The sequence below is a fragment of the Vibrio sp. 10N.247.311.49 genome (genome assembly GCF_041467655.1).
Taxonomy (GTDB): domain Bacteria; phylum Pseudomonadota; class Gammaproteobacteria; order Enterobacterales; family Vibrionaceae; genus Vibrio; species Vibrio crassostreae_C.
The window spans coordinates 1-55,062 of the sequence record NZ_JBFSVA010000028.1; the positions used below are offsets into that span (position 1 = coordinate 1).

Annotated in this window: 45 protein-coding genes; 13 read left to right on the top strand and 32 right to left on the bottom strand. The window is 44.6% G+C overall.

Features of this window, described 5'->3' with window-relative positions; all coding sequences use genetic code 11:
• Nucleotides 1-211: azurin (gene azu, locus AB6E54_RS19850; protein WP_372169003.1), on the top strand; the 211-nt coding region annotated here is incomplete at its 5' end.
• A gap of 71 nt (nt 212-282) precedes the next feature.
• Here azu and AB6E54_RS19855 read toward each other — a convergent pair.
• From AB6E54_RS19855 to AB6E54_RS19895, 9 genes are all read right to left on the bottom strand, one after another.
• Nucleotides 283-2,166 carry a methyl-accepting chemotaxis protein gene (locus AB6E54_RS19855; protein WP_372106120.1) on the bottom strand — a complete coding sequence of 628 codons (1,884 nt, stop codon included), beginning with the start codon at nt 2,164-2,166 and terminating at the stop codon, nt 283-285.
• Between the two features lie 323 nt (nt 2,167-2,489).
• Nucleotides 2,490-4,061, bottom strand: coding sequence for a BCCT family transporter (locus AB6E54_RS19860; RefSeq protein WP_102332087.1), 1,572 nt, complete (start codon nt 4,059-4,061; stop codon nt 2,490-2,492).
• Nucleotides 4,062-4,317: 256 nt separating this feature from the next.
• Nucleotides 4,318-5,916: a BCCT family transporter gene (locus AB6E54_RS19865; RefSeq protein ID WP_372106118.1), complete on the bottom strand. Its 1,599-nt coding sequence runs from the start codon at nt 5,914-5,916 to the stop codon at nt 4,318-4,320.
• Between the two features lie 169 nt (nt 5,917-6,085).
• Entirely contained in the window at nt 6,086-6,724 is a 639-nt protein-coding gene (locus AB6E54_RS19870; RefSeq protein ID WP_017060961.1) for a response regulator transcription factor, read from the bottom strand.
• Entirely contained in the window at nt 6,717-8,072 is a 1,356-nt protein-coding gene (locus tag AB6E54_RS19875; protein ID WP_017070256.1) for a cache domain-containing protein, read from the bottom strand. Before AB6E54_RS19875 ends, AB6E54_RS19870 begins: the two co-directional genes overlap by 8 nt.
• A 104-nt stretch (nt 8,073-8,176) precedes the next feature.
• A complete protein-coding gene (locus AB6E54_RS19880; RefSeq protein WP_029235146.1) occupies nt 8,177-9,460 on the bottom strand; it encodes a TRAP transporter large permease subunit in 1,284 nt (427 codons plus the stop codon).
• A gap of 9 nt (nt 9,461-9,469) precedes the next feature.
• The gene (locus AB6E54_RS19885; protein ID WP_372106116.1) at nt 9,470-10,015 is read right to left on the bottom strand and encodes a TRAP transporter small permease subunit; all 546 of its coding nucleotides are present in this window, start codon (nt 10,013-10,015) and stop codon (nt 9,470-9,472) included.
• A gap of 197 nt (nt 10,016-10,212) precedes the next feature.
• Complete coding sequence (locus AB6E54_RS19890; protein WP_017060957.1) at nt 10,213-11,307, bottom strand: TRAP transporter substrate-binding protein; 1,095 nt, start codon at nt 11,305-11,307, stop codon at nt 10,213-10,215.
• A gap of 553 nt (nt 11,308-11,860) precedes the next feature.
• Nucleotides 11,861-12,253: a hypothetical protein gene (locus AB6E54_RS19895; protein ID WP_017060956.1), complete on the bottom strand. Its 393-nt coding sequence runs from the start codon at nt 12,251-12,253 to the stop codon at nt 11,861-11,863.
• Between the two features lie 220 nt (nt 12,254-12,473).
• Between AB6E54_RS19895 and AB6E54_RS19900 the strand changes: the two genes are divergently transcribed.
• A complete protein-coding gene (locus AB6E54_RS19900; RefSeq protein WP_017060955.1) occupies nt 12,474-13,274 on the top strand; it encodes a DUF2982 domain-containing protein in 801 nt (266 codons plus the stop codon).
• Nucleotides 13,275-13,385: 111 nt separating this feature from the next.
• Here the strand turns inward: AB6E54_RS19900 and AB6E54_RS19905 are convergent, their stop codons facing one another.
• The 15 genes from AB6E54_RS19905 to nrfB all read right to left on the bottom strand — a co-directional run bounded on the left by AB6E54_RS19905 (nt 13,386) and on the right by nrfB (nt 28,265).
• Nucleotides 13,386-14,039, bottom strand: coding sequence for an MBL fold metallo-hydrolase (locus AB6E54_RS19905; protein ID WP_017060954.1), 654 nt, complete (start codon nt 14,037-14,039; stop codon nt 13,386-13,388).
• Between the two features lie 205 nt (nt 14,040-14,244).
• Nucleotides 14,245-14,793 carry a YcbK family protein gene (locus AB6E54_RS19910; RefSeq protein WP_017066830.1) on the bottom strand — a complete coding sequence of 183 codons (549 nt, stop codon included), beginning with the start codon at nt 14,791-14,793 and terminating at the stop codon, nt 14,245-14,247.
• A 198-nt stretch (nt 14,794-14,991) separates the two neighbouring features.
• Entirely contained in the window at nt 14,992-16,530 is a 1,539-nt protein-coding gene (locus AB6E54_RS19915) for a murein L,D-transpeptidase (RefSeq protein WP_372106114.1), read from the bottom strand.
• An 80-nt stretch (nt 16,531-16,610) separates the two neighbouring features.
• Nucleotides 16,611-17,699 carry a DUF1513 domain-containing protein gene (locus tag AB6E54_RS19920; protein ID WP_102332082.1) on the bottom strand — a complete coding sequence of 363 codons (1,089 nt, stop codon included), beginning with the start codon at nt 17,697-17,699 and terminating at the stop codon, nt 16,611-16,613.
• Nucleotides 17,689-18,750, bottom strand: a complete 1,062-nt coding sequence (locus tag AB6E54_RS19925; protein WP_102332081.1) for an imelysin family protein — start codon at nt 18,748-18,750, stop codon at nt 17,689-17,691. The genes AB6E54_RS19920 and AB6E54_RS19925 overlap by 11 nt, the downstream gene beginning before the upstream one ends.
• Before the next feature lie 159 nt (nt 18,751-18,909).
• Nucleotides 18,910-20,298, bottom strand: coding sequence for a di-heme oxidoredictase family protein (locus AB6E54_RS19930; RefSeq protein WP_102332080.1), 1,389 nt, complete (start codon nt 20,296-20,298; stop codon nt 18,910-18,912).
• A gap of 111 nt (nt 20,299-20,409) precedes the next feature.
• Nucleotides 20,410-21,669 (bottom strand): imelysin family protein, encoded by a 1,260-nt coding sequence (locus AB6E54_RS19935; RefSeq protein ID WP_017063566.1) that lies wholly within the window; start codon nt 21,667-21,669, stop codon nt 20,410-20,412.
• Nucleotides 21,670-21,845: 176 nt separating this feature from the next.
• Complete coding sequence (ribA, locus tag AB6E54_RS19940) at nt 21,846-22,442, bottom strand: GTP cyclohydrolase II (protein ID WP_009848836.1); 597 nt, start codon at nt 22,440-22,442, stop codon at nt 21,846-21,848.
• Between the two features lie 249 nt (nt 22,443-22,691).
• Nucleotides 22,692-22,868, bottom strand: coding sequence for a hypothetical protein (locus AB6E54_RS19945; protein WP_017060980.1), 177 nt, complete (start codon nt 22,866-22,868; stop codon nt 22,692-22,694).
• An 89-nt stretch (nt 22,869-22,957) separates the two neighbouring features.
• Nucleotides 22,958-23,398: a heme lyase NrfEFG subunit NrfF gene (nrfF, locus tag AB6E54_RS19950; protein ID WP_017063564.1), complete on the bottom strand. Its 441-nt coding sequence runs from the start codon at nt 23,396-23,398 to the stop codon at nt 22,958-22,960.
• The gene (locus AB6E54_RS19955; protein WP_102332079.1) at nt 23,395-23,949 is read right to left on the bottom strand and encodes a DsbE family thiol:disulfide interchange protein; all 555 of its coding nucleotides are present in this window, start codon (nt 23,947-23,949) and stop codon (nt 23,395-23,397) included. The genes nrfF and AB6E54_RS19955 overlap by 4 nt, the downstream gene beginning before the upstream one ends.
• Entirely contained in the window at nt 23,942-25,846 is a 1,905-nt protein-coding gene (locus AB6E54_RS19960; protein ID WP_102332078.1) for a heme lyase CcmF/NrfE family subunit, read from the bottom strand. The genes AB6E54_RS19955 and AB6E54_RS19960 overlap by 8 nt, the downstream gene beginning before the upstream one ends.
• Nucleotides 25,847-26,013: 167 nt before the next feature.
• A complete protein-coding gene (nrfD, locus tag AB6E54_RS19965; protein WP_017063561.1) occupies nt 26,014-26,988 on the bottom strand; it encodes a cytochrome c nitrite reductase subunit NrfD in 975 nt (324 codons plus the stop codon).
• 2 nt (nt 26,989-26,990) lie between these two features.
• Nucleotides 26,991-27,677 (bottom strand): cytochrome c nitrite reductase Fe-S protein, encoded by a 687-nt coding sequence (nrfC, locus tag AB6E54_RS19970; protein WP_102332077.1) that lies wholly within the window; start codon nt 27,675-27,677, stop codon nt 26,991-26,993.
• A gap of 3 nt (nt 27,678-27,680) precedes the next feature.
• On the bottom strand, nt 27,681-28,265 hold the full coding sequence (nrfB, locus tag AB6E54_RS19975) for a cytochrome c nitrite reductase pentaheme subunit (protein ID WP_019822323.1): 585 nt from the start codon (nt 28,263-28,265) through the stop codon (nt 27,681-27,683).
• Between the two features lie 481 nt (nt 28,266-28,746).
• On the opposite strand from nrfB, the gene nrfA reads away from it, so the two are divergent.
• Nucleotides 28,747-30,177: an ammonia-forming nitrite reductase cytochrome c552 subunit gene (gene nrfA, locus AB6E54_RS19980; RefSeq protein ID WP_170967436.1), complete on the top strand. Its 1,431-nt coding sequence runs from the start codon at nt 28,747-28,749 to the stop codon at nt 30,175-30,177.
• A 125-nt stretch (nt 30,178-30,302) separates the two neighbouring features.
• On the top strand, nt 30,303-30,647 hold the full coding sequence (locus AB6E54_RS19985; RefSeq protein ID WP_102332076.1) for a rhodanese-like domain-containing protein: 345 nt from the start codon (nt 30,303-30,305) through the stop codon (nt 30,645-30,647).
• A 39-nt stretch (nt 30,648-30,686) separates the two neighbouring features.
• Here the strand turns inward: AB6E54_RS19985 and AB6E54_RS19990 are convergent, their stop codons facing one another.
• Both AB6E54_RS19990 and gyrA read right to left on the bottom strand, forming a co-directional pair.
• Nucleotides 30,687-31,316, bottom strand: a complete 630-nt coding sequence (locus AB6E54_RS19990) for a tetratricopeptide repeat protein (protein ID WP_102332075.1) — start codon at nt 31,314-31,316, stop codon at nt 30,687-30,689.
• Nucleotides 31,317-31,485: 169 nt separating this feature from the next.
• Nucleotides 31,486-34,128: a DNA topoisomerase (ATP-hydrolyzing) subunit A gene (gyrA, locus tag AB6E54_RS19995; RefSeq protein ID WP_017072500.1), complete on the bottom strand. Its 2,643-nt coding sequence runs from the start codon at nt 34,126-34,128 to the stop codon at nt 31,486-31,488.
• A 258-nt stretch (nt 34,129-34,386) separates the two neighbouring features.
• On the opposite strand from gyrA, the gene ubiG reads away from it, so the two are divergent.
• The 4 genes from ubiG to yfaE all read left to right on the top strand — a co-directional run bounded on the left by ubiG (nt 34,387) and on the right by yfaE (nt 39,436).
• On the top strand, nt 34,387-35,130 hold the full coding sequence (gene ubiG / locus AB6E54_RS20000; protein WP_017063556.1) for a bifunctional 2-polyprenyl-6-hydroxyphenol methylase/3-demethylubiquinol 3-O-methyltransferase UbiG: 744 nt from the start codon (nt 34,387-34,389) through the stop codon (nt 35,128-35,130).
• Between the two features lie 508 nt (nt 35,131-35,638).
• Nucleotides 35,639-37,921, top strand: coding sequence for a class 1a ribonucleoside-diphosphate reductase subunit alpha (gene nrdA, locus AB6E54_RS20005; RefSeq protein WP_102333640.1), 2,283 nt, complete (start codon nt 35,639-35,641; stop codon nt 37,919-37,921).
• Between the two features lie 103 nt (nt 37,922-38,024).
• Nucleotides 38,025-39,158 carry a class Ia ribonucleoside-diphosphate reductase subunit beta gene (nrdB, locus tag AB6E54_RS20010; RefSeq protein ID WP_004733365.1) on the top strand — a complete coding sequence of 378 codons (1,134 nt, stop codon included), beginning with the start codon at nt 38,025-38,027 and terminating at the stop codon, nt 39,156-39,158.
• Nucleotides 39,158-39,436 (top strand): class I ribonucleotide reductase maintenance protein YfaE, encoded by a 279-nt coding sequence (gene yfaE / locus AB6E54_RS20015; protein WP_010438115.1) that lies wholly within the window; start codon nt 39,158-39,160, stop codon nt 39,434-39,436. Before nrdB ends, yfaE begins: the two co-directional genes overlap by 1 nt.
• A gap of 172 nt (nt 39,437-39,608) precedes the next feature.
• Here yfaE and napF read toward each other — a convergent pair whose 3' ends face one another.
• On the bottom strand, nt 39,609-40,124 hold the full coding sequence (gene napF, locus AB6E54_RS20020; RefSeq protein WP_372106112.1) for a ferredoxin-type protein NapF: 516 nt from the start codon (nt 40,122-40,124) through the stop codon (nt 39,609-39,611).
• Nucleotides 40,124-40,690 (bottom strand): molecular chaperone TorD family protein, encoded by a 567-nt coding sequence (locus AB6E54_RS20025; RefSeq protein ID WP_372106110.1) that lies wholly within the window; start codon nt 40,688-40,690, stop codon nt 40,124-40,126. The genes napF and AB6E54_RS20025 overlap by 1 nt, the downstream gene beginning before the upstream one ends.
• Before the next feature lie 198 nt (nt 40,691-40,888).
• On the opposite strand from AB6E54_RS20025, the gene AB6E54_RS20030 reads away from it, so the two are divergent.
• From AB6E54_RS20030 to AB6E54_RS20040, 3 genes are read left to right on the top strand one after another with little or no spacing between them, the layout of a single operon-like run.
• Nucleotides 40,889-43,327 (top strand): DmsA/YnfE/YnfF family dimethyl sulfoxide reductase, encoded by a 2,439-nt coding sequence (locus tag AB6E54_RS20030; RefSeq protein WP_372106108.1) that lies wholly within the window; start codon nt 40,889-40,891, stop codon nt 43,325-43,327.
• 11 nt (nt 43,328-43,338) lie between these two features.
• Nucleotides 43,339-43,959, top strand: a complete 621-nt coding sequence (locus tag AB6E54_RS20035) for a DMSO/selenate family reductase complex B subunit (protein ID WP_004733360.1) — start codon at nt 43,339-43,341, stop codon at nt 43,957-43,959.
• 1 nt (nt 43,960) lies between these two features.
• Nucleotides 43,961-44,806 carry a DmsC/YnfH family molybdoenzyme membrane anchor subunit gene (locus tag AB6E54_RS20040; RefSeq protein WP_017060997.1) on the top strand — a complete coding sequence of 282 codons (846 nt, stop codon included), beginning with the start codon at nt 43,961-43,963 and terminating at the stop codon, nt 44,804-44,806.
• A 174-nt stretch (nt 44,807-44,980) separates the two neighbouring features.
• Here AB6E54_RS20040 and AB6E54_RS20045 read toward each other — a convergent pair whose 3' ends face one another.
• A complete protein-coding gene (locus AB6E54_RS20045; protein WP_065585167.1) occupies nt 44,981-46,219 on the bottom strand; it encodes a CinA family nicotinamide mononucleotide deamidase-related protein in 1,239 nt (412 codons plus the stop codon).
• A gap of 210 nt (nt 46,220-46,429) precedes the next feature.
• Between AB6E54_RS20045 and AB6E54_RS20050 the strand changes: the two genes are divergently transcribed.
• Nucleotides 46,430-47,338, top strand: coding sequence for a DUF3943 domain-containing protein (locus tag AB6E54_RS20050; protein WP_017069173.1), 909 nt, complete (start codon nt 46,430-46,432; stop codon nt 47,336-47,338).
• A gap of 267 nt (nt 47,339-47,605) precedes the next feature.
• Nucleotides 47,606-48,118: a glycine cleavage system protein R gene (locus AB6E54_RS20055; RefSeq protein ID WP_017061000.1), complete on the top strand. Its 513-nt coding sequence runs from the start codon at nt 47,606-47,608 to the stop codon at nt 48,116-48,118.
• A gap of 73 nt (nt 48,119-48,191) precedes the next feature.
• Here AB6E54_RS20055 and nspC read toward each other — a convergent pair whose 3' ends face one another.
• From nspC to AB6E54_RS20070, 3 genes are all read right to left on the bottom strand, one after another.
• Entirely contained in the window at nt 48,192-49,331 is a 1,140-nt protein-coding gene (gene nspC / locus AB6E54_RS20060) for a carboxynorspermidine decarboxylase (RefSeq protein ID WP_017063550.1), read from the bottom strand.
• Nucleotides 49,332-49,530: 199 nt separating this feature from the next.
• Nucleotides 49,531-50,784, bottom strand: coding sequence for a carboxynorspermidine synthase (locus AB6E54_RS20065; protein ID WP_372104683.1), 1,254 nt, complete (start codon nt 50,782-50,784; stop codon nt 49,531-49,533).
• 8 nt (nt 50,785-50,792) lie between these two features.
• Nucleotides 50,793-53,732: a pyridoxal phosphate-dependent class III aminotransferase gene (locus AB6E54_RS20070; protein WP_017063549.1), complete on the bottom strand. Its 2,940-nt coding sequence runs from the start codon at nt 53,730-53,732 to the stop codon at nt 50,793-50,795.
• Nucleotides 53,733-55,062 lie beyond the last annotated feature (1,330 nt).

A 55,062-nucleotide genomic window follows, 5' to 3' on the forward strand; every position in this document is an offset into this window, starting at 1 on the left:
AGGTATCGATGGTATGTCGGCAGGTATCGACAATAACTACGTAAAACCTGACGACAGCCGCGTTTACGCCTTCACTCGTGTTATCGGTGGTGGCGAGTCAACCTCAATCACTTTCAGCACAGAGAAAATGACAGCCGGTGGCGACTACTCTTTCCTATGTTCATTCCCGGGCCACTGGGCAATCATGAAGGGCAAGTTTGAGTTTAAATAACTCGTTAGTCTAGATGGTACAGATACATCAAAGCCCCAACCTAAGTCGGGGCTTTGTTATATTGGCTTCGATTACAGCTTGAAGCGGCTGATTTCGCTTTCTAGCTCGTGAGACAGTTCAGAAAGCTGCGCAGCTTGCTCTGCAGCTTGGTGTGCTTCGTCTGCTAGCTCGTTAGATACGTCACGGATTCCTTCAGTGTTACGAGTAATCTCAGACGTTACTGACGCTTGCTCTTCTGCAGCAGAAGCAATCTGTGTTGCCATGTCACTGATGCGTTCAACAGCAGCATGGATTTGCGTTAGGCTTGCAGCCGCTGAGTTCGCGTCATCAACACTGGTTTCAGCAAGTGTACGGCTATCGTTCATGATGTTAACCGCTTTGCCTGTTGTACCTTGCAGCAACTCAATCGTTTGTTGAATTTCTTGCGTTGAACCGTGTGTACGTTGGCTCAGAACTCGAACTTCATCCGCTACTACTGCGAAACCACGACCTTGCTCACCGGCACGTGCTGCTTCAATAGCGGCGTTAAGTGCAAGTAGGTTCGTTTGTTCTGCAATACCTTGAATGTTAGACAAGATAGCGTTGATGCTGTTGCCGTGCTCTTCAAGCTCGAGAATCACGTTAGTTGCGATTTGAACTTCTTGAGCAAGGTTTTGGATAGAGCTTTGAGTCTGTGTCACTTGACCAGTACCGTGCTCACACGCGCCAACCGCTTCAGATGAGTTCTGTGCAGTGTGGTCTGCGTTACCTGCGATCTCTTGTGTTGCTGCAGCCATTTCGTTAACGGCTGTTGCTACCATGTTGATCTCGTCTTGTTGCATTTGGATACGAGCACTACGTTCTTCAGCTTGAGAAGCCGTTTGACGTGCTTGGTTGCCTAGCGCAGCAGATACTTCGCTTAGCTTGATCACCATGGTGTGCATGTTACCCACAAAGCGGTTGAAGTTTGCTGCAAGCTGACCAATTTCGTCGTCGCTCTTAGGCTCAAGGCGTTGAGTAAGATCGCCCTCACCTGAAGCAATTTCTTCAAGTGCTGCTGAAACGCGGTTTAGGTCGCGGAATAGGAAGCTTACTAACCAAGACACGAGTACGATTACGATGAGCGTAATAACGACAGCAGTGATGATCAGCTGAGTAAGTAGCGTTGAGTGGTTCGCTTCTTCTGTTGCTTTGTCCATCTGAACCGCGAAGATCCAGTTAGTGTTAGGCACCTTCGTGAAGTAAAGCAGCTTGTCTGCGCCGCGCTCTTTGATGATCTCGATGCTACCCGTACGCACTGCGTTTTCGATGATAGGCATAGAGATATCGTTTGAAAGCTGGCTTACCGGCTTCAAGCTTAGTGCTGAATCTGGGTGTGCTAGGAATGTGCCGTCAGAGGCATCAATTAGCATTGCGTAAGCGTTGTCACCAACATCAAGGCTGATTACATCGTTAACCAACTGGTCGATCAGTACGTCTGCACCAACAACACCAACAAGTTGGCCATTGTGGCGAACAGGTTCTGCGATCGTTACTAGAAGTGCTTTGGTGATTGCATCTTGGTAAGCCGTAGTAATGATTTGCTTACCTGCAGCGTTTGCTTCTTGGTACCAAGGACGTTGACGAGGATCGTAATCTGCACGATTACGTTCAGGATGTGAACGGTACATTCCACCTTCTGGAGTACCTAAAAAGATATCGTCAAAGCCACCCGCTACACGAGCTTGTCTAAGGAAAGGAACAACATCATCCTCTCGTGAAAAGTCATTAAATGCTGATGCGATATCAGTACGGATATCAATCCAGTTTTTAATACCTTCAGATGCTGCTTCAGATACGCTTTCAGCTCGTAGGTATACGCCATTACGAGTCTGTTCAAATAATTGGTTTGCTGACAACCAAGTCAACGCTGTAGCCATAGCGACAACAGCAGATAGGCTAGCGCCTATCAACTTCTGCTTTAGTGTTAGTTTCATGTCAAAGTTTCACGAGTGGTGGGAAATCTCGCGCATACTACCCAATATTAGTATTAAATTCGAGCGATTTCACAATTTAATATTGGAATATAATTTTAAGCAAACCATAAGCTTAAGTAATGTCAAATCCTTGGCTTATCGCCAAATTTAAGGCGGTGTTGTCTCTACGGTTATTAACATTTTTATCGCACTTCACATGCTTAAAAGAGACAAGAAAACACGGTAAAGAGGAAACAAAAAAGGCAGAAGAGTTTCCTCTTCTGCCTTCATATTGTTTACCGTTCTACTGCGTATAAATTGCAGTAGATTTCAGCTTAAAAAGCCTAGCGTTTTTCTGTACGCATACCCATTAGCAAGCTCACACACATCAGTAATAGAATGATGGTAAATGGTAATGCCGTCGAGATTGCACCCGCTTGTAGAGCTTGTACTGCTTCAGTACCACCAACCCACAATAGAGCCACAGCAATCGCACCTTCAAGGAACGCCCAGAACACACGTTGAGGCACAGGCGTATCAACTTTACCACCCGCGGTGATGCTGTCGATTACTAGAGAGCCTGAGTCAGACGATGTAATGAAGAATACTAGAACCAATACAACCGCAATGATTGAAAGCAGAGTCCCGAACGGCAGTGCATCAAACATTTGGAACATTGCTAGTGATACATCTGTTAGGCCGTCTTGACCAAGAATACCAACGTTATTCACGATTTGGTCAATCGCCATGCCACCGAATACTGACATCCAAATGATAGTCACTGTAGTCGGTACAATCAGTACTGCTGTGATGAACTCACGAACGGTACGACCTTTAGAAACACGTGCGATAAACATACCTACGAATGGAGACCATGAGATCCACCAAGCCCAGTAGAATACAGTCCAACCGTGCATCCACGTTTCATCTTCACGACCGTGAGGGTTACTCAACGGAATGATGTTTTCAATGTATGCCATCAATGTCGTTGGGATAGAACCTAAAGTCACCGCGTAGCCGATTAGAGCCACTAAGATAAGCAGTAGGAAAGCCACCAACATGTTGATGTTACTGATAACTTTAACGCCACCATCAATACCACGAAGTACTGATACTACCGCCAATAAAGTCACCGCTGTAATCACAATAACTTGCAGACCTAAGCCCGCTTCAATGCCGAATACATGCTGAATACCACTTGCCGCTTGTTGTGCACCAAGACCTAACGATGTCGCCAGACCAAATAGCGTTGCAAGTACAGCAAGAATATCAACAATGTGACCTGCCCAGCCCCAAGCTCTATCACCTAAAATTGGGTAAAAGATAGAACGAATCGAAAGCGGCAATCCCTTGTTGTAAGAGAAGAATGCTAACGAAAGAGCAACCACGCCATAAATAGCCCAAGGGTGCAGCCCCCAGTGATACATGGTTGCGCCCAGCGCCAGTTTTGCCGCCTCTGGTGTGTTCGGCTCTACGCCAAGTGGCGTCTCAAACCAACCAGTGTAGTAAGCCGCTGGCTCTGCCACACTCCAGAACATCAATCCGATACCCATACCTGCTGCGAACAACATGGATAACCAAGACATGAACGAGTAATCTGCCGTTGCATCAACACCACCAAGGCGGATTTTACCAAACGGAGAAACGATCAAGCCTAAGCAGAAGATTACAAAAATATTGCCTGACCAGATGAACAGCCAATCGAATGAATTGATGATTTGCCCTTTAACGCCATCCAGTGCGGCCTTCGCTGATGCAGTATCAGTAACCAGAACACCAATCAAAAACAGAGCAATCAAACCTGCACTAATGCCAAATACTGGGTTATGTACGTCGAAACCCCATTTTTGGACGTTATCCTGACCAACAGTGTAATCGGTACTGTCGATACTGTATTTATCTATACCTTTAGTCATTATCCCTCTCTACGGAATACTACTAATATCCCTTACTTACCTGTGACCTAATCACAAACTCGAACCTACAATCCAAGTAGCACAAGCTGTTGTCACATTAATTCAAATACTTGGATGTCTGAAGTTTAGCAGGTTAACTTATTGTTTTCAGTAAACCTGAAGCGGTTCGTTTGGTTTTCATCCAATATTCACGTAAATACTCAAATTAATGTTGAAAAAAAATCCGAACATGTCGGCCTTTAATTCAATATTACTTTCAACTCAAAGCATTTCGGTGTTTAACCAATTGATTTTCAGTTCGTAAACCTAACAATAAGCTTAGGCACATAAGCAATAATATGAACGCAAATGGTAGCGCCATTGATACCGTTCCAGCTTGCAGTGCTTGAATGGATTTCGTACCGCCAACCCACAATAGAACGGCTGCAATCGCACCGCCCATCAACGCCCAAAATACACGTTGAGGAACAGGGGCATCAACTTTACCGCCAGAAGTAATGCTGTCGATAACTAATGAGCCTGAATCTGACGAGGTGATGAAGAACACCATAATCAAACCAATCGATACTACAGAAAGCATAGAACTCATTGGTAGCGCATCATAAGTGTGGAATAGAGAAAGCGTAATATCTTGCAAACCATTCACGCCTATCTCGCCCACCTTGTTCGCCACTTGATCAATCGCGATGCCACCGAAAATAGCCATCCAGATGATGATTACTGTCGTTGGGATGAACAATACAGCAACGATGAATTCACGAATCGTTCGACCTTTAGAGATACGAGCGATGAACATGCCTACGAATGGTGACCAAGACATCCACCACGCCCAGTAGAATACCGTCCAACCTTGCATCCACGTTGCGTCATCACGACCGTGAGGATTGCTTAAGGGAATGAAGTTTTCAATGTAGCCCATTAGCGCGGTTGGGATTGCTTTAATACCCGCCATGCCACCAGCGATGGTAACGAAGATAAGTAAGCCCAAAGCAACCAGCATGTTCACATTACTCAGAAGCTTTACACCACCGTTGATGCCACGAACCACGGACATTGTCGCTAAGAAAGTAACCACTGCGATAACAATCAGCTGCATGCCAATACCGCCATCGGTACCAAATACATGGTTAATACCACTGGTCGCTTGTTGAGCACCTAAGCCCAATGAAGTTGCAAGGCCAAATAGCGTTGCAAGCACAGCGACGATATCAACAATATGACCAAACCAACCCCAAGTTCTATCACCCAAGATAGGGTAGAAAATAGAGCGGATTGATAGAGGTAAACCTTTATTGAAGGTGAAGAAGGCAAGCGCTAGAGCAACAACCGCGTAAATCGCCCAACCGTGCAGACCCCAGTTGTAGATGGTTGCACCAAGAGCCAACTTCGCCGCTTCAGGAGAGTAAGCTTCAACACCTAGTGGTGTTTCATACCAGCCAGTGAAGTAAGCTACTGGCTCAGCAACACCCCAGAACATTAAGCCAATACCCATTCCTGCGGCGAATAACATCGACATCCAAGATAGGTTTGAGTGCTCTGCTTTGGCATCATTGCCACCAATACGTATCTTGCCATACGGGGAGACAATGAGGGCAAAACAGAAAATTACGAAGATGTTTGCTGCCCACATGAAGAAACCATCGAAGTTACCAATGACTTTCCATTTGATTCCATCAAGCGCCGCTTTTGCGGTTTCAGGGTCTGCGACTAGAAGTGCCAACAGGAAGATAATGATCGCCCCTGCACTGATTCCAAATACTGGGTTATGAACATCAAAACCCCATTTCTGAACGTTATCTTGTCCTACTGTATAATCGGTATTTTCAATACTATACCTATCTTTTACAGGCTCCATGCTTCCTCTCTAATTTGCAGCGCACAGTTTGCAACATTGCATTCGGCGCTTAAATTTCGAAAAGAAGAATATCAACCTGTCGCAAAAATACTAAAAAAACCTCCATAAAGGAGGCGTAAATTACACATTTAGTAATTAAATTACACATTTAACGTTATTTAGCGTAAGATCAGTCCACAAGCCCGGAGCTGACCGCATATTTAGCAAGCTCTGCCGTAGAGTGAATATCGAGCTTATGCTTAATATTTTGCCTATGGGTTTCTACCGTTCGATAGCTGATATTCAGCGCCTTTGCGACCTCTTTACTGCTCTCCCCTTTTGCGACTAATTTCAGCACAGCCTCTTCACGTCTGCTCAATGGATTCTTGACAGATGGCGTGGGAGTAATCGGCTGAGTAAACAAATTCTGCGTGACTTTTTCACAGAAATAGGTCGATCCTTGATTGACCGTTTTGATTGCCTGTACCATTTTTTCAGCCGAAATCTCTTTCAACATGTAACCGACAGCACCCGACTGCATCACCTTCATGATGTATTCACGGTTGTTATGCATGGTCAGCATCAGTACCTTGGCTTCTGGGTCTTCTTCTTTAATCAGATGGGTGGCATCAATGCCATTCATGATAGGCATGCTGATATCCATCAACACCACATCAGGGCGCAGAGACTTAACGACCTCTACCGCTTCTAGTCCATTGCTGGCCGTACCTATCACGCTAATATCTGGCTCGAGTTCCAATCTCGCCATAAAGCCATCCAGTACCACTTGGTGATCATCAGCAATCACAACTCGAATAACTTCACTCATTCATTAATCCCTCTAGTGTCAGTAACACTGTAATTTCCGTTCCGAGGCCAATCTCACTCATCAATTCAAAGTCACCACCGATGAACTCCACTCGCTCTCTCATGTTACGCAGCCCGATCCCTCGTTTTTCCATCGCTTTATAGGTGTTGAAACCGACACCGTTATCTTGAATCAGTAGTTGCAACACATTACCAATTTGCTGAGCGATAACCGTTACTTTGGTCGCTTGTGCATGTTTTTCTATATTATTCAGCGACTCTTGCACGACTCGATATAGGGTCGTCGCCGCCTCTGATTTTAACTTACCAGGTTGAGTAGCAAACATGGTCTCGACTTCTATGCCCGAGTGCGCCTGAAAATCTAACAGTAATGAAGACAATGCCGCTTCTAAGCCTATGTCATCCAATGAACTTGGACGAAGTTGATGCGAGATGTGCCTCACTTCTTCGATCGCTCGCATCAGTGAATGCTGCGACTTATTCAAATGTGCTTTAAGGTCTTCATTTTGTAGCTTATTACCGAGCAGTTCCAAATGGCAACGACTCGACACTAATAATTGGTTAATACCATCATGCAACTCACGCGCTAGATGCTTCTTCTCGTCTTCTTGGAACATCACCGTCTTATGCGCCAGCTCCTTTAAGTTGTTATCAGCAATCCGATGTTCATGCATGTTAATGGCCAAGGTCAGCACGATAATGACCGCAACCGTCACACTCAGAATCACCACAATCGAAAAGAACGTGGTTTCAATATTGTTGTTAATCGCAGCCTGCATCGAAGCCACTTCTTGGTGTACGTCTTCAATATACAAGCCGGTGCCAATCATCCAGTCCCAACGCTCTAACCAAGCGGCGTAGCTCAGCTTAGACACCACCTCACCCGTCGAAGGCTTTTGCCACAAATACTGGTGAAACCCGCCTCCGGTTTGCGCTTCTCTTAACAGAGCCTCTATCAGAAAATCGCCATCTTCATCTTGCAGTTGGAGTAGGTTTTGGCCTATCAATTCTGGCTGAATTGGATGAACCAAGTTGGTCCCGTGGCGATCGTATGCGAAGAAGTACCCATCAGAGCCATATCTAAGTTTAGACAATATGGTTCGAACTTTTTTTTTGGCTTGGGCTTCTTGGATATTTGGATCGTTATAGACGTGTTCTATGGCGTCGAACGCGAGATCAACCGTGTCTTTGAGGGCGTTTTCACGCGACTTGATTAGGCTGTCTCTAAAGATCTCGACTTCTTTAGCGCCTAACGTCTTAGTCTGGTGCAGCGAGATCCAACTAATACTCGCCGTTACCAGCAGCAACGGGAGCAACGTCAGCAAAATCAGCTTGGCTTTTAGAGGCATTCCTTTCCCTCACAAAAAACGGCTTACTGAACATCAATAAGCCGTTTTACTTTAGCAATTTATAGATAGCCGTTGAAACATATCATTCACATTCTTGGCTTCACTCACATTCCATAGAAAGATGGGAAAGCGAGAAGTGATCCAAGTACGAGGATTTGAATCAGAATGAACGGCATCACACCTCGGTAGATGTCCTTAGTCGTCACGCCTTTCGGTGCTACGCCTTTTAAATAGAACAAACTAAAACCAAATGGCGGCGTTAAGAAGGAAGTTTGTAGGTTCATCGCAATAAGGATAGCGAACCATGTCATGTTGATGCCCATCAGTTCAGCAACTGGCGCAATGATCGGCACGATGATGAAACAGATCTCTACGAAGTCGATGAAGAAACCCAGAATCAGAATCACCAGCATGGTAATGATCAGGAAGCCCCATTTTTCACCTGGCAGTTGTAGCATCCACTCTTCAACCAGATAGTCGCCACCAGTGTAGGTAAACGCCATTGAGAATGCCGTTGCACCCAACAAGATAGCAAATACCATCGCCGTTACTTTCACCGTCTCTTTCGACGCCTCGTACACCATCGACCAACTAAATTGACCGTAAAGCAGTGCAAGTATCATCGCACCCGCGCCACCTAATGCGGCTGACTCTGTTGGCGTAGCAACACCTGCGAAGATAGAGCCCAGTACAACAATGATTAACGCTAGAGGCGGAAGAATCGCTTTCAGTGCATTAAACACTTCCTGCTTACGGCTGATGGAGTCATCACGTTCAATAGGTTGAGCCGCTTCAGGGTGTAGCTTTGCGTATATCAAGATATAAACGATGTACGCGCCGACCAGCATCACGCCCGGCCAAATCGCCGCTTGGAACAAGTCGCCTACAGGAACACCTAGAACATCACCCAATAGAATCAATACGATGGAGGGTGGAATGATCTGCCCTAGCGTACCAGACGCACAAATAGTGCCGCAGGCTAAGCCTTTGTCGTAATTGTACTTGAGCATTACAGGTAGGGAGATAAGTCCCATAGCAACAACAGAAGCACCAACCACGCCAGTAGAAGCCGCAAGTAGTGAACCTACTAATACGGTTGAAATCGCGATACCACCACGAACGCCGCCAAACAGTCGCCCCATAGACTCAAGCAACTGCTCAGCAAGCTTGGTCTTTTGTAGAACGAGCCCCATAAAAACAAACAATGGAACGGCCATCAGAACCGTGTTTTCCATAATGGATTGAATTCGATATGGCATGAAGGCAAACATTTCAATGCCCTCAGCCCAAACACCAAAGATTAACGCGATACCACCAAAGGTAAACGCCACTGGGAAGCCAAGTAAAAGTGCAAACAAGGCTACGAAAAACATTACTATTCCAATCATGTTCAGCCTCTACTTATTCTTTGTATGAGTATTGTTTGCATGGATAAGGTGCGGATTAAAAATCTTGTTCAGCGAATGCAGGATTAAACCTACGCCACTAAGTGCCATCAAAAAGAATGACAGCGGGATCATAGCTTTGATGATCCAGCGATACGGCAGGCCACCGGGATCGCCTGAGGTTTCACCCAGTTCATAACTCTCTTTGGCAACATCGATACCAAACCAAGCCACCAGCAGGCAAAACGGAAGTAGAAAGATAAGCGTGCCAAGCAGGTCAATAATCGCTTGTGCTTTAAAGCTCAGTTGCTCATAGAACACGTCAACTCGAACATGGCCACCAGCCTTGATGGCATAAGGAACACCTAATAGGAAAACGGCTGAGAAGAGGTGCCACTCCATCTCTTGGAAGGCGATAGAGACATCGTTGAAGGCATATCTCATGACAACGTCATACACGACGTTGGCGATAAGTAAAATAAACAACATACTGGAAAGCCATCCCAGTGCGTCACCGATACGATTAAACAGGCGTTCAATATAAATTAGACTTCGCATTCCCGACTCCATGGAATTTGAAAAGACATCGCGCAGCTGAGGTAACGAGCTGTAGGACGTAGAAAAGGTTCTTGAGCGTAATACAGGATTTATCCTGCTTAGTTATTATGTTTTAAATGAACCCTCGGCTTATTCACTCTTAAATACTCAATAAGAAAAGCTTCGGGTTCATTTAGATTCAGTTCAACAACTGTCGATTATTTCGCTTGGCTATTTAGATAAGCTCTATGTGAAATATCCGTCCATGAACGTACTTGCTCTAGGTAGCTTGCTTGTGAAGCTTGAATCTCTTTTGCTAGCTCATCTTTCTCAGCATGTGCAGCCAGTAGGCGATCGTTCGCTTCTTTCAGAGCAGACATAACCTCTGGTGGGAAATCTTTCACTTGTACATCTGGGTATTCTGTCTTCATTGAAACCCAGTTCTTACCACTTTCGTGCGTTGCTTGTGTGTACATGTCGTAAGCCGCAGTACGCATTGCAACACGTAAGATTTCTTGTAGGTCTTCAGGCAGCTTGTTCCATGTACGCTTGTTCACTAGGAATTGAAGCTCTGAACCCGGCTCGTGCCAACCTGTGTAGTAGTAAGGCGCGATTTTGTGGAAGCCCATTCGTAAATCCAGCGATGGACCTACCCACTCTAGTGCATCAATCGTGCGACGCTCTAGAGACGTGTAAAGTTCACCTGGGGCAATGTTCGTCGGTTTAGCACCTAGCTCAGCAAGAATCTCGCCTGCAAAGCCCGGGATTCGCATTTTCAGACCTTGTAGGTCTTCAACGCTGTTGATCTCTTTTTGAAACCAACCCCCCATCTGGATATCCGTGTTACCACCAGGGAAAGACATCAAGTTATGTGGAGAGTAAACCTGCTCCATTAACTCCATACCACCACCGTGATAGAACCACGCGTATTGTTCTGCTGGCGTCATACCGAAAGGCATAGAAGTGAAGTAAAGAGTGTTTGGAACTTTACCTTTCCAGTAGTAAGAGCCTGAGTGACCCATGTCGTATTGACCAGACTTAACCATGTCAAAAACGCCAAGAGGTGCTTTGTGTTTGTTTGCTGAATCGATTCTGATTTGCAGTCGACCATTCGACATCTTCTCAGCCATCGCCGCCATGTTTTTGGTTGCATCACCGAAAACTGGGAAGTTTGGTCCCCAAGTTTCCGCAAGTTTTAAACGGTAAACCTTATCAGCGGCTGTAGCACCAGTAGCGACCAAAGCTAAACAAGCCGCAGCAGTTACTGCAACGTTTTTAAAAACTCGTGTGAGGGAGTTAGAAATGAGACTCATGTTCACGTCCTTTGTTGGGTTAACACTCTTTCTATGAGCATTTTTTATGATTCAACATAAGAGTGCACCGTGATGAGGCAACAAGATATCAGGGAGAGCACGCACGCATGGCGTTAACAAAGTTACGTATTAGACCAAAGGATTAAGTAGAACTACGTAGGAGATGATTGAATAGTGTCGATTTCAAAGGAGTTTGGATATTCACCAAGGCAATGCGTATTGATAAATACCTAAGTATTAATAATTAAATACTCTTAACAATTGATTGCCATTTCGTGATGAAGCTCTATTCATTGCTGTATTTTAGGGGAAAAAATCAAGGCTTTGCTCTCTTGATCTACCTAGCTAACGCCCTAATTTAGTGCTTGCTGATTCGAAGCTCTGACACGAGACAACACTAATCAGTTAAGCCGTATATCGAATTGGAATTGAGATTATAGAGCCTAGGTTTAGGCTTGGATTTGGGCTCGGACTTGGCATAATGTGCCAGATACAAAAAAGCCTCGAAAATCGAGGCTTAAAAACTTAACGAAGCGAATGTAATCCCACAGGATTAGATAGCTTTGTAGATAACCTTGTTACCTGCTAGCTGCTCTTTCGCTACTAGGTTTTCTTCAAGAAGTTTTTTCAATGCGCCTGTTGCCCATGAAGCTGCTTTCGCGTCTTCTTGACCAGCTTCTAGGCCGATACCTTTAGGGTTAATGCCTTCAGCATTGCTAACAACGATGTCTAGAACTTGTTGTTGCTTAGGAGTCAGTGCTACTGCAACTTCTTTAGTTGCTGCTACTGCTTTCTCTACCGCTGGTTTTGCTGCTACAGTTTTTTCTGCTACAACTTTCTCTGCGACAGGCTTCGCTTTTTTCGGCGTTGCCACTGCTTTAACTACAGCCGCTTTAGTGCGTTTCTGCAGTTTAGCCTGCACCTTACGCTTATGAGCAAGTCTCATTGAATATTTCTCCAGTTCACTGCTCTTTTCGCAGTGGTGAAAATTTGAAGCGCGATTTATACCAAAAAACAGGAGCTATTTGTAGAGTGAAGCGTCGAAAGTCGACGAAAAATACCGATATTGTCTACTAGCGTCTATTATTTAAACATCGACTTATCAATTCAGGGTCATATACACTGGTTATCCATCCAGACAAAAATATGAAAACTTGGTGTTACCTATGGACACTCGTCACCTTAGTAATTTCTCTTTGCCTTCATTCACTCGCTCGTACCGTATCCTCGCCATTATCTTAGGCTTCATTTGCTTGATCGTTTCGCTCTACAGTGACAATCCAAAGTTACTGATCGTGGGTGCTTTTTGCAGTATTGCGCTTCTGGGAACTGGCTACTATTTGATGCTGCGCAGCCGAGTGATGTTCACACTTACCCCGACTCATTTTCAGCAGCACTTTTACAAAGGGGGTTGGGTTTTAAAATGGAGTAACATCCAAAAAATTGGTCTTTGCACTTATGAACAAGATGGTTGGCATCAACCTCTGCCCTGGGTCGGAATTAAAGTAAAAGATTACTCGCCCTACCTCGATTCGATTTGCCCTAAAATAACTTGTGAATTATTGCTCAGCCAACGAGCACTTTTGTACTTAGGAGCCAAACAAGCAGGCAAAGAGTCCAACTTTGAGGATATGGTTCTCGACTCATCGCATTACCATGCGCGTTGTACTGAAAGTGGCTGTGTCGAACTAAGCCAATACAAAGAGTCGCAGAATACCGACAACGTAAATTTCAACGATAACCAATCACAGGACAACCTTGATTCACCGAATGAGACAAACAGTCCAAACGCGGTGATTAAAAACTATTCTGGATTGCAGGCGATGCTTGCCAACAGAATGAAATATCAAAGGGGCTTCCACGGTTATGACATTTTCATATCAACCCATGATTTGAATATGAGTGGAGAAGAGTTTGTGGGGCTGGCTCGACGCTACTTGGCTGCCGCTGAACGTCTTTCTGATTAAGGTTTACCAGTAAGTTCACACACAATAAAAAAGCTTAGCTTTCAGGACAAAAGCTAAGCTTCATTTTCAATCAATCGACACAAATAATCGGTTGGAAAATCAAAGATTTAATTAGTACAGAGGCATTTCATCTGCGACGAACGGGTTTGATGCACGCTCGCGACCGAATGTCGATTCAGGACCATGGCCCGGAACGAATGTTACGTCACTGCCTAGTGGCCAAAGCTTAGTCTTGATTGAAGCGATAAGCGTATTGAAGTCACCTTGTGGGAAGTCAGTACGGCCAATTGCGCCGTTAAACAACACATCACCCACAAACGCTAAACGAGCTTGCTCACTGAACAGTACAACGTGACCTGGCGTGTGGCCCGGCGTGTGAATCACATCAATCACTTGATTACCAAAAGTGACTTTGTCGCCCTCTTCTAACCAAGTGTTTGGTTCAAAAGCTTTACACAGTGGGAAACCAAACATCTGACTTTGATTCTCTAGACCTTGTAGCCAGAAGTTGTCTGCCTTATGCGGGCCCACAATTTCAACCTTCAAGATCTCAGCAAGTGGTACCGTACCGCCAACATGATCTAAGTGACCGTGCGTCAGTACCAAGTTCACAACCTTAACACCGAGTTCTTCAATAATAGCCGCGAGTTGTTGAACATCACCGCCCGGATCGACAACGATGCCTTCCATGGTTTCATCACACCACACAATCGAGCAGTTCTGAGAAAAAGAGGTAACAGGTACAACTTGATACTTAAGAGACATATACAAACCTTAAAGAGCGAATCTGGTGAACAACTCGAATATCGCTATGTTATTGGCAACAAACCCAACAATAACAAACTAAACAGCAACAAACTGAGCAGCAATAAACCGAATTATTAGAACAAACTGAAATTTGGGCAAACTATGACATTGGATGTCTACTTTGACAAGTGCCTACCGTATCACTCAATAACTCAGCTTAGTTCTACCAGCTGCGAACTGGACCAGTATCAATGTGGATGAAGTTACTACGAGCGTAATAACCAACACCACCTGCTTGCAGACTTTTAGCTACGTCTCTCAGTTCCTTTAAATCAACACCATCGATACGAAAATCGATCGCTTTACCAAGCATGTGATAGCTCTTTTTAGCGACACCACTCGACTTAGAGCGCAACGCTTCGTTGGTTGCTGGAGAGCGGTAGCCAGAGATGATTTGAACTTCTTTTTGAATACCCAGTACATTTTGAATCTGAGTGATCTGATCAAACAGGTTCTTATCCATTGGATGAATCTCATTGCGGCGGAAGTCACGGCACAGTTTGCTAAGGCGTGCCATCTCGTCACCAACATAGTTAGTGCCATCGAAATAACAAGTCTCTAATCGTTCACCAGTGTGAAGATTGTTCATTCTAATCGTTCTTGGTTGATCCGGGTATGAAGCGAAAGCGATAGAAGGAGTAAGAGAGGCGACTACAGCAGTACCACCAGCGTAAGTCAGAAACTGACGGCGTGAAAATAAACTTTGAGACATACAGCAAAAAAACCAATTATATCGAACGAAAAATGCACGATACATAATGGAATTTGCTGCGTCAACGTACAAAAACCGTGCAAAACGTTAGTATTTGTAACCTTTGCACGGTTAGTTATTGATACTCATTATAATTTTATCAATAGAAGCTTGGTTGTCATTTTTCAGTCAAGATCACCTTTCTTGACCATATTTCAATCAACCGCCCTCTTTATCATATTGGTAGATATCACCGCGGTATTGTATGCCTCCTTCTTCAAACAACACGGTTTGATAAATGATATGCACTGGAATTCGCTTCTTGAGACGAACCTTAGTATTGGGCGCAAGTTCATCATCCTGATTCGGCACTTTCTTTACCTTAGTCGCAAATAACAACTCCGCGAGTTCCTCGGCATGCTCAACACGAATACAACCAGAGCTATAGGCGCGGAAGTCATCGTTAAACAAGCTTTTACTTGGGGTGTCATGGAGATAGATGGCTCGCTTGTTGGGCGTATTGAACTTATACAAACCCAATGCGTTACTAGAGCCTGCTTGCTGGCGCATTCGATAAGGAAAAGAGTTAAAGTTAATCGTTTGCCAATCTATCTCGTTAGTATCGACAGTTTCCATCGAACGCCAACCATCGATCACTTGAAAATTGTGTGTTTCAAGATAACTCTCGTCGGCTTTTACTTTAGGCAAGATATCTTTAACCATGATTTTCCATGGCACGTTCCAAGTCGGATTTAAGATAACCGAATCAAGCTTTATCTCTAAGAGTGGTGTTTTTCTCGATTTTCTCCCAACCACAACTTTAGATTCAAAAACCTCTTCCCCATCTTCCCAATACTTCATATCAAAACTAGGTACATTCACCACAATCAGTGAGTCTCTATTTCTTGGCCATAAGCGGGCACGCTCGGCGTTCAATGCTAGGGAAGTAAGTCGATCATCAAAGCCCATATTGATCCATTTGATCGTGTCTGGCCCGATGATCCCATCATCCGTAAGACCGTGCATGCGTTGGAAAGATTTAATCGCCTTTTGCAGATCTCGATCGAACTTGGGAAAATCGACCGCGATCATCGAGGTATCAACACCAACCAAAGCAATGCGCTCAACAAGAACCGTCTTGTCTGAAAGCTCGTCACCCAAGCGCTTCAAACCTTTCTGTCTATATCGTTCAATATTGAGTTCAGAGGCGGTTTCTAACACCGAATAGGTTGCTTTGAATTGGTCAAAATCCCCAACAGGCGGCGCGTAAGACAACACCATCTCCAATAAGTAATCATTGGCAACGCTGCTTTTTAAGCTCATCAGAATATGCGGAGAAGGCGCAGGTAATTTGGAATGCAACTTGCCCGAGAAGTACCAATCTTTACCGGCAAGCGGCGCATTTTCAACGTAGCTCAGGTAGTAGATAAAAGTATCGGTAAGTAATATGTCCAACTCTTGCCATTGAGCATGGGATTGATAGTGACGGATTTGCTTGAGTTGTCGCTCGAAGAGTGGTGCCATTTGCGCTTGTTCAAGAAGCGACAATTGGAACTCAAACGCTTTAACCAGCTCAGGAGAATCCCAAAGGATAGGCAGAGAAGTGTCTTGATAGATACTCTGTGTGAGCTCTGGATATATAAGCATGAAAGAGAGTTCTGATTCCGCCGGAATGAAACGGCTCTCGTCAGAACTCGCATAGCTCCATGCATGCACGGAAACTAACACCAATAATCCACAGAAGTATTTTGCTAACATGCTTAACTCCGTCACCAGCAATTCCATAAGTATGGCAAAGAAACGGGAGTAAGCATGTTATTTTTTAAGGGATTTATGAATCAAATTGCACTCCAGTGATTATCCCACTGGACCGATGATTGCTGAGTTGATTTCTCATAAGGCTTGCGCTGGCTAACCACACTGCCCGCCCCAGAGCTTAATCGAAACTCACCATCAAACAGCACAGCACCAGAAGCGTCAGATAATGCAGACAGTTCTACTAATTCTTTGGTCTCTTTCGACCAAATACCGTAGCAATTGCCTCTTGGCGAAGTCGCAATAATCCAATCGTCTGACGCCGCAATACTGGCGATATAGTGATTGAACCTTGCCCATTGCTCAGGCTCTGCGTTCAGTGATTCAAACTGGCCGCCTTTAGTATGCATCGCCAATAGCGAAGGATACTCATCTGGTTCACCACGATATTGCTGGCCACAAAGTACCGTTTCAGCACCATCATGGGCTAAATGTCGAATGCTCAGCTTCTTATCCAACAATTCAACCTGATCAAGTAACACACCTTCAGGAGAAACATAACTCAAGCTCGGCAGCATCGAATCGAGGTTTTTCGGTGTTCTACCATCAGTATGAACGCCACCAACGCCGATCGCGAGATTACCATCCGGCATGATGATCACTTCATGTGGGCCGATACCGAAACCAGTGAACTCTTCGACCTTACGATAGCCTTGCGCGACATCGTAAACGCCAATCACGCCTTGGCTGGTGTCCGTTTTCCCTTCGGTGGCATACAGTAACTTGCCATCTAATGAGTAAACCCCATGACCATAGAAGTGGCGGTTGTTACCTTTGACGACCATTTTGATCTGCTGACCGTTTTTATAGTCAAACACCATAAAATAGTCACCAGGACGACGAGCAAAAACCACCGCATGCGATGAGGTTGGGCAAATCGCGACGCCATGGCCACGATTGGGGATGGGAAGTTGGCTCAGTGGCATGCCAAATTCGTCAGCCACAACTGCAGAATATTGACCACGACCATTAAGCGCACAGCCAATCAGTTGGGGATCGTTCGACGCACTCACCCCATCCTTTCGAGTCGCACACCCAAACGGAAGCAATGGAACAGCTGCACAACCCAGTGCAGCCTTGAGTAACGATCTTCTCGTATTATCAGTCACCATCGGTAGCATTAAATCCTATTACCACGCCAAGCTCTATCGCTACTTCTTCATGAATCAGGTACTTCAAACGTTCTAGTTTGTTGTATTGAGTCAGCACCTCTCGGTAGCCCTCTTTGCTCTGTAATAGAGTAAACAAGCTAGAGTCTGTAGGCCAAGTATCTAAGGTTAGCGTGAACTGGGCAGCTACACGATCGGCAAGGTCATTTAAGCCCTTTTCTCTCAATAAACCATCAAGACCATTACCATCTGCTAAGTACAATTTCTCTAGCGCCGCTACGTTCGATTTCAGCTGAGTCATTGAGGTTTGAGCGCGCCATGATTCCGAGAAGTAAGGGCGTGGATGACCAATTTTAGCCATCGGACGACTCAGTTTTTTCATGCTGTAATCAAGTTGATTGGTCAACAAAGCGATGTACTCCGATTCCCAACGCATCTCGTCCAGTGCTAACCACGGGTTAACCTGCCAAGCTTCAGCAATAGAGGCCGATTTCATCGCCAGGTTTTGTGCGATAGCTTGTGAAGATAGACAACCTGAAGCTTTGTCTTGAAGCAATGGAGATTGCTCGTCGTACAGAGACCACTCCAAGGCGCCAAGCCCTTGAACAGTCACACTCTGCTGTGCGATTTCATCTTGTGACCAAGCTTTATCTTGCTGAGTCAGTTGACGCATTTTTAGACCTGTGGTGTTCTTTTTGTCTGGCCAAAACTGAACATTCCAGCTCTGTTCCAATGCCGCTGTTGGGCCTCTTTCTTGTCCTTGCAGTGCCATCCAGCTGTTCATGGTGAGCTGCCACTGATTTTCCAACGCATCCAGCTCAATATTGTTGGTTTCACAGTAACCCTGCATCAAGACTTCCAGCTCACCGGCTTGCTTAGCGAATAGCACGGCTGAATCAAACTCTTGTTGATACACGCTACGGCTGATATGAGCAGTCGTGTCTGCTTGATAAGAGACACCGTTAACCTCAGATGAAGCCGTTTGCTCACCCGATGACTGGCAGCCTGCCATGATTAATACCGACAAGGGCATTAACAAAAATTTATGTGCCATGCTGTTACCTTACTTCCTAGTTTTTCTTTTAATTATATGAGTTCAATAAATATGAAACGACCGCTGGCCTCGTATTCCTACAAGTTCAGCGGTAGTCAGTCTTTTGTTAGCGGTTTTCTTAAGTAACTAAGCCGTTGGCTTAACTGAATTCAAGACAGCCTATAATGAGTCCAAAAACGCTAGTAGTGCTTCGCGTTCACTGCTACTCAAAGCTAATACTTTTTGTTTTGCCATTTCTGCTTCACCACCATGCCAAAGTACCGCTTCCATAACGTTTCTTGCGCGACCGTCATGAAGTAAGAACGTATGACCGTTCACTTCTTTGGTATAACCTAATCCCCAAAGTGGTGTGGTACGCCACTCTTGACCATTGGCAAGATACTCAGGGCGATTGTCCGCTAAGCCTTCACCCATGTCGTGTAGCAACATGTCGGTATATGGGCTAATTAACTGATTAGATAATGCAGACAGACCTTCTCGCTCTGCCGTGCGGAATTCGGCCTGGTGACAGCTTTGACAACCAACGTCTTTGAACAGTTTTTTACCTTGTACGACAGCTGGGCTATCGACATTACGACGAATAGGTACTGCGAGATGCTGCGAATAGAACTCAACAAAATCTAAGATATTGTCACTGACTTCTGGCTCGCCACCATTTGGAAAATCATCACAGGTTGATTGCGCTGATGTGCAGTTTTCATTCGGAAATAAGCGGCTTGTCAGGCCTAAGTCACCATTAAATGCCGCCGCGTTTTGCTGCATTAAGTTTGGCTGCCCGGCTTTCCAACCAAAACGACCTAGCGCCATTTCATTGGTTTGAACATCAAGAACATAGTTAGCTTTACCCGACACACCTTGCTTGTCAGCAAATTGCTGCTCTGCAAATCCTAGAATCGTTTCTTGTGGGATACTTTCAAGCAGACCAAGACCAATCATTGGCGGCGCCACTCGAGCTGAAAACTCGGTCTTAGGATGCATCTCGCCGAAAGCAAGTTCAGTAATATTTAAAGTGGGTTTACGCAGAGTAACGACGGTGCCGTCTTTGAATTCAACAGGAACATCCGTGTAGCTAATGTTCACTTTGCCCTCTGGTTTTACACCTTGAAGCGCAAAATCTTGTAGCTGACCGCCGTACGTCGGCTCTGGAATTCCACCATCTCGAATGAAGGCTTGTCGCTGCTCAGGCGTTTCAGCCGGAATGCTTAAACGAACCAACATGGATACTGCGTTCTCATCTCCTTCTTCTGGCGCGTGACCACGACCATCTTTGATGTGGCAGTTTTGACAGCCGTTAGTATTAAATAGTGGTCCTAACCCATCACGAGCATCGGTTGATGACGGTGCAGGAACCCAAGGGTTTCTAAAGAAGCTATTACCTACGCTGAAATCCAAGCGCTTACTCATTGGTAGATTGGCTGCGGGAAGGGAAAAAGCGTTCGCTCCTTCTTTCTTCACGGTCGTTTTGCCGCCAGAGTAGGTTTCATGAGCGTGTAATGGAGATACTAAAAACAGTGCGGTTAATAGTGAGGCTGAGAGATACGACTTCATACATTGCCTTGCTGTGTTTTTGATTTTAGTTTTTATGTGGGTGTGGCTTTCTTGAGGATCAAACAATTAAGGGCTCAATCAGAGCCCTTACATTTGTGTCGGCTCGGGTTCTTAGAACTCGTGATCCGCTGTGTCTGGGTTTAGGCTATCAATGCCAATCACACCCGCAGCACGCTCAATAGCCGCTGTTTGAGACACTAGCGCAACAATTGTTTTGTTTACTAGTGCATTACCCGCAGCGTTGTCAGCAGCGATTAGCTGATCGAAGTGCTGGTTGTTTTTCTCTGCAGACGTTACTAATTCGCCTACTTGTGCACGTGCTAGGTCAAACTGCTTTTGAATCTCTTTCGCAGCTTGCTCATCTTTTTGCTCTACTAGGTCGAACAGGCTTGGGCCGGAAAGCAGAGTACCGTCTTCACGCTTGTATAGACCCGTGTAAACGTTGTAGATGCCTTGCTCGTTGTAGTAGTGAGAGTTGTGCGTGTTATCAGAGAAACAATCGTGCTCGTCTTCAGTAGAGTTTGCTTCTAGTGCAACCTTCATACGCTCACCCGCTAGCTCACCTAGAGACAGTGAACCCATGCCAAACAGCATTTTACGAAGACCATTCTCGCTAGATTCTGAAAGAAGCTCTTGACGGTAGTTGCCTTTCTCGCCTTCAGCCCACTGCTTTTCCATCCATTCTAGGTCTTGGATAAGTAGCTCAGCAGATGCTTTTAGGTATGCGCCACGACGGTCACAGTTGCCGTTAGTACACTCAGCGCCAACAACGAAATCAGTGTAAGCACGCTCACCTGCACCGCTGTTTGTACCGTTTAAATCTTGGCCCCAAAGTAGGAATTCAATTGCGTGGTAGCCAGACGCTACGTTCGCTTCAGAACCACCGATCTCGTTCAAGTCTGCGATTAGCTCAGGGGTGATGTTGGTTGCATCAACGGTAGTCTGACCAATTTGGAAAGTCTTGTTAGCCACGATGTTTGCGCTAGCGCCTTCGTTACCAAGTTCATATTGGTAATCAGTCGAAACATAATCAATCAGGCCTTCATCTAGTGGCCATGCGTTCAGTTGGCCTTCCCAATCATCAACAACAGCGTTGCCGAAGCGGAAAACTTCTGACTGTTGGTATGGTACGCGAGACTCAAGCCAAGCTTGTTTTACTTGTTCGAAGTTGCCAGCAGAAGGAGAAGCTAAGAAGGTATCAATAGAAGAGTTCAACGCTTTTGCTGTAATTACTGAATCTGCAAACACTGCATGCGCAATATCTGCGTAATGTTCTACAACTTGATCTTGAGTTACTGCTGCGAAAGAAGAAGCAGAGGCAAAAATGAGTGACGAAGTTACGGCTTTTGTCACTAAAGATTTAATGGTCATGAAGCATCCTTGTTGAGCTTTAAATTATTATTCGTAGTAATAGTGCAAACCATTATCATTTGCACTACGGATTGAAATAATACAAACTTACAATTTTATTGCAAGATAAATACAAAAAAACCTCACATATGTGAGGTCTTTAAACATTTTTATGTTAAGCGTAACAAAGAGGCTAATCAGATATCCAGATTATGCTTACCGTGTGAGACTTTTGCCTTCAGGTAGCTTTCATTACCCGATTTGATATGAGCAGAGGTATTCACCACTTCTTCAATCTCAATACCAAAAGATTTTAGCTCATTGATCTTCTTAGGGTTGTTGGTGACTAAGCGGATTTTTGTAGTACCTAAGGCGCGTAGCATTTCAGCAGCTTCAGTAAAATCGCGTAGGTCATCGCCAAAACCTAGGTGGTTGTTGGCTTCATAGGTGTTCATGCCTTCGCTTTGCAGACGGTACGCATCGATTTTGTTGTACAAGCCAATACCACGACCTTCTTGGCGTAAGTAAAGAATCACTCCACCCGTCTCACCCATAATTCTAATGGTTTCGTCTAGCTGCTCACCACAGTCACAGCGAGAGGAATGGAAAACATCACCAGTCAGGCACTCAGAGTGCATACGAACAAGAGGTATGTCTTGTGTCTTGTCTGCTGATTTAAATATCACAGCAACATGCTCTTTATCTGTTTTCAATCCATGAAAAGACAGAAGTTCAGCATCTATACTGCTTGTTACCCCTACTTTGAAATCTATTCTGGCACGCACTTCCGCCATAGCTATACTCACTTGAAAATTCGATGTATTTAACGACGCTACATTATATGTCTAGGCAATATTTTGTAGCTAACTATCTAATGATAGACACTATGAGGCTGTTAACAATTTTTTTCAAGGTCGACCTTGTACAAATTGTTATAATATAACAATTATTTTTCAAGTAAGAAAAAACCCCACATTGGGATGACCAACATGGGGTTATAAATTAAACAGTTGCGGCTAAAACTACACTTTTTTACAGAACGCTCAACTTACTTGAGTTTGCTTCCAGATGACAAGTTGCACCCAAGCATTCTCTAATTCGGTTAGCTCTTCTTGCGTAAGCGTAGAAATGCTCGACTTAGCACTGTATCTCTCTGCCCATTTATCTGACTGGACATGAGTATGGAACTCTTTCTTTAAATTTGAGATTACGTTATCCACAGATACATCCTTATATAGCAGTGCTTAGCCTTTATAATCGGTTAATGTTACAAAATACAGGTCAGTTGGTAAACAGTAATACACAATTTTTATGAGCTCTTCCTAACACTTTTTACTGATAAATATATAAATAAGAGAAATAATAGGCTCGGTAGCAACCAAAGTAATAGATTTGAAACCTTCATCGCCGGCTTATAAAGTACAAATTCACCAAATCTTTCCGTCATATATCGAGTAATCTCATTATTACTCTTCCCTGCTTTCACCATATTGAACACAACAAGGCGTAAGTCTTTTGCTATTGGTGAGTTGGATTCAATCAGATTTTGGTTTTGACATTGTGGGCAGCGTAACGTTTTCGCCAAGCTAATAGCACGTTGCTGTTGTTCTGGGTTTTCAAACTCAAACAGTTCAACTTGAATACTCGTCTCTGTATTACTGGCAGTAAACAGATCTTCAGCCATGGTTGAAAGGCTAATCACTAAAAGAGCTGACAGCATAAACAAGGTTTGTATTAGAGACTTCATCATCCATTCACACCATCAAAATACATCGCAAGCTCATCTTTCCATACCATTTCATTAATCACGCCCAATAGCTTTTTAATGATCTGGCCATTGGCATCAACCAAATACGTTTCAGGTGTGCCGATTACGCCCAACTCTAACGCTAACTTGCCTTGAGGGTCACTGATCACGGTTAAGTACGGGTTGCCATCGTTCGATAACACGTTAATCGCAGCCCCAGAGTTATCTCGATAATTGAGCCCAACGATGGGAATGCCTTTATCGTGAAGTTGAAGCAAAAATGAATGTTCGGTTTTACATATCCCGCACCAAGATGCCCATACATTAACCAGTTGATAAGGGTGCTGCGTGACATCAGTAAGCGTAACTTTCTGCTGACCACTGACGCCTTCACTATTCACTAACGCACTCGATGTAAATTCTGGAAATGCCCTTTGTTGTTCAGACACCATGGTCGATTGCTGCTTATTATCAAGCGCAAAGACAAATCCCAGCACCACAATCAATGCTAAGGCAATTAGAGTAATTAGCTTGTTACGAACGCTGTTATGCATACTGTGACGCCTTAACGGTTTTCTTTTTACGATGAGTCAATGAGAGCAAAGCGCCGATAATGGAGAACAGCCCACCAAACCAGATCCAGCGCGCATACGCCTTATACTGAACACGAAATGCGTAAGCGGTGGAATCGACTTTCTCGCCCATGGTGATATAAACATCGCCATGCCAGAACCACTTCATTGCAGGCTCACTCATGTTCATAACACGAACTTGGTAGTGTCTTCTTTCTGGCGCGATGGAAAAGCTTTTCTCGCTAGCATCTAATTCGAGTATCGCTTTTTCTGCAGTAAAGTTGGAGGCGACATAGAGCTCGGTATCACGATGAGAGAGCGTCCAGCCCATAAACTCAACCTCTTCACCTGGGCTCAATTTGTAACTTCGCTCAAATGAATGGTAACTGTTCATCGCGGCACCTATCGCTAATACTGCGACACCCACATGCGCCAACGTCATCACCCATACTTTGCGTTGAAACTTAGAGTTGCGCGTTACCGCTAAGCCGTAAACATGAGTCAGGGCTACCCAAAACGCAAGTGACCATGTCATTAGCACCATCACTTGGATCGCTTCAACTTGCAAAACATAAGTTACAAAGCCAAGACAGAGAGACAATAAGGCAATAATTCCAATCACACCTTTCGACGCTTGAGGTTTGATACTGAGCAATGGCGCTAACCCTATCACTCCCATCGCAAGCAGAGCCAATGGCGTAATAAGAAGATTAAAGTAAGGTGCGCCCACAGAGATATTTCCAAGGCCAAGTAATTCAAAAACCATTGGGTAGAAGGTACCAAACACCACCACCGCCGTACCCAGTACAAATATAAGTACCGCCACTAAACTCAAAAAACTTTTACTCGCAAAGCTAGTGATTGGATTCGACTCGAAAGATTCACCACGAACAATAAGAAGAGAAAACGAACTCACTAACACCAAAACCAGTATCAGCAACAGCGCGATACCTTTGGTTGGGTCAACAGCAAAAGCATGAACGGAAGTGAGGACGCCAGATCGAACAATAAAAGTACCGAGGATACTTAAACAAAACGTAATGAAAGCAAGGCTAAGTGACCACTTCAGCAACTGTTGCTTGCCTTTAGCAACACCCAAACTGTGCAATAGAGCGGTTGATGTTAGCCAAGGTAATAGGCTGGCATTTTCTACCGGGTCCCAGAACCACCAACCACCCCACCCTAACTCGTAGTATGCCCACCAAGAACCAAGAATGATCCCTGCGGTTAAAAAGATCCAAGCGACCAAACAACAACTGCGACAATGAGCGACCCAATCGAACTCAATCGGATCCACCAGCAAAGCGGCCACAGCAAATGCCAAGACCACAGAGAAACCAACATAACCCAAATACAACAGAGGCGGATGGAATATCAAACCAACGTCTTGCAGCATTGGGTTAAGGTCACGCCCTTCAAGTGGCAAGGTCGAATTCAGTTCAAATGGGTTCGAAGCAAATAAGGTAAACCATGCAAATATCGCGAGTAACACATTCATCACCCACAATACGCGGCTCTGATACTCAGAAGAATATTGCTTTTGTAGGGCAATCACACCCGACCAACAGCTAATGGTTAAGACCCAAAATAGCAATGAGCCTTCATGTCCAGCCCACACAGCGGCCATTTTGAAGAAGGTGGGTAATTGAGTATTGGAGTGTTCTGCAACATAGAGGATGGAAAAGTCGTCACCTACAAAGGCATAGCCAAGTAAAACGATAGCGCCAATGGAAAACAAAGCGCTAGAGAGGGAGAAACTGCGAATTAAAGCCACATTTTGTGCTTGTTTAGTTAGCATTTGATACATCGAATACACAGCGATAATGCTGCTGAGAACAGCGACTAAAATTAAACTAAACAGCCCCAAAGAACCGACCATATCACCTCAATCAGGCTCTACCTAAGCAGAACCAAGTTAAACCATTATTGGCATTGATTGCTCAACTAGCTGATGTAACTCAACTAGCTATTGCTACTCAGCGAAAAGAAATTTAGTGAGCAGATGTTTAGTATCCAACATCCACTCACTTATAACCTTGAGCGAAATTAAGCTAACGTTAATTGTCCTGCATAAAGGACAAACGTTCGCAGCATTAATACGCCCATTAGGCTTAGTGAAGTCACCGAGAAAATATACACAGTACTATGGCGAACCGATGCTGGTGTCACGGCATTCAGCAACAAGGGTAAAACCATACCCACACCAATTACGCCATACCAGAACCAACTTGCCCAGAAACCACCGCCAATCGCGTTCCATACTGCCTGCTCACTTTGACCACCAGCGAAGATAAGCCCAGTGAAGAAAGTAACAAGGACAAACAGTTCAAACATAACAACAGGACGTTCGAAGCCGTGGATCCAAGAAATACTCGCACTATGCGGAGACTCCTTAAAGACCAACACACCAAATAAAATACATGCCGCCGCTCCCGAGGATAAACTCGAGAATAAGAACAATATCGGCAACACTGGGTTATTCAGCATTGGGAAGGTATTTAGCGCAGAGAGTAAGAAGCCAGTGTAAGCCGCAAGTAATAGCGCAAGCACAGCTAAGAATATTTCAAAAACATTCTCAAAAGATTCTAATTTGCCAATCCAGTTACTGACAAAATCGAGTCGCCCTTTTAACCATGCTTGATCACTCAAGAATACGGCAATCTGATTTCGGAATATAATGCCGATCCAAACAAATAGGATCACCATATACACTTGGAATAAGATCACACCCATCGACATCACTGACGTCGGATTATAAAAGATCATGATCTTCCAAAATGATAGTGGTTTCGTCAGGTGGAAAACCAAGATCAATAAACCTGAGATGATCCCGAATGGTGCTAGAAAAGCCGTTGCCTTTAATACACCATTATTCGCTGGATCGTCCTCAATCACCTTTCTCTTAAGGTAAATCGAGATCATCACTGCACCCGCTGACATACCCGCCAAAAACAGATAGATAGCAATGATCCAGTCCCAAACCACGGTACCTGATTGAAACGCTGTATCCCATGCACTCATAATCAAATCTCCCCTTTTTGGTGTGGCACTTTATAGAGTTTTGGCTGAGTACCTAGATAAGCCTTATCTCTGTAAACCACTTCAGATTTAAGTACCTGGTTTATCTCGCTCTTAGGGTCATTTAAGTCGCCAAATATCAGCGCATTGGTAGGGCAAGATTCAACACAAGCAGGTAATTTACCTTGCGCAAGATTGGTATCGCGGCAGAAGTTACATTTGTCGGCCGACTTATTCTTAGGATGGAAGAAGCGCACTTGATATGGACAAGCTAGCAGGCAATAACCACAGCCGACACACTTCTCTTTATGTACATCAACAATTCCTGTCTTCTCATCTTTATAGGCGGCGCCTGTTGGGCAAACCATCACACAAGGTGCATTATCACAATGTTGACAAGAGTTACGAGTGAAACGGTAATCAACATTTGGATATTCACCTTGAGGTTCGCTCTTAATAATCTCTAAGCGCGATACGCCTTCAGGCACTTTGTTTACTTCACGACACGCCTCAGTACAAGCAGTACAGCCAATACAAGCGGTTTCGTCATGAATCATTCCATAACGTTTAGCCCCATCCTCTTGAACATTGGCCAACGTTTTACGACTTGTCACCGCTGCGGTTCCCGCAACACCTGTAGTAAAAATAACGGCACCCGCGCCAGCTAAAAAGTTTCTTCTTGAGCAGCTCATAGATTACTCCCCTTCTTTCTTCTGGTTGAAGTCTGAATGGCAATCCACACACAGCTTGATGGTTTGCTTCTTATCTAAGCCCAACACCTTTGCTTCTGTCGCATGAACATCATGGCAGTTTGAACACGTTAAGTTTTGTGCGTGTACGTCATGAGTCCAACTCGCTTCGCGCAGATCATCAGGCTTATGACAATCGATACACTGGCTATTGGCATCTAAAATTAAGCTAGGATCTAGGTAAACCTTGTCGGTACCTGGTTGTGATTGAGCCTCACGATACTTCACCACTTTAGGCGCGCCTTCGCGGTGGTCGGGGCTAATAGAACTATGACAGTCGGTACAATTTACTTCACGGCCAAGCAAAGCGTGTGCACTTTCACCATGTGAACCCAATACCGTTTCTTTTGAATCTTTATGGCACTGAACACACTTGTAGTCTTTGTCACGGATTAATTCGACTTCATGTCTTGTTGATTCCCCTACTGGCGTAACAGCAGGCTCAGCAACAGCATGAATGGAATAACCATAGAGGCAGAATGCTAGAAGGGATTTAAGCATTATGACTATGGCCAATTTAATATTGCCCATTTTATCCTTTCCTTATACCGGCATTATTTAACTCTCAACTAAATAATATTCCGGTTAAACAAAAGTACCCTTAAACGATATTATTACCGTTTAAATGATATCAATTCTTATTTTGGATAAGCCACAACGCTTTCTATAGTTAGAATATACCTCTAATTGGGTAATACGAAATTTCGATAGGTTAATCTGTGAACGCAATCACCCTATTTATATCATGGTCAATTTAGGTAATTGATTGTTATATATGATAATAATTCTCAGTTAAATTCTAATTAAACTAACCACCAATACCACTTTAGGGTTATATAAACTTCAACGTGACTAAGGTCACTGCCATTAATTGATCTGGGACAATCTATATCCAACACGTAACAAAATGTGTTTGTTTATGAATTAATATAAACAGGAATTCTCCAGTTCTTAATTTGAATAGCAAACTCACAACGCTTGGTATAAAAATCAGTATATTGGAGATATCACTGTGAAAAAGCATTGGATACGTAATTCGGTCACAGCACTATTAATGGTTAGCGCGTCATTAGCAAGCGCGACCAGTTTTGCTGCGTCTGAACAAAAAGAAATTGGCGATCCTCGTAACGATCAGTTCGAGCAAAACCACCCAGATCAATATCATTCATGGAGACAAACTTCAGAAAGCGAAACCATTGAAGACGCACTAAAAGAAGATCCCAACATGGTTATCATGTGGGCTGGCTACGGGTTCGCAAAAGACTACAACAAAGCGCGCGGCCACTTCTATGCGATTGACGATGTAAGACAAACCTTGCGTACTGGCGGTCCGACCGACGAAAGCTCAGGTCCAATGCCAATGGCGTGTTGGAGCTGTAAGAGCCCAGACGTTGCACGTGTTATTGAAGAACGCGGTGAAGATGGCTACTTCGAAGGTAAGTGGGCACGTCTTGGTAACGAGATCGTTAACCCTATAGGTTGTGCTGACTGCCATGACACCCAAAGCGATGAGTTCAAAAATGGCGAGCCAGCACTGAAAGTGACGCGCCCTTATGTTGAACGCGCTTTCGAAGCGATTGGTAAAAAGTTTGATGAGCAAAGCCGTTTAGACCAACAAGCTTCAGTTTGTGCACAGTGCCACGTGGAATACTACTTCACGGGTCCAACAAAAGGTGTGAAATTCCCTTGGGATAAAGGGACGCGTGTTGAACAGATGGAAGAGTACTACGATCAGATTGGTTTTAAAGATTGGACACATAAAGTCTCTAAAGCACCAATGCTAAAGGCTCAGCACCCAGGTTACGAAACTTGGCGTGAAGGCATCCACGGTAAGAACAAAGTCGTTTGTGCTGACTGTCATATGCCGAAAGTGACCAAAGAAGATGGCACCGTTTATACCGACCATAAAGTGGGTAACCCATTCGACCGCTTCGAAGATACCTGTGCAAACTGTCACACTCAATCTAAAGAGACCATGCTTAACATCGTTTCAAGCCGTAAAGCGCAAGTGCTGAACATGAAGCTGACTGCTGAGAAACAAATCGTAGCCGCTCACTTTGAAGCTGGCGCAGCATGGGAAGCAGGCGCAACAGAACAAGAGATGGAGCCCATCCTACAAGATATCCGTCACGCTCAATGGCGCTGGGATTACGCGATCGCATCTCACGGTGTTCACATGCACGCACCAGAAGTAGCCCTAGAGGTTCTTGGAACCGCGGTTGACCGCGCAGCAGACGCGCGAACTAAGATTGTTCGTCTACTTGCGAAGAAAGGCATTACCGATCCAATCGAGATTCCAGATATCTCAACCAAAGAAGCCGCTCAGAAAGCGCTAGGAATGGACATGGATAAGATGAACGCTGAGAAGCAACACTTCTTAGACACGGTGGTACCTAAGTGGGAAGAGCAAGCTGAAAAGCGTGAAGCCAACTACGAATACTAGTTTCTTCAATTAGACCATTACGTAAAAACCAGTCACACTATTATGGTGTGGTTGGTTTTTTAGGTTTTTGGGGAATACACATCAATACCTACCTCCGATCTACTCTCCAATTCAAGGAATAAACAATGAAAACCTTATTTTCACTTTCAGCATTGTGCGTTGCACTGTTAAGTTCTGGCGTTCAAGCGTCTGAGCGCGCCGATATAGGTTGGGAGTTAATTGAGAAAGGCGCATTGGTAGTTGATGTCAGAACACCTGAGGAGTTCAAACAAGGGCATCTCGACAACGCCATTAACTACCCACTGTCTGAGGTCGCAACACACTTTGCCAACATAGATAAAGACCAGCCAATCGTGTTGTATTGCCGCAGTGGTAATCGCTCAGGACAAGCCTATCAATTCTTACAAGCTCAAGGGTTTACTCAAATCCACAACGCAGGTGGCCTGATTGAAATGCAGGAAAGTAAATAGCCAAAGGCTAACGATTAACGACTAGCGATTGGGCCAAGCTTAACGGATCATCTGTTTGGCTTGGTTGATCGAGTGGATAATAGAAACACGATCAATCCCCTTCTGATTAGAGTCGAGAATTTGAGTCCAAGCATCGATCGCTTGTTGATAGCGCATACTGATGAAGTGATCGGTCGCGATTAACATCAAGGCCGTTCGATCGTTCGGATCAAGATCCATAGATTGCTCTAGCAGTTTGTTGACGTCATCACTCATCGCTTGTGAACTGAGATAATAAAGTGCGGTAGCTTTAGCGGCATACAAGCCTGAAGGCGCTTGAGGGTCTAAGCGAATCGCGTAGTCGTAACAGGTAAATGCAGCATCAAACTCCCCTTTCTGCATATAAACACCACCAAGCTTAAACCAAAGATCTGATTGATTAGGGTCTTGCTCCAAGCTCTGCTGAAGTTCATTTTGGAAATCTGTTGCTGTATAGCTGCTGTCGTCACTTGAAGTAAGTTGAGGGGCTTCTTGTTTCATCTGAGACCAAACCAGAATGCTGACTAATATCGCCACACATGAAATAAGGAGGTTGCTTTTCAGATGACTGGTTTTTCTGTTTGATGCGATCACGATTGCCACTAGAAATAGGCTCATTAGCAGCAAAGCAATCAGTAACCAGATATCCATTCCACTCTCCTTTCATTGACGCTTTACTGTACCTTTTTCTCACTAAAACAATATTGATCGAGGTTTAGCTATTGGCTTTTACACAAGTCACAGCCAAATTTTAGGTAATAAAAAACCGAGCACAATGGCTCGGCTTTTTGTCTCAACTTCTATTTATAGAAGTGAAAGATTACTCAGTGTCTTGCTCGCTATCAGAAGCGTCTGATGCTTGCTCTTCACTTGATTCAGAAACGACTGCTGCTTCAGCGTTTGCTACTTCAGCTTCGCCTTCAACAACCTCAGCTTCTTCTACTTCGTCGATACGTTGTAGACCTACAACATTCTCGTCGTCAGAAGTACGAATCAGTGTTACACCTTGAGTGTTACGACCAACTTGGCTTACTTCCGCAACGCGAGTACGTACTAGCGTACCTGCGTCGGTGATCATCATCATTTCGTCGCCTTCTTCAACTTGAACAGCGCCAACAACTGGGCCATTACGTTCAGAGACTTTGATAGATACCACACCTTGCGTTGCACGGCCTTTCGTTGGGTATTCAGCTAGTTCAGTACGCTTACCGTAACCGTTTTGAGTCACAGTTAGGATATCGCCTTCGTTAGAAGGAACAATCAACGATACTACTTGATCGTCTTCTGGAAGCTTCATACCACGAACACCAGAGGCAGTACGGCCCATTGCACGTACTTTGTCCTCGTTAAAGCGAACAACTTTGCCCGATTTAGAGAACAGCATGATGTCGCTATCACCGTTAGTGATGTCAACGCCAATCAGTGAATCATCGTCACGTAGGTTAACGGCAATTAGGCCGTTAGCACGTACGTTTGCGAACTGATCCAGTGATGTCTTCTTAACAGTACCGTCGCCGGTTGCCATGAAGATGAATTTCTCGTTAGAGAACTCAGAAACAGGCAGGATAGCCGTGATACGCTCACCTTCTTCTAGAGGAAGAATGTTAACGATAGGCTTACCACGAGCAGTACGACTTGCTAATGGCAGTTGGTAAACTTTCAGACGGTATGTCTTACCACGAGTAGAGAAACATAGGATGTTATCGTGAGTATTAGCTACAAGCAGACGCTCAATGTAATCCTCATCTTTCATCTTAGTTGCACTCTTACCTTTACCACCACGACGCTGAGCTTCGTAGTCGCTTAGGATTTGGTACTTAACGTAACCTGCGTTAGAAAGCGTTACTACAACGTCTTCTTGAGCAATCAGCTCTTCCATGTCGATGTCATGAACTGCCGCTGTGATTTCTGTACGACGCTCGTCGCCATAGATTTCACGTACTGCTTCAAGTTCTTCACGGATAACTTCCATCAAACGCTCAGTGCTTGCAAGAATGTGCATTAGCTCAGCGATTTCTTCTAGAAGGGCTTTGTACTCGTCTAGAATCTTCTCGTGCTCAAGGCCTGTTAGGCGGTGAAGACGAAGTTCTAGAATTGCTTGTGCTTGTGTTTCCGTTAGGAAGTATTGACCATCGCGGATGCCGTATTGGTCTTCTAACCAATCAGGACGAGCTGCGTCAGTACCTGCACGCTCAAGCATTGAAGCAACGTTACCAAGATCCCAACCACGAGACACTAAACCAACTTTAGCTTCTGCTGGTGTTGGCGCGCTCTTGATCAGTTCAATGATTTCATCAATGTTAGCAAGTGCTAGAGACAATGCTTCAAGGATGTGTGCACGGTCGCGTGCTTTCTTCAATTCGAAGATAGTACGACGAGTCACAACTTCGCGACGGTGGTCTACGAAGCACTTAAGCATGTCTTTGATGTTGAACAACTGTGGTTGACCGTTATTCAACGCAACCATGTTGATACCGAAAGTCGTTTGCAGTTGAGTTTGAGCGTATAGGTTGTTAAGAACCACTTCGCCTACTGCATCACGCTTACATTCAATAACAATACGCATACCGTCTTTATCAGACTCGTCACGCAGTGCACTGATGCCTTCTACTTTCTTATCTTTAACCAGTTCAGCAATCTTCTCGATCAAACGAGCTTTGTTTACTTGGTAAGGGATCTCAGTAACGATAATGGTTTCTTTACCATTCTTCTCTACTTCGATATCCGCTTTTGAACGCATGTAAACCTTACCGCGGCCAGTCTTGTAAGCATCTACGATGCCTTTACGACCACTGATAAGTGCTGCTGTTGGGAAGTCAGGACCAGGGATATAGTCCATTAGCTCATCAATAGTGATATCTTCATTATTGATAAATGCTAAACAGCCATCAACAACTTCACCAAGGTTATGTGGTGGGATGTTGGTAGCCATACCTACTGCGATACCAGAAGCACCGTTTACCAATAGGTTAGGAATTTTTGTAGGAAGTACTGCTGGAATTTGTTCTGTACCATCGTAGTTCGGTACGTAATCCACAGTTTCCTTATCAAGGTCAGCCAGGAGCTCGTGAGCAATTTTCGCCATACGAACTTCGGTATAACGCATTGCAGCCGCGGAGTCGCCATCGATAGAACCAAAGTTACCTTGGCCATCAACTAGCATGTAACGCAGTGAGAACGGTTGCGCCATACGAACAATAGTATCGTATACAGCACTATCACCATGTGGGTGGTATTTACCGATTACATCACCTACTACACGAGCAGACTTTTTATATGGTTTGTTCCAATCATTACCTAGTACATTCATCGCGAACAAAACGCGGCGGTGTACAGGTTTTAGGCCATCACGCACATCTGGAAGGGCACGACCAACGATGACGGACATCGCGTAGTCTAGGTATGAACCTCTAAGCTCATCTTCAATATTTACGGGCGTGATCTCTTTCGCTAGATCGCTCATAGAGCCATTTTCCCTCTATAGTCAGATCGTATTTTTGAATACGTATAAGACCGAAAAATATAACACAAATTTACCTACGGAGGCATCACTTTCCCTCTCCTTTTACCATCTTGTGACCCTTGTAGCCAATCAATTGATGAGAAATTGCACCTCCGCATCATATCTTGCTGAAACATGGTCACTTTACATCCAATAAACTAGCAAAATTGTAGATCTTCTGGTCAGAGCGAAAAGGCAAGTTATAATGCCTGCAATTTCATGGATGCATTATTTAACTTGGAAATGCCGATTATGACTAAATCACAGAACGTAGACCCAGCAGAAATCAAAAAATTCGAAGACATGGCGTCACGCTGGTGGGATCTAGAAGGCGAATTTAAGCCACTACATCAAATCAACCCACTGCGCCTAAATTACGTGCTAGAAAAGACCGAAGGTTTATTTGGTAAGAAAGTCCTCGATGTTGGCTGCGGTGGCGGCATTTTGGCTGAAAGCATGGCTGTTGAGGGCGCAGTAGTCACTGGCCTAGATATGGGTAAAGAACCGCTAGAAGTGGCACGTCTTCACGCATTGGAAACTGGCACCAAGCTCGATTACATCCAGAGCACCATCGAAGACCATGCAGAACAGAATCCACAAACTTACGATGTGGTGACATGTATGGAAATGCTAGAGCACGTTCCTGATCCACAATCTGTGATTAGTGCATGTTCAAAATTGGTGAAACCGGGTGGTCACGTGTTCTTCTCTACCTTGAACCGTAACTTCAAATCTTACCTGTTCGCTATTGTTGGTGCAGAAAAGCTACTTAAGATTGTTCCTGAGGGCACTCATGAACACGAGAAGTTCATTCGCCCTGCTGAACTTATCAAGATGGTCGATAACACTCCGCTGCAAGAACTAGGGATTACAGGGCTGCACTACAATCCTCTTACGGACACTTATCGTTTAGGCACAAATGTAGACGTAAACTACATCGTCCACACGCAAAACTTTGGCTAAAAAATATCGGTAGCCCTACCGTAAAACCTTTTGTAAAAAAGACGAATGAAAAGAGTTGCAATTACCATAACTTTGCGACTTTTTTCAGTCTAAATTTCGTGCGCTAGCTTCCATTTTGACCACCTCGATTTAAATTTAATCGCCTAAAATCAATCGCCCATTTTGGCCAAAGATCAAGGAATTTTTTTTTATGGGCGTGCAAAAATAAAGCATCATTAAAAGCCGACTTTTATACAATCAAGTCACATATAACCTCATCAGTTAGTGGTCACTTACAGTTTTTTTTCAATCCACCACTTATCCACAAGCAACCCCATTTCTTTACCTTGAAAAATATCAGTTGTAGCACTATCTTGTAACCCAACAAACAAATGACCCCTATATGTTGTGTTTGAACTACAATGTATGGGTAGACCAAGATCACAAAGCCGAAACGTAATTTACAAAAATTACACAGAAATACACAAAAACACGGCCTTGTTCAGTTTTGTTAGGGAAATTAAGCAGAATGAACCAACAACTTACTGTTACCAAGCGTAACGGGCGCAAAGAAACGATCGATCTAGAGAAGATCCATCGCGTGATTACATGGGCAGCTGAAGGCTTGCACAATGTTTCTGTATCACAAGTAGAATTGAAAGCTCACATTCAGTTTTACGATGGCATCACCACTACTGACATTCATGAAACTATCATCAAGTCAGCAGCGGATTTAATCTCTGAAGAGACTCCTGATTACCAATATCTAGCAGCACGTCTGTCTGTATTCCACCTACGTAAAAAAGCGTACGGCGAATACGAGCCGCCTGCACTGTATGACCACGTTGCAAAACTGGTTGATATGGGTAAATACGATAGCCACCTTATGGAAGACTACACGAAAGCTGAATTCGAAGAGCTTGACGAGTACATCGACCACAAACGTGACTTAGACTTCTCTTACGCAGCGGTTAAGCAGCTCGAAGGTAAATACTTCGTGCAAAACCGTGTAACGAAAGAAATCTACGAGAGTGCTCAGTTCCTTTACATTTTAGTTGCTGCGTGTCTATTCGCTAAATACCCGAAATCGACTCGTCTTGACTACATCAAACGTTTTTACGACGCATCGTCTACGTTTAAGATTTCTCTACCTACACCGATCATGTCTGGTGTACGTACGCCTACTCGTCAATTCAGCTCTTGTGTACTGATCGAATGTGGTGACAGCCTTGATTCAATCAACGCAACAGCAAGCTCAATTGTTCGTTACGTATCTCAACGTGCTGGTATTGGTATCAACGCAGGTCGTATCCGTGCGCTGGGTTCTGAAATCCGTAATGGTGAAGCGTTCCACACTGGCTGTATCCCTTTCTACAAATACTTCCAAACAGCAGTAAAATGTTGTTCACAAGGTGGTGTTCGTGGCGGTGCGGCAACGGTATTCTACCCACTATGGCATGGTGAAGTTCAGTCTCTATTAGTACTGAAAAACAACCGCGGCGTTGAAGAGAACCGTGTTCGTCACATGGACTACGGCGTACAGCTGAACAAACTCATGTATTCTCGTCTTGTTCAAGGTGGCAACATCAGCCTGTTCTCACCTTCTGACGTACCTGGCCTTTACGATGCGTTCTTCGAAAACCAAGACCGTTTTGAAGAACTATATGTTAAGTACGAAAACGATCCTTCAGTGAAGCGTGAAACGGTTAAAGCCGTTGAGCTGTTCTCTCTGCTAATGCAAGAGCGAGCTTCTACTGGTCGTATCTACATTCAGAACGTTGACCACTGTAATACACACAGCCCGTTTGATTCTGAAGTGGCTCCTGTTCGTCAGTCGAACCTATGTCTAGAAATCGCGCTACCAACTAAGCCACTTTCTAACGTAGAAGATGACGAAGGTGAAATTGCACTATGTACGCTTTCAGCGTTTAACCTAGGCGCAATCAACGAGCTAGACGACCTTGCTGAGCTTTCTGAACTGGTTGTTCGTGCACTTGATGCATTGCTTGATTACCAAGACTACCCACTTCCAGCAGCACGCAAGTCGACAATGAACCGTCGTACTCTAGGTGTGGGTGTCATCAACTACGCATACTACCTAGCGAAAAACGGCGTGAAGTACTCTGATGGCAGCGCAAACAGTCTGACTCACCGTACTTTTGAAGCAATTCAATACCACTTGTTAAAAGCGTCTGTTGAACTGGCGAAAGAACAAGGCCGTTGCCCATCTTTCCACGAGACCAACTACGCGAAAGGCCTACTGCCAATCGATACTTACAAGAAAGATATCGACTTAGTATGTGAAGAGCCACTGCACTACGATTGGGACACGCTACGCGAAGAGATCATGGAGCACGGTCTGCGTAACTCTACGCTAACAGCGCTTATGCCTTCTGAGACATCGTCTCAAATCTCGAACGCGACTAACGGTATCGAGCCACCACGTGGTTACGTATCAGTGAAAGCATCGAAAGACGGCATCCTTAAGCAAGTGGTTCCAGATTTCCTAAATCTTAAAGAGAACTACGAGCTACTTTGGAACATTGGTTCTAACGACGGTTACCTACACCTAGTGGGTATCATGCAAAAATTCGTTGACCAAGCTATCTCTGCAAACACTAACTATGACCCAAGTGTTTACGACAGCGGTAAAGTACCAATGAAGAAGCTGCTTCAAGACCTACTAACAGCGTACAAGTACGGTGTTAAGACGCTTTACTACCATAACACTCGTGATGGTGCTAAAGACGACCAAGGCGATGCAGTTCAAGTGCCGGAAGAAGATTGTGAAGGCGGCGGTTGTAAGATCTAAACCGCAATAAACATTAAGACCCCAGAGAAGAGTTATCTTCTCTGGGTTTAAAGCATTAACAGGGCCCGTTTTATTACGGGTCTTTAAAGGATTTGAGGCATTTATGGCTTACAGTACTTTTTCTCAGCAAAAAAATGACCAACTAAAAGAACCAATGTTCTTGGGTCAGTCGGTAAACGTTGCACGTTACGACCAACAAAAATTCGAAATCTTCGAAAAGTTGATCGAGAAGCAGCTTTCTTTCTTCTGGCGTCCAGAAGAAGTAGACGTATCTAGCGACCGTATCGACTACAACAAGCTTCCTGAGCATGAAAAGCACATTTTCATCTCTAACTTGAAGTACCAAACGCTTCTAGATTCTATCCAAGGCCGCAGCCCTAACGTTGCCCTACTTCCACTGGTATCTCTACCAGAAGTTGAAACTTGGATTGAGACTTGGTCTTTCTCTGAAACGATTCACTCTCGTTCTTACACACATATCATCCGTAACATCGTCAATGATCCAGGTGTAGTATTCGACGACATCGTTGAAAACGAAGAGATCCTGAAGCGTGCGAAAGACATCGCGTTTTACTACGATGATTTAATCAAGCTGACGGCTGACTACCACCGCTACGGCGAAGGCAACCACAACATTAACGGCGAAGACGTTAAGATTTCACTTCACGACCTGAAGAAGAAGCTTTACGTATGTCTAATGTCTGTAAACGCACTAGAAGCGATTCGTTTCTACGTGAGTTTTGCATGTTCATTCGCATTCGCTGAACGTGAGCTAATGGAAGGTAACGCGAAGATCATCAAGCTAATCGCTCGTGATGAAGCTCTTCACCTTACTGGTACACAGCACATGATTAACTTACTGCGTAATGGCCAAGATGACTTCGAATTCATGCAAATCGCTGAAGAGTGTAAGCAAGAGTGTTTCGACCTATTCAAAGAAGCAGCAGAGCAAGAAAAAGAGTGGGCAGAATACCTATTCAAAGATGGCTCTATGATTGGTCTGAACAAAGACATTCTTTGCCAATACGTTGAGTACATCACTAACATCCGTATGCAAGCGGTTGGTTTAGGTACTGCTTACCCAGAAGCAACGTCGAACCCAATCCCATGGATCAACGCATGGTTATCTTCAGATAACGTACAAGTTGCTCCACAAGAAGCTGAAATCAGTTCTTACCTAGTTGGTCAGATCGACAACGAAGTAAAAGCTGACGACTTTGAAGGATTCGAGCTGTAATGCCAACAATCAAAATCAACAAACTGACTTCAATTGAATCTAACCCTTCAAACACTCTGTTGGAAACAATGGAACAAGCTGGGTTAGAGCCAGAATACAACTGCCGAGATGGTCACTGTGGCGCTTGCCGCTGCACGTTGGATTCTGGTGAGGTCGAGTACGTTGGTTTTGCTATGGCTTACACGCAAGGTAATGAGATATTGCCTTGTATCTGTAAAGCAAAGACTGAGCTATCGCTGAGTAACGTTATTCATAGAAACAAGCAAAAACGCGCATAAGCCAGCTGGCTTTAGGTCACTTTGTTCGAATATCGTCAATAAGAATCAAAAAAGGGTCCGCTTCCTTTAGGAATGCGGACCCTTTTCTATTTATGTCTTTAGGTATCTAAAGCGACTCGTCTATCACTCAACCAAATCTTCCTGTTGGCTTGTGTCATACAAAGCCAAACGTTTATTGCTGAGTCAGGTTAAGAGTCACAGAGCCAATATAACAAGCGCTTCGGCACTCTCCACAGCCGTTACACTTATCTTTGTCCACTTTAGGCAACTCTCCTACTTCGATGTGTATTGCACCAGCTGAACACGCCGTTTGGCATGCTGAACAGTCCATTTGCATGTAATTATTGCAGCTATCCGCAAAGCTCGGCTTGAGGTCGATATAAGGTGTGACCGTTGGATGAAGTGCGCCAGTCGGACACACTTCAGTGCATTTGTTACACATAGAACAACTGTTGTAATCCAAATTCAGTAGCGCACTGCCCTCTAGCATCTCAATAACGCTATTCGGGCACGCTTGCTCACACAGTCCACAACCGTCGCAAAGACGCTCAAACAGCACCTCATCGACCGCTCTTGGCGGTCTTGCATGCAAGCGCTGTGATATCTCTTCATAATTCGCGGCTGCTTTAACCGGTTTAGAAAGTCGAGTTAAGAAACCGCGTCTATTTGAATTTATTTGTTCAGACATTAGTCGATATATAACTTTTTAGTAGTAACGTTTAAATTATATTCAGATGTTAAGTACTTAAACCAATCTATTACATCAACCGATAGCTTTTTATAAAAAGATAGATCTGATGCTTTATTTAGTTTTTCTAAATAAACAGAGGACCAAGTTAATAAGTGACCTTCGAGCAATTCACCAGCTGAATTTAAATTGTTATTTTCTAACAAATACGCATGAGCGAATAACATTAAACCAAATTGATCTTCCGGCTCTCTTAACCCCGTATCTAATTCAATCTGATTCAATTCTAAAAACTGACGATACTCTACAGTAGAAGCGCCGAACACAACGCGGTCTTTATCTAGGTACACAGAACCCCAAGGCGGAGCTGGCATGTCTCCAACGCCTTCAAACAGACGGCTGAACTCTGCTGAGAGCGCATCTTCGTCTTCACTTATCAATGCCTGCAAGCATTCTTCCGAGAGCACTTCGCTCTCAACCAAAGCTTCGACAATGGTGATTAACTGTTCTTTACTTGTCGCTTGATAAAATAGCGAACCCAATAATTTATGCGTATCGATAATCATTATTATTTATACCGTTATAGGTTTAAAGATAATTATATAAATAAGACGATTTAATTCTTTGATCTATTTTATACATTCGATTCATAAGATTTAAATTTCGCTCTTATTTGATGCCAATCAATCAACAATCCGAAATAAAAACATAAAAAACAAACTACCTATAAAGTGCTAGCCATCAATAGCAAAAGGCATCTTAGAATGACGAATAAGAAAGAATCTGGGGTAATGAATCTTACTCGAAGAGGCTTCATGAAAGCTTCTTCTGCAGTAGGTAGTGCAGCCGCACTTGCGGGCGGTATCGCTTTACCTTTCAAATCCAAACCAGTAGCGGCTGCGGTTGCTGAGAATGTGGATGAGAAAATCGTATGGAGTGCATGTACAGTAAACTGTGGCTCTCGCTGCCCACTGCGTATGCATGTACAAAACGGTGAAATCAAATACGTAGAAACCGACAACACAGGTACTGACGAATACGGTCATCACCAAGTTCGTGCGTGTCTACGTGGTCGCTCGATGCGCCGCCGTGTTTACAACCCAGATCGCCTGAAATACCCAATGAAACGTGTGGGTAAACGTGGTGAAGGTAAATTCAAACGTATTAGCTGGGAAGAGGCTTACGATGAACTCGCTGGCACCATGCAACGCCTTATCAAAGACTACGGTAACGACACTATCTACCTAAACTACGGTACAGGTACGCTGGGCGGTACAGTAACTAAATCTTGGCCACCAGCTCAAACGCTGATTGCTCGCCTAATGAACCTAAGTGGTGGTTACTTAAACCATTACGGTGACTACTCAACAGCGCAAATCACGAAAGGCTTGAGCTACACCTACGGCGGTTGGGCAAACAACAACTCTTTCTCTGATTTAGAGAACACTAAACTTAACATTCAGTTTGGTAACAACCCTGCTGAGACACGTATGTCTGGTGGCGGTCTGATCCACCACTACGTAGAGAGCAAAAACAAATCGAACGCAAGAACGATCATCATCGACCCTCGCTACACCGATACTGCCGGTGGTCGTGAAGATCAATGGATCCCAATTCGTCCTTCTACCGATGCTGCGTTGGTTGCCGGCCTTGCACACGTGATGATCACGGAAGACCTTGTCGACCAACCGTTCCTAGACAAATACTGCGTAGGTTACGACGAGAAAACTCTGCCTGCATCAGCGCCTAAAAACAGCGACTACAAATCTTACATCCTAGGTTTAGGTGAAGATGGCGTAGAGAAAACACCAGAGTGGGCTTCTAAGATCACGGGTATTCCAGTTGATACTATCGTGAAGCTTGGTCGTGAGATGGGCACAGCAAAACCGTGTGCTATCCACCAAGGTTGGGGGTTACAACGTACTGCGAACGGTGAGCTAGCTTGTCGTGCAATCGCAATGCTGTCGCTACTCACCGGTTCTGTGGGTGTATCAGGCGGTTCAACAGGTGCTCGTGAAAGTGACATCAACATTCCGTTTGTGCGCTTCCCTACTGTGCCAAACCCAGTTGAAACGTCTATTTCAATGTTCATGTGGACAGACGCGATTTACCGTCACCATGAAATGACCGACATCACTGATGGTGTTCGCGGTGCAGAGCGCCTTAAGAACCCAATCAAAATGATCTGGAACTACGCAGGTAACTGCATCATCAACCAACACTCAGACATCAACAAGACTCACGCGATTCTTCAAGATGAAAGTGCGTGTGAAATGATTGTCGTGGTTGATAACCATATGACTTCTTCAGCGAAATACGCCGATATCATCCTTCCAGACTTAACAACGTCTGAGCAAGACGACTGGTGTATGGACGGTAAAGCGGCGAACATGCCTTACTTCATCTACGCGCAGAAAGCGATTGAGCCTCAGTTTGAAGCGAAATCTATCTACGAGATGTGTACTCAGCTTGCAAAACGCATGGGCGTAGAAAAAGAGTTCACCGAAGGCCGTACTCAAGAGCAATGGATTGAGCACCTTTACGCAGAAACTCGTAAGAACGATCCAACACTGCCAACCTTCGAAGAGATGAAAGAGCTGGGTATCTACAAACGTAGCTACGACCACCACTACATCGCTTACGAAGACTTCCGCAAAGATCCTGAAGCGAACCCACTGACTACACCAAGTGGCAAGATTGAGATCTACTCAGAGCAACTGGCTGATATCGCGAAGACTTGGAAGCTGAAAGAAGACGAAGTGATTCACCCACTTCCGATTTACGCGGACTCTTTCGAAGGTCATAACGACCCACTAGCAGAGAAGTACCCACTTCAGCTAACCGGTTTCCACTACAAGGCTCGTACTCACTCGACTTACGGCAACGTTGCAGAAATCAAAGCAGCAGCACCGCAAGAGTTGTGGATCAACCCAATCGATGCAAAAGAACGTGGTATTGATAGCGGCGACATGGTGAGTATTTTCAACGACCGTGGCGAAGTACATATTCCAGCGAAAGTGACACCTAGGATTCTTCCTCGAGTTGTCGCACTAGGCGAAGGTGCATGGTACGCACCAGATGGTCAGAAGATCGACCATGCAGGCTCTATCAACGTGCTGACGACTCAGCGCCCGAGCCCACTTGCTAAGGGTAACCCTCAGCATACAAACCTAGTTCAAATCAAAGCGCTAAAGAAAGCATAAGGTAGGTTGGAATGAAACAATACGGCTTTTACATTGATTCAAGTAAATGCACGGGTTGTAAAACCTGTCAGCTTGCTTGTAAAGATTATAACGATCTAGACATCAAAACGAACTACCGTCGCGTATACGAATATGCCGGTGGTGGCTTCACTCAAGATGGTGATACCTGGGTTCAGAAAGATGTCTTTTCTTACTACCTATCTATCGCTTGTAACCACTGTACTAACCCAGCGTGTGTGAAAGTGTGTCCTTCGGGCGCAATGCACAAACGTGATGAAGACGGTTTGGTTGTGGTTGATGAGAGCGTATGTATTGGTTGTCAGCACTGTAGCAATGCGTGTCCTTACGGCGCACCACAATACAATGCTAAGAAAGGTCATATGACGAAATGCGATGGTTGTTACCAACGTGTTTCTGAAGGCAAACAGCCTATCTGTGTTGAGTCTTGCCCACTTCGTGCATTGGAGTTTGGTGAAATCAATACACTTCGCGAGAAGTACGGCTCTGGTGCGGATGTGGCTCCACTGCCATCTTCAACAGAAACGCTACCAAACATCGTGATTAAGCTGAACAAAAACGCGAAGCCGACTGGCGATACCAGCGGTCACCTAGCAAACCCGAAGGAGGTGTAAGATGATTTTTCATGAGTGGTCTTTAATCTTCTTTACGGTGCTGGCGCAAACTGCGGTTGGTGGTTACTTACTGATTGGCGCACGTGCACTGGTACTTGGTCATGACGAAGAGAAGCTGAACAGCTACAAGGTTCCAATGTTTATCCTATGGGTACTGATGGGTCTTGGCTTCATGTTCTCGACAACGCACCTTGGCTCTCCACTGCGCGCGTTTAACGCTTTTAATCAGCTAGGTTCGGCTTGGTTGTCTAACGAAGTGTTCTTCGGTGCGGCATTCTTCGCTGTCGGTGGCCTGCAATGGTTACTGTCGGTAGTCAAGAAAGGTGGCGTTGCTATCCAGAAAGCACTGATGGTTGGCGCGATGGTACTGGGTGTTATCTTCATGTACGCGATGATCAACGTATACATGATCAACACAGTACCGACGTGGGACAACATCTACACACCACTGAGCTTCATCATGACGATGGTTGTGGGTGGCTTGCTGTTATCTCAGTTCGTGATTGTATTCGCAAACGACAGCCGCTTTACGGTTGACCGTAACATCACCATGTTGGCTGTTATCGCTGTTGCTATCAGCTTGCTTGTGACAGTAGGAAAACTGAACCTAATCGGAGACATCCAAACTTCAGCGGCAAAAGCGTCTGAGTTAGTCGATGGTTTAGGTAGCTATGTGATTCTTCAAGTGGCACTGCTAATGGCAAGCTTGTTGATTTGGATTCTACCTATGCTGAACAAAGCAAAAGTGAACCCAGTTAACCTTGGCTTAGCACTAGTATTGTTCTTGGCTTCAGAGTTAATCGGCCGTGGTTTGTTCTACAGCCTACATATGACAAGCGGTTTGTAATCGAGTTCTTACAGACATGAGTTGCGTGTAAACATCGCTGCTTGTTTGGTTATCTAGAAGGCTAGATAAACAAAAGGCCCAACACCTATTTAGATGTTGGGCCTTTTTATTTCGTTTTTTCTAGCGTTTTTAATACAGACTTAGCGAGTTCGCTTACATCGTTAGCTTACATAGCTACTTAATGATAGCCGCTGGAATAAACATGTCTTTTAATCGCTTAACCGAAGAATAAGTACCAAACATCGGTTTGTTATCTAAATGCCTTCTCAGCATATCGGTGGCAACGGTCTTAATCACGTTGCGTTGGTCTTCACGCGAGTACTGACGATAAAACTCAAGTACCTGCCCCCACTCGCCTGCTTCAGTCGACAATGCAACGCTGAATGTGTTGCCTTCCAGCTTACCAGTCACCAAAGCCAATTCAGTTCCGCACTTATCTCTTGTTGCTCCAGCCAGCGCAAAGGTCGCGGCTAATGGATCGCTCTTTTCAAGTTCGCTCTCTTTTGGCTCAGCCATCACCCATGAGTGTCCGAAGCAATCTTCTATCTGCTCATTCAATTGCAGCCACGCTGACAGTGAACCTTTGGTCGACACTTCAGACACAGATAACGTCTTCTTTTTTTCCGCCATGATGTGTCCAATATGGTCAATCATCGGCTCATCAACACTAACGACATTACTCTCTAGCAGCTTGTAAACCATCTGCAGAAGCTTAACGCGAGTTTCTAAGTCTGCCTTAGGACCAAACAGTTTGACCTCAATGAACGGCAGATAAGAGCGATAACCAAGTTCATAACCTTCTGGCAGCTTTAGTTGATCCAAAACATCAGAGATACCGGACTCAGACAAACCAAACGTAAACAGTCGACTGCATTCAGAGGCAACCACTTGAGGGTAGGTACACGACAAGTCAGGAAGAATCTCAAACGTCACCATGCGCTTGAATTCACTTGGTACACCCGGCGTGAAATAGAAAGTCGCATCGTTAATTTTCAGTTTGAAGCCACAAGCCGTCCCCACAGGGTTATCGACAATCTCTGAACTCGCAGGTAACAAAGCTTGTTTAAGGTTGCTGTCTGGCATTGGCATGCCACGTCCAGAGAACATCTCTTCCATACGAGCAAGCCATTCAGGGAACATGACGAGTTTCTGCTCGGAAGCAGCTGCAGCGGCGGCAGCACTCATATCATCGGTTGTCGGGCCTAAACCACCATTAACGATAACCACATCATAGTTAAAGCTCAGCATCAGCAATTCTTCAACAAGAGCATTCATTTGATCACCCACAGTTGAGCGCTTAGCAAGCGCAAAACCATGCTGATAAAACTCAGCAGACATCCAAGCTGCGTTTGTATCTACAATGTCTCCATGAAGAACTTCTTCACCTGTGCTTAACATTGCGATTTTCGTCATATTTCTATCCCTTGTTGTCATAAAAAGACACTGCATTATTTACAAACTGGTCTATGGTTGAATTTGGAGCAATTCGCCTTTTCATTAATATTAATAATGTTAAACCTAAGGTTTTCTTAGGAAAAGCTATAAATTATTAGTTCCCTAAATCAGGCATTTAATAGATAATTGTGACCCTGATCAATTCCAAACTTTCTCATGGAGACCCTTGTGGCCAAATCACCGTTACTAGCAAAGGTTACTGCCGCATTTTCAATGCTAATGTCAGTTAACTCGGTTGCAAGCCAATACGACTTCGACCAGCCAATCAACCTTTCTTACTCGGATGAATGTGCTCAAGATTACTGTTTTAATGACAACTTGTACACCTACAAGCCTAGTACCAATTACGCACTGAGCGAATCGAGTGATGAGTACGACTTCTCAATCCAACAACCAAAACACATGTTGGTGAGTCAGGAGAAAGATTGGGATTACCTAATGGGTCAAACCTACACCATTCTTGGCTTGAGTGTCGCGACAGTGGGTCTAATGACTCTGCTCCCTGAAAGTATTACTAAGTGGGATGATGACCAACGTGATATCAGCTCATTAGGTAAAAAGTGGAAAGATAACGTTTCTGCTGGTCCAACATGGGACCGTGACGAACACTTCCTAAACTACGTAATGCACCCATATTTCGGTGGTGTTTACTACACCGCAGCTCGACACGCAGGTTACGACGAGTTTGAGTCATTCTTATACTCTTGGACTATGTCGACGTTCTTCTGGGAATACGGCGTAGAAGCGTTTGCAGAAGTACCTTCATGGCAAGATCTCTTCATCACACCTTTCTTCGGTGCGGTTGTCGGTGAAATGATGCTAGAAGCAGAGCAGGATATCATTGCTTCAGGTGGCGAAGTGATGGGCTCTCAAACCATGGGTGATGTGTCGCTATTCTTCCTTAACCCTGTTGGACACATTCACTACTGGGTAAGTGACGCATGGGGCGGTGATGCAGAAGTTAACCTGAATACTAACCCTTGGTGGGATAACCAAGACGCTGCACGTTTTGCTTACGATGCTGGCGCACCATACGACTCTCAGTTTGTTGGTATGAACTTCAAAGTAACGTTCTAATTCGTCTCTAGTACTACTCAATATAAGTTATTGAATATAAGTTACTGAATCATCAATCACAGTGACAACTCTTCTAAAAAGCGGCTCTCTAGCCGCTTTTTTTGTGCCCTACTCTTCATTCTCTTTTTTTGCATCGAAGCTTAGTTTCAAAAATTGACCTAGGTCAAACATTGTTCGATGTAACCTTCTACACTGAAATTAAAGAACTTTATCGCGTGATATCAAACATTTAATTAGCAAAGAATAATTGAAACCTTGGGGGCTGATATGAACAGTACATTTATCGTAAACTTTATCGGAAAAGCATCACCAGCAACAATCAAACAGCTTGCTGCGGTTACTCACGAAAACGACGGCAAATGGCTCATCAGTAAAGTGAACTTTATTGAAGACCAAGTCGCAGGCGTACTAAAGGTTCAACTTCCAGCCATCAACGAATCGATTGTAAAAGAAGCGTTCAGCGCCAATCCAGATCTCATCGTGCAGTTTGTCGATTCCGATCATACACACAATGTTCAAGACACGGTCCATCACTTGAGACTCGACTCTAACGACCGAGCAGGTATCGTCAACGAAGTGACTCATGTATTGGATAGACAAGGAATCAGTATTCTCGATATGGATTGTCACCGCGTCTTTATCGCTGGTGGCGGCGGTGTTAGCTCAAGTCTATTCACATCAAAAATCGCCGTTAAGCTGCCAATCGAAGTACAGATCGACGACGTAGTTAATGAACTCGAAACGCTCAGTGAAGATACTCGTGTGATGATTGAAAGCTAAATAAACAAAATTAAAGAACAAAAAAGAGCAGCTCATTAGCTGCTCTTTGTATTGCTCTGAACTTGTGATTCAGTTACTTAACTGACCATTGTGATAATGAGCGTTTGAAGTCTTCATAGCCGAATTCATTTAGCTTCTGAACTTCACCACTGCTACGTTCACAGTAGATTGAAGGCATTTTAAGGCCATTGAACCAGTTCAATTTCACCATTGTGTAACCCGCGCTGTCTAACAGATGCAGCTTTTGACCAATCTTAAGTGGCTCATCAAAGCTCGCTTCGCAGAACTGATCGCCCGCAAGACATGAACACGAACCAATCACGTAGTCATGGCTGCCTGTTTCTGATGCTTCCAATACTGATGCGGGCTCGTTGTAGATAAGCGTGTCAAGGCGGTGCGCCTCAGTCGCTGAATCCACAATCGCTGTTTTCTTCACGTTCTCAACAATATCGACCACTGTCACAACTAGGTCGGTTGTTTTAGTGATGATCGCTTCACCCGGCTCAAGATACATCTGCACACCGTGCTTTTCAGAGAAGGCTTTCAGCGCAAGACCGAGTTTTTCGATGTCATAGCCAGGCCATGTGAAGAACACACCTCCGCCCATGCTCACCCAGTCCAACTTATCTAAGTGCTCACCAAACTGTTCTGAGATTGAATCAAGCAGGCCGATAAACGCATCGACGTCTTTGTTCTCACAGTTCATGTGGAACATCACACCATTAATCTCATCGAAAATTTCTGGTTTGATGTGGTCAGCTTGCACGCCCAAACGCGAGAATTGACGTGCTGGATTCGCCAAGTCTTGCCCTGCGTAGCTCACGCCCGGATTTAAACGTAAACCCAGTGAAGCTTTACCTTCAACAATATGACGGTAAGCAGCAAGTTGGCTTTGAGAGTTGAAGATCATCTTGTCGCAGATGTCAGCAACCTCTCTCACGTCATCTTCACTGTAGCCCACACTGTAAGCATGAGTTTCACCGCCAAAAGTTTCGTGACCTAATTTCACTTCATAAGGGCCAGAACTAGTAGTACCGTCTAGGTACGGTTTGATGATGTCAAACACGCCCCAAGTCGAGAAGCACTTAAGCGCAAGTACCAATTTCACACCTGAAATCTCTTTCAGTTGCTTGGCTTTTTCTAAGTTCGCAATCAACTTGTCTTCGTTGATCATGAAATATGGGGTTTTTAGTTCTTCTTTCTTAAACGTCATTTTTGTAAACACTCAAGCAGCATCTATAGATGGAAAGGTAAATTAACAATTTTGGTGTGATTTATTTTGATTTTGTCCTGTCCGAGCGCAGTGAGTTACAAAATCAAAATAAATGATACCAAAGCTTCAAGGCTATCATCATCGAAAAGGGAACAATCCATGTCCCCTTTAATTAGCAATCAAAACAAGAAATCAGTTCTTATTTTTTCTGCTCATGAATCACTGGAAGACCTTGGCCTGCTTCAAGCTCTTGAACATGCCAATCTAGACCAATTTCCGGCATAGTTGCTAGGAACGGATCTGGATTTAGCTGTTCCATGTTGAACACGCCTTTATCAGCCCATTCGCCACGGAAGAACTGAAGTGCAGCGGTAATCGCTGGAACACCAGTTGTGTAAGAGATCGCTTGGTGCTCTACGTCTTCGTAAGCCACTTCGTGGTCTGCGTTATTGTAGATGAATACGCTACGCTCTTTACCATCTTTCTTACCTTGAACCCAAGTACCGATACACGTTAAACCAGTGTAACCCGGAGCTAGAGATGTTGGATCCGGTAGTAGTGCTTTAAGAACATGCAGAGGCTGAACCACAGTACCATCGTGCAGTGTTAGCGGATCTGGGCTAAGAAGACCGATATCACGCATGCAGTTGAAGTAGTTCAAGTATGCATCACCAAAGCCCATCCAAAATTCGATACGCTTAGCTGGGATGAACTCTTTCATTGAACGAACTTCATCGTGCGCCATTGAGTAAACTTTGTGAGAACCACAGTTCGGGAATTCAAACTCAAGCATACGAGAGTGACAAGGTACTTGTTTCCACTCTTCATTTTCCCAGTAGAAAGAATCGCCTTGGATCTCAAGCATGTTGGTTTCTGGGTCAAAGTTTGTCGCAAACTTCTTGCCGTGGTCACCAGCATTCACATCCATTACATCAATTGAGTCAATCTCATCGAACAAGTGCTTAACCGCGTATGCAGCAAAGATTGATACCACACCTGGATCGAAACCAGCACCAAGAATACCTGTGATGCCTGCTTCAGCGAACTTCTCACGGTAGCCCCACTGCCAATCGTAAGCTTGTGGTACTTGTTGGCCTTCAGAACATAGGTCAACCGCTACCGATGTATCTAAATAAGAAACTTTAGATTGGTAACATGCTTCCATGATTGCCATGTTTACCCAAGGAGGACCAGCGTTGATCACTAGATCCGGCTGAACTTCTTTAATCAAAGCAACAAGCGCATCAACATCATCAGCGTCTACTGAACGTGCTTCTAGTTTCTTAGTTGAATCTTTAAGGTTGTTTTTGCCCTTGATAGATTCGATGATTTTTTCACACTTCGCGATTGTGCGAGAAGCGATTGTGATATCACCCAGTACTTCGTTATTTTGTGCTGCTTTGTGTGCAACAACCCAACCAACGCCGCCTGCACCAATTTGTAGAATAGCCATAGTATTAATTACCCTTGTTGTTCTGCTAGCTCAGTGGCTAGAGTTTGAATTTTGTTAATTAGAGATTTGAAATCTGATGTCTTTAGGCACGGATTCAAGATAGTGAATTTAAGCGCACTCTTACCATCCACGACCGTTTCACCGAGTACTGCAACACCACGAGTCAGCGCTTCCAGTCTTAGCGTTTGATTCAATTTGTCTAAATCTAGCTCGCCGTTTGCTGACGGCTTAGATCGGAACAGCACTGTTGATAGTGACGGCTCTGCGAGTAGCTCTAAGTCAGCTTGGTTTTGAATCAGGTCTGCCACTTCTAGCGTTTGCTCAAGAAGATGGTCGTACATATCACCCAACTGCTTTGGTCCAACGCTTTGCATCGTCATGAAGACTTTCAATGCATCGAAACGCTTGGTGGTCGCAATAGACTTATCGACTAGATTTGGCAGTTCATCGTGTTCGCGGTTTAGGTAATCTGCGTGATGTAGAAGGTACTTAAAGTTCGCTTTGTCTTTCAACAATACCGCGCCGCAGCTGATTGTTTGATAGAACAATTTGTGGAAATCGACACTCACAGAGTCCGCTTTTTCGATGCCTTGTAAGCGAGCCTTGTGGCTACTCAAGATAAGCGCGCCACCGTATGCACTGTCGACATGGAACCAAAGATCTTGCTGACTTGCGATTTCTGCAATCGCATCAAGGTCATCGATAGCACCATGATCGGTTGTGCCCGCAGTACCAATCACAGCAAAAGGAATCAGACCTTGTGCTTTCAGTGCTTTCACTTCTGCGTCTAGCAAGTCAGGCTTGATAGTGCCGTTTGCATTGGTATCAACACAGCACACTGCCGCTTCGCCTAGCCCTAGTAGAGAGGCTGACTTTTGAACCGTGAAGTGAGATTTCTTTGAACATAAGATACGCAGCTTGCTCGCGTATTCTGGTAAGCCAAGCTTTTGGATAGAATGACCATTGTGCTTATCCGCAACCCAGTCTCTCGCAAGCAATAAACCCATTAGGTTACTTTGCGTGCCTCCGCTAGTGAAAACACCGTCAGCTTGTGCGCCAAGTTGGTATTTGTCACACATCCAATCCACAACGCGCTGCTCAACATAAGTCGCAGCCGATGCTTGGTCCCATGAATCCATTGATTGATTCAATGCCGCGATAATCGATTCCGCTGCTACCGAAGCCATAAGAGGAGGAGTGTGAAGGTGTGCAATGCAATCTGGGTGTTGCACGAAGATGGAGTTTGCAGCGACAAGGTCTGCAGTACTATCTACAACATCAACCAAAGCGTGTTGATTGTTATCAAGGTCGACAGCATTGATAGCTGCTTCTAGCACTTTTGGATCTAAACCCGAATAAGGGGTTTCAACCTGTTCAAAAACCGCTTTCATCGCTTGAGTGGTTTGGTTCATCACGTTAGCAAATTCGTCGCTACCGCCTAAACCTGTATGGATGAAATGCTTGTTCCATTCTTGGTTTGCTTGTTCGCTTGAAGTTGGGTCTTGTTGTAAGCCACCACCAGCTGCGATGATCGCTTCTTCCATTACGCGGAGTGCAAAGTCAATCTGCTCAAAAGAGATAATCATTGGCGGAAGGAAACGAATTACCGAGCCATCACGACCACCCTTTTCAACCATCAAGCCACGCTCTAACGCTGCTCGTTGAATCGCTAGGGTTAGTTCGCCGTCTGATTGTGGTTCGCCAAACTTGTTAAGCTCACCATTTGGTTGTTTGATCTCAGCACCGAGCATCAGGCCTTTACCACGAACTTCAGCAATACAGCTAACGCGTGATTGAATCTTCTCAAGCCCGTGACGTAAATATTGGCCTGCGATGTTCGCGTGCTCAACTAAGCCATCTCGTTCGATGATCTCCAACGCCTTAGCGCCAGAGACCATTGCTAATTGGTTACCACGGAATGTACCGGTGTGCTCACCCGCTTTCCATGTATCAATGCTCTTATCGAACACAAGCAGCGACATAGGCAGTCCGCCACCAATCGCTTTAGATAAACATAAGATATCTGGATTAACACCAGACTCTTCAAACGCAAATCGATGGCCAGTTTTGCCCACACCACACTGAATCTCATCAAAAATCAGTAGGATGCCGTGCTCATCACAGATGCGACGTAGGCCTTGTAACCAAGATGCTGGAGCAGGAATCACACCGCCCTCACCTTGCACAGGCTCAACGATCATCGCCGCCGGTTTCATGATGCCAGACTCGTCATCATTCAACATACGTTCGATGTAACGAATGCTCGCGTTAGCACCCGCTTCACCACCAATACCAAACGGGCAGCGTAGGTTGTATGGGAAAGGCATGAAGTGCACATCAGACATCAAGCCGCTACGACGCTCTTTAGTGCCGAGGTTACCCATCATACCCATGGTGCCGTTCGTCATACCATGGTAAGCACCACGGAAAGCAAACATGGTGTTGCGACCTGTGGTTTGCTTGGCGAGCTTGATCGCCGCTTCCACAGCGTCAGCGCCAGATGGGCCACAGAATTGAAGAACCGAGTTATTTGAAAAGTCTTGAGGAAGAAAAGCTTTAACTCGCTTGATAAACGTCTCTTTTGCTTGAGTCGTGATATCAAGTGTTTGGTATGGCAAACCAGAATCGAGTTGGTCTTTAAGTGCTTGGTTGATCTCAGGGTGGTTGTAACCCAGAGAAAGTGTACCTGCACCGGCTAAGCAATCGAGAAAGAGTTGGCCACGAGTATCTTCAACTAAAGCGCCACATGCTCGTTTAATAGCAATAGGCAGGCGTCTTGGGTAAGAGCGAACATCCGACTCATGCTGTTCTTGCTCTAGCAAAATAGCGTCAGGTGTTAGGTCGTACGTTCCCTCTAAGATAGGAACCATAGTTGAAAATGAATTTGCGATAGTATTGATATCGACTTCAAAGGCGGTAGTCATAAAAGTCCCCTTGAATGTGTTCATACTCACCTCCATCAGACGCAATTACCCACCAACTCTCGTTAAATTTGGAGAGAGTTCATAGTGAAGTACACGTATTGTCTAGAAATGAGATATAGCTGTACGCTCGCATAAGTCAAATGACGAATACGAAATTAAGCCGTCTTAAGACAGCGATAAATTGTTAGCGTGAGCTCAAGGTTCAGTAATGCTACTGTTTTGAAGAATTGGACATTTTTGCAGGATCGGGCAGCTATGAGGAGCTGGTCCCTTTGGAAATGCAGAGCTGATTAGCAATGTTGTAATTAGTGTGTTCAATGTTGGGTTTCCCATTAACATGACGAACTGCGCCATAAGTATCCCGTCTATCAGCTAAAGGACTAGCCAATACCTACCCTACGTAATGTCCCAATCAGCAAGAATGGTCACTACGCGTATCCCCCAGAAGCAATCGTTGCTCTTCTTGAACATTTTCATTCCGAGATTGCGCGGGAAAGTAACATAAAGTGAAATGAACGATCAATAGTTTTTAGTAATAGCTTGATAAATAGCAGCGGTGGCTAAGCAATTGCTGTAAATATCGTCACACTATCGTTTGGGAAAGAGATCCCCGGTTCATTCGTTCCTCATACCCGAGGATGACGACGTGGGGTTATAAACGTTGCTAGAGAAGCTTTTAGGTCATGGCGTCACTCCCTAGAGCGAGGTATGAATTCATAGAGAACCCCTTACAACATGTCATTGTATTGCTTTATTCAAGAAACTATCTGATGCAATAGATTAAACTGAAGTTAATCAGCAAGCGGCAAGAGATCCCCGGTTCATTCGTTCCTCACACCCGAGGATGACGACGTGGGTGTACAGGCGGTGTTAGTGATGGCTTTGAGGCTGTGGCGCCTTTCCGTCATTCCTTAGCCTGAAGAATGAGTTCATTGGGAGTCCCTTACAACATGTCGATGTATTGTTTTATTCAGAAACTATCTGATGCAATAGATTAAACTGAAGTTAATCAGCAAGCGGCAAGAGCTCCCCGGTTCGCTCGTTCCTCACGCCCGAGGATGACGACGTGGATTTATAAACGTTACTAGAGAGACTTTGAGGTCATACCGTCTTTCCGTCATTCCCTAGCACGAGGAACGAGTTCATAGGGAATCTCGCTTTTAAAAACTAACTTGATTGCAAAATTTGAAACAGAGATAGAAATGAATGTTGAGTGCGGATTCGAACAAGAAGAGTTCTTAAACGTAAAAGCTAAACGTCAGAAACCAAAACGCCCGAACATTTCTGTTCGGGCTTCTTAATTTGGAGCGATACATCGGGTTCGAACCGATGACCTCAACCTTGGCAAGGTTGC

Coding starts and splice junctions, on each gene's coding strand:
- AB6E54_RS19910 (WP_017066830.1), bottom strand. CDS start 14,793: ATGTCTCAAAGTTTATTTTCACGCCGTCAGTTTCTGACTTACGCTGGT.
- AB6E54_RS19865 (WP_372106118.1), bottom strand. CDS start 5,916: ATGGAGCCTGTAAAAGATAGGTATAGTATTGAAAATACCGATTATACA.
- AB6E54_RS20065 (WP_372104683.1), bottom strand. CDS start 50,784: ATGGCTATTCTACAAATTGGTGCAGGCGGCGTTGGTTGGGTTGTTGCA.
- AB6E54_RS19930 (WP_102332080.1), bottom strand. CDS start 20,298: ATGAAGTCGTATCTCTCAGCCTCACTATTAACCGCACTGTTTTTAGTA.
- nrdB (WP_004733365.1), top strand. CDS start 38,025: ATGGCTTACAGTACTTTTTCTCAGCAAAAAAATGACCAACTAAAAGAA.
- nspC (WP_017063550.1), bottom strand. CDS start 49,331: ATGACGTTTAAGAAAGAAGAACTAAAAACCCCATATTTCATGATCAAC.
- AB6E54_RS19960 (WP_102332078.1), bottom strand. CDS start 25,846: ATGGTCGGTTCTTTGGGGCTGTTTAGTTTAATTTTAGTCGCTGTTCTC.
- AB6E54_RS19870 (WP_017060961.1), bottom strand. CDS start 6,724: ATGAGTGAAGTTATTCGAGTTGTGATTGCTGATGATCACCAAGTGGTA.
- yfaE (WP_010438115.1), top strand. CDS start 39,158: ATGCCAACAATCAAAATCAACAAACTGACTTCAATTGAATCTAACCCT.
- AB6E54_RS19885 (WP_372106116.1), bottom strand. CDS start 10,015: ATGCGAAGTCTAATTTATATTGAACGCCTGTTTAATCGTATCGGTGAC.
- nrfF (WP_017063564.1), bottom strand. CDS start 23,398: ATGATGAAGTCTCTAATACAAACCTTGTTTATGCTGTCAGCTCTTTTA.
- nrfC (WP_102332077.1), bottom strand. CDS start 27,677: ATGAGCTGCTCAAGAAGAAACTTTTTAGCTGGCGCGGGTGCCGTTATT.
- AB6E54_RS19880 (WP_029235146.1), bottom strand. CDS start 9,460: ATGATTGGAATAGTAATGTTTTTCGTAGCCTTGTTTGCACTTTTACTT.
- AB6E54_RS20070 (WP_017063549.1), bottom strand. CDS start 53,732: ATGAACACATTCAAGGGGACTTTTATGACTACCGCCTTTGAAGTCGAT.
- nrdA (WP_102333640.1), top strand. CDS start 35,639: ATGAACCAACAACTTACTGTTACCAAGCGTAACGGGCGCAAAGAAACG.
- ubiG (WP_017063556.1), top strand. CDS start 34,387: ATGGATGCATTATTTAACTTGGAAATGCCGATTATGACTAAATCACAG.
- AB6E54_RS19990 (WP_102332075.1), bottom strand. CDS start 31,316: ATGGATATCTGGTTACTGATTGCTTTGCTGCTAATGAGCCTATTTCTA.
- AB6E54_RS19875 (WP_017070256.1), bottom strand. CDS start 8,072: ATGCCTCTAAAAGCCAAGCTGATTTTGCTGACGTTGCTCCCGTTGCTG.
- AB6E54_RS19860 (WP_102332087.1), bottom strand. CDS start 4,061: ATGACTAAAGGTATAGATAAATACAGTATCGACAGTACCGATTACACT.
- AB6E54_RS19890 (WP_017060957.1), bottom strand. CDS start 11,307: ATGAGTCTCATTTCTAACTCCCTCACACGAGTTTTTAAAAACGTTGCA.
- napF (WP_372106112.1), bottom strand. CDS start 40,124: ATGTCTGAACAAATAAATTCAAATAGACGCGGTTTCTTAACTCGACTT.
- AB6E54_RS20055 (WP_017061000.1), top strand. CDS start 47,606: ATGAACAGTACATTTATCGTAAACTTTATCGGAAAAGCATCACCAGCA.
- AB6E54_RS19905 (WP_017060954.1), bottom strand. CDS start 14,039: ATGTCTCTTAAGTATCAAGTTGTACCTGTTACCTCTTTTTCTCAGAAC.
- AB6E54_RS20030 (WP_372106108.1), top strand. CDS start 40,889: ATGACGAATAAGAAAGAATCTGGGGTAATGAATCTTACTCGAAGAGGC.
- AB6E54_RS20025 (WP_372106110.1), bottom strand. CDS start 40,690: ATGATTATCGATACGCATAAATTATTGGGTTCGCTATTTTATCAAGCG.
- AB6E54_RS19915 (WP_372106114.1), bottom strand. CDS start 16,530: ATGTTAGCAAAATACTTCTGTGGATTATTGGTGTTAGTTTCCGTGCAT.
- AB6E54_RS19855 (WP_372106120.1), bottom strand. CDS start 2,166: ATGAAACTAACACTAAAGCAGAAGTTGATAGGCGCTAGCCTATCTGCT.
- AB6E54_RS20035 (WP_004733360.1), top strand. CDS start 43,339: ATGAAACAATACGGCTTTTACATTGATTCAAGTAAATGCACGGGTTGT.
- AB6E54_RS19895 (WP_017060956.1), bottom strand. CDS start 12,253: ATGAGACTTGCTCATAAGCGTAAGGTGCAGGCTAAACTGCAGAAACGC.
- nrfD (WP_017063561.1), bottom strand. CDS start 26,988: ATGAGTGCATGGGATACAGCGTTTCAATCAGGTACCGTGGTTTGGGAC.
- AB6E54_RS19920 (WP_102332082.1), bottom strand. CDS start 17,699: ATGGTGACTGATAATACGAGAAGATCGTTACTCAAGGCTGCACTGGGT.
- AB6E54_RS19935 (WP_017063566.1), bottom strand. CDS start 21,669: ATGACCATTAAATCTTTAGTGACAAAAGCCGTAACTTCGTCACTCATT.
- AB6E54_RS19955 (WP_102332079.1), bottom strand. CDS start 23,949: ATGCATAACAGCGTTCGTAACAAGCTAATTACTCTAATTGCCTTAGCA.
- nrfB (WP_019822323.1), bottom strand. CDS start 28,265: ATGGGCAATATTAAATTGGCCATAGTCATAATGCTTAAATCCCTTCTA.
- ribA (WP_009848836.1), bottom strand. CDS start 22,442: ATGGCGGAAGTGCGTGCCAGAATAGATTTCAAAGTAGGGGTAACAAGC.
- AB6E54_RS20040 (WP_017060997.1), top strand. CDS start 43,961: ATGATTTTTCATGAGTGGTCTTTAATCTTCTTTACGGTGCTGGCGCAA.
- AB6E54_RS19925 (WP_102332081.1), bottom strand. CDS start 18,750: ATGGCACATAAATTTTTGTTAATGCCCTTGTCGGTATTAATCATGGCA.
- AB6E54_RS19985 (WP_102332076.1), top strand. CDS start 30,303: ATGAAAACCTTATTTTCACTTTCAGCATTGTGCGTTGCACTGTTAAGT.
- AB6E54_RS19900 (WP_017060955.1), top strand. CDS start 12,474: ATGGACACTCGTCACCTTAGTAATTTCTCTTTGCCTTCATTCACTCGC.
- gyrA (WP_017072500.1), bottom strand. CDS start 34,128: ATGAGCGATCTAGCGAAAGAGATCACGCCCGTAAATATTGAAGATGAG.
- AB6E54_RS20045 (WP_065585167.1), bottom strand. CDS start 46,219: ATGACGAAAATCGCAATGTTAAGCACAGGTGAAGAAGTTCTTCATGGA.